This is a genomic window from Blastococcus sp. SYSU D00820 (assembly GCF_054050695.1).
This window is the reverse complement of record NZ_JBJGZW010000014.1, coordinates 1-57,226: the sequence shown is the minus strand read 5'-3', so window position 1 is coordinate 57,226 and position 57,226 is coordinate 1. Positions and strand designations below refer to the sequence as shown.

Annotated in this window: 52 protein-coding genes and 5 tRNA genes (1 of these 57 cut by a window edge); 15 read left to right on the top strand and 42 right to left on the bottom strand. The window is 74.3% G+C overall.

All coding sequences use genetic code 11. The features are described from left to right. From secF to ACI79R_RS15260, 15 genes are all read right to left on the bottom strand, one after another. Window positions 1-529, bottom strand: partial view of a protein translocase subunit SecF gene (gene secF, locus ACI79R_RS15330; RefSeq protein ID WP_456574504.1) — the 5' portion only. 896 nt of this gene lie to the left of the window's left edge; only the first 529 of its 1,425 coding nucleotides appear in the window; the start codon lies at window positions 527-529; the stop codon falls past the left edge of the window. Further along, window positions 526-2,205: a protein translocase subunit SecD gene (gene secD, locus ACI79R_RS15325; protein ID WP_456574503.1), complete on the bottom strand. Its 1,680-nt coding sequence runs from the start codon at window positions 2,203-2,205 to the stop codon at window positions 526-528. The genes secF and secD overlap by 4 nt, the downstream gene beginning before the upstream one ends. A 12-nt stretch (window positions 2,206-2,217) precedes the next feature. Continuing rightward, entirely contained in the window at window positions 2,218-2,559 is a 342-nt protein-coding gene (yajC, locus tag ACI79R_RS15320; RefSeq protein ID WP_456574502.1) for a preprotein translocase subunit YajC, read from the bottom strand. A 160-nt stretch (window positions 2,560-2,719) separates the two neighbouring features. Beyond that, window positions 2,720-3,844 carry a Holliday junction branch migration DNA helicase RuvB gene (ruvB, locus tag ACI79R_RS15315; protein WP_456574501.1) on the bottom strand — a complete coding sequence of 375 codons (1,125 nt, stop codon included), beginning with the start codon at window positions 3,842-3,844 and terminating at the stop codon, window positions 2,720-2,722. Between the two features lie 52 nt (window positions 3,845-3,896). Then, window positions 3,897-4,541 (bottom strand): Holliday junction branch migration protein RuvA, encoded by a 645-nt coding sequence (ruvA, locus tag ACI79R_RS15310; protein WP_456574500.1) that lies wholly within the window; start codon window positions 4,539-4,541, stop codon window positions 3,897-3,899. Beyond that, entirely contained in the window at window positions 4,538-5,104 is a 567-nt protein-coding gene (gene ruvC, locus ACI79R_RS15305) for a crossover junction endodeoxyribonuclease RuvC (RefSeq protein WP_456574499.1), read from the bottom strand. The genes ruvA and ruvC overlap by 4 nt, the downstream gene beginning before the upstream one ends. An 80-nt stretch (window positions 5,105-5,184) precedes the next feature. Continuing rightward, entirely contained in the window at window positions 5,185-5,934 is a 750-nt protein-coding gene (locus ACI79R_RS15300; RefSeq protein WP_456574498.1) for a YebC/PmpR family DNA-binding transcriptional regulator, read from the bottom strand. A 221-nt stretch (window positions 5,935-6,155) separates the two neighbouring features. After that, window positions 6,156-6,695, bottom strand: a complete 540-nt coding sequence (locus tag ACI79R_RS15295) for a hypothetical protein (RefSeq protein WP_456574497.1) — start codon at window positions 6,693-6,695, stop codon at window positions 6,156-6,158. Window positions 6,696-6,706: 11 nt separating this feature from the next. Then, window positions 6,707-7,906, bottom strand: coding sequence for a glycosyltransferase family 4 protein (locus tag ACI79R_RS15290; protein ID WP_456574496.1), 1,200 nt, complete (start codon window positions 7,904-7,906; stop codon window positions 6,707-6,709). Further along, window positions 7,906-8,859 carry a phosphatidylinositol mannoside acyltransferase gene (locus ACI79R_RS15285; protein WP_456574495.1) on the bottom strand — a complete coding sequence of 318 codons (954 nt, stop codon included), beginning with the start codon at window positions 8,857-8,859 and terminating at the stop codon, window positions 7,906-7,908. The genes ACI79R_RS15290 and ACI79R_RS15285 overlap by 1 nt, the downstream gene beginning before the upstream one ends. Then, window positions 8,856-9,479 (bottom strand): phosphatidylinositol phosphate synthase, encoded by a 624-nt coding sequence (pgsA, locus tag ACI79R_RS15280; RefSeq protein ID WP_456574494.1) that lies wholly within the window; start codon window positions 9,477-9,479, stop codon window positions 8,856-8,858. Before pgsA ends, ACI79R_RS15285 begins: the two co-directional genes overlap by 4 nt. Next, window positions 9,480-10,043: an HIT family protein gene (locus tag ACI79R_RS15275; RefSeq protein ID WP_456574493.1), complete on the bottom strand. Its 564-nt coding sequence runs from the start codon at window positions 10,041-10,043 to the stop codon at window positions 9,480-9,482. Next, window positions 10,040-12,076 (bottom strand): threonine--tRNA ligase, encoded by a 2,037-nt coding sequence (gene thrS, locus ACI79R_RS15270; RefSeq protein ID WP_456574492.1) that lies wholly within the window; start codon window positions 12,074-12,076, stop codon window positions 10,040-10,042. The genes ACI79R_RS15275 and thrS overlap by 4 nt, the downstream gene beginning before the upstream one ends. A 103-nt stretch (window positions 12,077-12,179) precedes the next feature. Continuing rightward, on the bottom strand, window positions 12,180-12,731 hold the full coding sequence (locus ACI79R_RS15265; RefSeq protein WP_456574491.1) for an MOSC N-terminal beta barrel domain-containing protein: 552 nt from the start codon (window positions 12,729-12,731) through the stop codon (window positions 12,180-12,182). After that, window positions 12,728-13,120, bottom strand: a complete 393-nt coding sequence (locus ACI79R_RS15260; RefSeq protein WP_456574490.1) for an HNH endonuclease — start codon at window positions 13,118-13,120, stop codon at window positions 12,728-12,730. The genes ACI79R_RS15265 and ACI79R_RS15260 overlap by 4 nt, the downstream gene beginning before the upstream one ends. A gap of 137 nt (window positions 13,121-13,257) precedes the next feature. Here ACI79R_RS15260 and ACI79R_RS15255 point away from each other — a divergent pair, with 137 nt between their 5' ends. Beyond that, window positions 13,258-13,815, top strand: a complete 558-nt coding sequence (locus ACI79R_RS15255; protein ID WP_456574489.1) for a dihydrofolate reductase family protein — start codon at window positions 13,258-13,260, stop codon at window positions 13,813-13,815. A 54-nt stretch (window positions 13,816-13,869) separates the two neighbouring features. Here ACI79R_RS15255 and ACI79R_RS15250 read toward each other — a convergent pair. From ACI79R_RS15250 to ACI79R_RS15235, 4 genes are all read right to left on the bottom strand, one after another. Beyond that, a tRNA-Val gene (locus ACI79R_RS15250) sits at window positions 13,870-13,941 on the bottom strand. A 25-nt stretch (window positions 13,942-13,966) separates the two neighbouring features. Then, window positions 13,967-14,437 (bottom strand): TIGR02611 family protein, encoded by a 471-nt coding sequence (locus tag ACI79R_RS15245; RefSeq protein WP_456574488.1) that lies wholly within the window; start codon window positions 14,435-14,437, stop codon window positions 13,967-13,969. Between the two features lie 14 nt (window positions 14,438-14,451). Continuing rightward, entirely contained in the window at window positions 14,452-15,345 is an 894-nt protein-coding gene (locus ACI79R_RS15240; RefSeq protein WP_456574487.1) for an anti-sigma factor domain-containing protein, read from the bottom strand. Beyond that, complete coding sequence (locus tag ACI79R_RS15235) at window positions 15,342-15,992, bottom strand: sigma-70 family RNA polymerase sigma factor (RefSeq protein ID WP_456574486.1); 651 nt, start codon at window positions 15,990-15,992, stop codon at window positions 15,342-15,344. Before ACI79R_RS15235 ends, ACI79R_RS15240 begins: the two co-directional genes overlap by 4 nt. Before the next feature lie 177 nt (window positions 15,993-16,169). On the opposite strand from ACI79R_RS15235, the gene ACI79R_RS15230 reads away from it, so the two are divergent. The 4 genes from ACI79R_RS15230 (at window position 16,170) to ACI79R_RS15215 (ending at window position 16,938) form a co-directional block, all read left to right on the top strand. Next, a complete protein-coding gene (locus ACI79R_RS15230; protein ID WP_456574485.1) occupies window positions 16,170-16,568 on the top strand; it encodes an SsgA family sporulation/cell division regulator in 399 nt (132 codons plus the stop codon). A gap of 61 nt (window positions 16,569-16,629) precedes the next feature. Beyond that, window positions 16,630-16,702, top strand: a tRNA-Gly gene (locus ACI79R_RS15225). A 43-nt stretch (window positions 16,703-16,745) separates the two neighbouring features. After that, a tRNA-Cys gene (locus tag ACI79R_RS15220) sits at window positions 16,746-16,816 on the top strand. 47 nt (window positions 16,817-16,863) lie between these two features. Beyond that, window positions 16,864-16,938, top strand: a tRNA-Val gene (locus ACI79R_RS15215). Window positions 16,939-17,003: 65 nt separating this feature from the next. Here ACI79R_RS15215 and coaE read toward each other — a convergent pair. Beyond that, entirely contained in the window at window positions 17,004-17,603 is a 600-nt protein-coding gene (gene coaE / locus ACI79R_RS15210) for a dephospho-CoA kinase (protein ID WP_456574484.1), read from the bottom strand. A gap of 144 nt (window positions 17,604-17,747) precedes the next feature. On the opposite strand from coaE, the gene ACI79R_RS15205 reads away from it, so the two are divergent. Further along, window positions 17,748-18,017, top strand: a complete 270-nt coding sequence (locus ACI79R_RS15205; protein WP_456574483.1) for a hypothetical protein — start codon at window positions 17,748-17,750, stop codon at window positions 18,015-18,017. A gap of 226 nt (window positions 18,018-18,243) precedes the next feature. On the opposite strand, the gene rpsA is transcribed toward ACI79R_RS15205, so the two are convergent. After that, window positions 18,244-19,707, bottom strand: coding sequence for a 30S ribosomal protein S1 (gene rpsA / locus ACI79R_RS15200; protein WP_456574482.1), 1,464 nt, complete (start codon window positions 19,705-19,707; stop codon window positions 18,244-18,246). 217 nt (window positions 19,708-19,924) lie between these two features. Between rpsA and ACI79R_RS15195 the strand changes: the two genes are divergently transcribed. Continuing rightward, window positions 19,925-20,779: a class I SAM-dependent methyltransferase gene (locus tag ACI79R_RS15195; protein ID WP_456574481.1), complete on the top strand. Its 855-nt coding sequence runs from the start codon at window positions 19,925-19,927 to the stop codon at window positions 20,777-20,779. A 36-nt stretch (window positions 20,780-20,815) separates the two neighbouring features. On the opposite strand, the gene polA is transcribed toward ACI79R_RS15195, so the two are convergent. Then, window positions 20,816-23,557 carry a DNA polymerase I gene (gene polA / locus ACI79R_RS15190; protein WP_456574480.1) on the bottom strand — a complete coding sequence of 914 codons (2,742 nt, stop codon included), beginning with the start codon at window positions 23,555-23,557 and terminating at the stop codon, window positions 20,816-20,818. A 97-nt stretch (window positions 23,558-23,654) separates the two neighbouring features. Here polA and ACI79R_RS15185 point away from each other — a divergent pair, with 97 nt between their 5' ends. After that, the gene (locus ACI79R_RS15185; protein WP_456574479.1) at window positions 23,655-24,059 is read left to right on the top strand and encodes a PaaI family thioesterase; all 405 of its coding nucleotides are present in this window, start codon (window positions 23,655-23,657) and stop codon (window positions 24,057-24,059) included. Window positions 24,060-24,065: 6 nt separating this feature from the next. Here ACI79R_RS15185 and ACI79R_RS15180 read toward each other — a convergent pair whose 3' ends face one another. Then, window positions 24,066-24,716 (bottom strand): GNAT family N-acetyltransferase, encoded by a 651-nt coding sequence (locus ACI79R_RS15180; protein WP_456574478.1) that lies wholly within the window; start codon window positions 24,714-24,716, stop codon window positions 24,066-24,068. A 189-nt stretch (window positions 24,717-24,905) separates the two neighbouring features. On the opposite strand from ACI79R_RS15180, the gene ACI79R_RS15175 reads away from it, so the two are divergent. The 4 genes from ACI79R_RS15175 to ACI79R_RS15160 are packed head-to-tail and all read left to right on the top strand — an operon-like array spanning window position 24,906 to window position 29,135. Further along, window positions 24,906-26,273 carry a branched-chain amino acid ABC transporter permease gene (locus tag ACI79R_RS15175; protein ID WP_456574477.1) on the top strand — a complete coding sequence of 456 codons (1,368 nt, stop codon included), beginning with the start codon at window positions 24,906-24,908 and terminating at the stop codon, window positions 26,271-26,273. A 3-nt stretch (window positions 26,274-26,276) separates the two neighbouring features. Continuing rightward, window positions 26,277-27,272: a branched-chain amino acid ABC transporter permease gene (locus tag ACI79R_RS15170; protein WP_456574476.1), complete on the top strand. Its 996-nt coding sequence runs from the start codon at window positions 26,277-26,279 to the stop codon at window positions 27,270-27,272. Further along, the gene (locus ACI79R_RS15165; protein WP_456574475.1) at window positions 27,262-28,281 is read left to right on the top strand and encodes an ABC transporter ATP-binding protein; all 1,020 of its coding nucleotides are present in this window, start codon (window positions 27,262-27,264) and stop codon (window positions 28,279-28,281) included. Before ACI79R_RS15170 ends, ACI79R_RS15165 begins: the two co-directional genes overlap by 11 nt. Beyond that, complete coding sequence (locus ACI79R_RS15160) at window positions 28,278-29,135, top strand: ABC transporter ATP-binding protein (RefSeq protein ID WP_456574474.1); 858 nt, start codon at window positions 28,278-28,280, stop codon at window positions 29,133-29,135. The genes ACI79R_RS15165 and ACI79R_RS15160 overlap by 4 nt, the downstream gene beginning before the upstream one ends. Window positions 29,136-29,297: 162 nt before the next feature. On the opposite strand, the gene ACI79R_RS15155 is transcribed toward ACI79R_RS15160, so the two are convergent. Together ACI79R_RS15155 and ACI79R_RS15150 are read right to left on the bottom strand one after the other, a co-directional pair. Continuing rightward, window positions 29,298-30,644, bottom strand: a complete 1,347-nt coding sequence (locus tag ACI79R_RS15155; RefSeq protein WP_456574473.1) for an ABC transporter substrate-binding protein — start codon at window positions 30,642-30,644, stop codon at window positions 29,298-29,300. Between the two features lie 213 nt (window positions 30,645-30,857). Beyond that, complete coding sequence (locus ACI79R_RS15150; RefSeq protein ID WP_456574472.1) at window positions 30,858-31,457, bottom strand: ANTAR domain-containing response regulator; 600 nt, start codon at window positions 31,455-31,457, stop codon at window positions 30,858-30,860. An 81-nt stretch (window positions 31,458-31,538) separates the two neighbouring features. On the opposite strand from ACI79R_RS15150, the gene ACI79R_RS15145 reads away from it, so the two are divergent. Next, window positions 31,539-31,612 (top strand) — tRNA-Leu (locus tag ACI79R_RS15145). A gap of 216 nt (window positions 31,613-31,828) precedes the next feature. Then, window positions 31,829-33,580, top strand: a complete 1,752-nt coding sequence (locus ACI79R_RS15140; RefSeq protein WP_456574471.1) for a pyridoxal-dependent decarboxylase — start codon at window positions 31,829-31,831, stop codon at window positions 33,578-33,580. A 25-nt stretch (window positions 33,581-33,605) separates the two neighbouring features. Here ACI79R_RS15140 and ACI79R_RS15135 read toward each other — a convergent pair whose 3' ends face one another. The 17 genes from ACI79R_RS15135 to ACI79R_RS15055 form a co-directional block, all read right to left on the bottom strand. Continuing rightward, a complete protein-coding gene (locus ACI79R_RS15135) occupies window positions 33,606-34,499 on the bottom strand; it encodes an acyl-CoA thioesterase (protein WP_456574470.1) in 894 nt (297 codons plus the stop codon). Further along, window positions 34,496-35,911, bottom strand: a complete 1,416-nt coding sequence (gene pyk / locus ACI79R_RS15130) for a pyruvate kinase (protein ID WP_456574469.1) — start codon at window positions 35,909-35,911, stop codon at window positions 34,496-34,498. Before pyk ends, ACI79R_RS15135 begins: the two co-directional genes overlap by 4 nt. Window positions 35,912-36,041: 130 nt before the next feature. Beyond that, a complete protein-coding gene (locus ACI79R_RS15125) occupies window positions 36,042-37,532 on the bottom strand; it encodes a glutamate synthase subunit beta (RefSeq protein ID WP_456574468.1) in 1,491 nt (496 codons plus the stop codon). Between the two features lie 50 nt (window positions 37,533-37,582). Continuing rightward, entirely contained in the window at window positions 37,583-42,247 is a 4,665-nt protein-coding gene (gltB, locus tag ACI79R_RS15120) for a glutamate synthase large subunit (RefSeq protein WP_456574467.1), read from the bottom strand. A 312-nt stretch (window positions 42,248-42,559) separates the two neighbouring features. Continuing rightward, on the bottom strand, window positions 42,560-43,528 hold the full coding sequence (gene lgt / locus ACI79R_RS15115; protein WP_456574466.1) for a prolipoprotein diacylglyceryl transferase: 969 nt from the start codon (window positions 43,526-43,528) through the stop codon (window positions 42,560-42,562). Next, window positions 43,525-44,337 (bottom strand): tryptophan synthase subunit alpha, encoded by an 813-nt coding sequence (gene trpA / locus ACI79R_RS15110; RefSeq protein WP_456574465.1) that lies wholly within the window; start codon window positions 44,335-44,337, stop codon window positions 43,525-43,527. Before trpA ends, lgt begins: the two co-directional genes overlap by 4 nt. Next, window positions 44,334-45,683 (bottom strand): tryptophan synthase subunit beta, encoded by a 1,350-nt coding sequence (gene trpB / locus ACI79R_RS15105; protein ID WP_456574464.1) that lies wholly within the window; start codon window positions 45,681-45,683, stop codon window positions 44,334-44,336. Before trpB ends, trpA begins: the two co-directional genes overlap by 4 nt. Before the next feature lie 73 nt (window positions 45,684-45,756). Then, window positions 45,757-46,566, bottom strand: a complete 810-nt coding sequence (gene trpC, locus ACI79R_RS15100; RefSeq protein ID WP_456574463.1) for an indole-3-glycerol phosphate synthase TrpC — start codon at window positions 46,564-46,566, stop codon at window positions 45,757-45,759. Window positions 46,567-46,656: 90 nt separating this feature from the next. Then, window positions 46,657-47,304 (bottom strand): Trp biosynthesis-associated membrane protein, encoded by a 648-nt coding sequence (locus tag ACI79R_RS15095; RefSeq protein ID WP_456574462.1) that lies wholly within the window; start codon window positions 47,302-47,304, stop codon window positions 46,657-46,659. Continuing rightward, complete coding sequence (locus ACI79R_RS15090; protein ID WP_456574461.1) at window positions 47,301-48,827, bottom strand: anthranilate synthase component I; 1,527 nt, start codon at window positions 48,825-48,827, stop codon at window positions 47,301-47,303. The genes ACI79R_RS15095 and ACI79R_RS15090 overlap by 4 nt, the downstream gene beginning before the upstream one ends. Further along, window positions 48,824-49,228 (bottom strand): phosphoribosyl-AMP cyclohydrolase, encoded by a 405-nt coding sequence (gene hisI, locus ACI79R_RS15085; protein WP_456574460.1) that lies wholly within the window; start codon window positions 49,226-49,228, stop codon window positions 48,824-48,826. The genes ACI79R_RS15090 and hisI overlap by 4 nt, the downstream gene beginning before the upstream one ends. A gap of 50 nt (window positions 49,229-49,278) precedes the next feature. After that, window positions 49,279-49,971, bottom strand: a complete 693-nt coding sequence (locus ACI79R_RS15080; RefSeq protein WP_456574459.1) for a hypothetical protein — start codon at window positions 49,969-49,971, stop codon at window positions 49,279-49,281. Then, on the bottom strand, window positions 49,968-51,623 hold the full coding sequence (locus ACI79R_RS15075; RefSeq protein ID WP_456574458.1) for an FAD-binding dehydrogenase: 1,656 nt from the start codon (window positions 51,621-51,623) through the stop codon (window positions 49,968-49,970). Before ACI79R_RS15075 ends, ACI79R_RS15080 begins: the two co-directional genes overlap by 4 nt. Window positions 51,624-51,633: 10 nt before the next feature. Then, window positions 51,634-52,161, bottom strand: a complete 528-nt coding sequence (locus ACI79R_RS15070) for a hypothetical protein (RefSeq protein ID WP_456574457.1) — start codon at window positions 52,159-52,161, stop codon at window positions 51,634-51,636. Between the two features lie 30 nt (window positions 52,162-52,191). Further along, entirely contained in the window at window positions 52,192-52,635 is a 444-nt protein-coding gene (locus tag ACI79R_RS15065) for a hypothetical protein (protein WP_456574456.1), read from the bottom strand. Between the two features lie 48 nt (window positions 52,636-52,683). Beyond that, window positions 52,684-54,501: an ABC transporter ATP-binding protein gene (locus ACI79R_RS15060; RefSeq protein ID WP_456574455.1), complete on the bottom strand. Its 1,818-nt coding sequence runs from the start codon at window positions 54,499-54,501 to the stop codon at window positions 52,684-52,686. After that, window positions 54,498-56,270: an ABC transporter ATP-binding protein gene (locus ACI79R_RS15055; protein ID WP_456574454.1), complete on the bottom strand. Its 1,773-nt coding sequence runs from the start codon at window positions 56,268-56,270 to the stop codon at window positions 54,498-54,500. Before ACI79R_RS15055 ends, ACI79R_RS15060 begins: the two co-directional genes overlap by 4 nt. Before the next feature lie 117 nt (window positions 56,271-56,387). On the opposite strand from ACI79R_RS15055, the gene ACI79R_RS15050 reads away from it, so the two are divergent. Further along, a complete protein-coding gene (locus tag ACI79R_RS15050; RefSeq protein WP_456574453.1) occupies window positions 56,388-57,050 on the top strand; it encodes a TIGR03085 family metal-binding protein in 663 nt (220 codons plus the stop codon). The last annotated feature ends 176 nt before the right edge of the window (window positions 57,051-57,226 follow it).

Sequence of the window (57,226 nt, the reverse complement as noted above, 5' to 3'; positions counted from 1 at the left end):
CCTCGATCCCGGCGGCGTCGGCGACGGCCTCCACCACCGCGCGCTCGCCGTCGTTGTCGAGGGTGCCGGTGCGCAGCAGGATCGACTCCCCGCCGACCACCTGCGCCGAGGCCACCTCGGCGCCGGCGTCCTCGGCCGCGGCCTGCACCGCCGCCAGCTGCTCGCTCGTGCCCGGCAGCCGGAAGCTGTTGCCGCCGGCGAAGTCGATGCCGAAGTTGAACCCCCGGAACACCATCGAGCCGATGCAGATCAGCACCACGACGGCGGTGATCCGGTAGATCAGCTTGCTGCGGCCCACCACGTCCAGGCCGGCCTCGCCGTTGTAGAGCCGGTGCGCCAGCGACGCCCGCCGGTGCCGGCGGGGGCTCTGCGCGGCGCCGGCCCGGGGCAGGCCGGCGTCGGCCAGCGCGTCGTCGTCCGCGGCGGCCGCGGCGTCGTCGGCGGCACTGCCGGCGTCGCGGGACTCGTCGGCGTCGGTGCCGACCGGGATCGCGGTCTCCTCCGGCGCCTGCTCGTCGTCGCGGCTCATGCGTCGCTCCTGTCCTGCGCGGTGCGTCGGGCGCCGCTGCCGGCGCCGACCAGCTCCGGTTCGGCGGCGGGCCGGGCCCGGGCGGGCCGCTGGATCCGGTCGACCGAGCGGCCCAGACCGGACATCCGGCTGCTGCCGAAGGCCTTGAAGCGGGCCAGCACGGCCAGCAGCGGGTGGGTGAAGAGGAAGACCACGACCAGGTCGAGGACGGTCGACATGCCGAGGGTGAAGGCGAAGCCCTTCACGTCGCCGATGGCGAGCAGGTAGAGGATCGCCGCGGCGAGGAAGCTGACCGCGTCGGCCGAGAGGATCGTGCGGCGCGCCCGGACCCACGCCCGCGGCACCGCCGAGCGCATCGACCGGCCCTCGCGGATCTCGTCCTTGAGCCGTTCGAAGTAGACGACGAACGAGTCGGCGGTGATGCCGATCGACACGATGAACCCGGCGATGCCGGCCAGGCTCAGCGTGAAGCCGATCTGCCGGCCGAGGATGACCAGGCAGGCGTAGACGACCACCGCCGAGAGCACCAGGCTGGCGATCATCACCAGGCCGAGGAGCCGGTAGTAGACCAGCGCGTAGACGAAGACCAGCGCGATGCCGATGGCCCCGGCGATCAGGCCCGCCTCCAGCTGCTCCTCGCCGAGCTCGGTGGAGATCGACTGCGCCGTGGCCTGGGTGAAGGTCAGCGGCAGGGCGCCGTAGCGGAGCTGGTTGGCCAGCTCCTCGGCGCTCTCCTGGTCGAAGTCGCCGGTGATGGTGGTCTGGCCGTTGATGGCGCCCTCGATGCGGGGCGCGGAGACGACCCGGCCGTCGAGGGTGAAGGCGACGGACTGGCCGACGTTGGCGGCCGTGTACTGCGCCCAGGTGTCCTGGCCGGAACTGTTGAAGTCCAGCAGCACGACCCACCGGCCGGTCGTCGGCTCGGTGCCGGCCGTGGCGTCGGTGACGTCGGTGCCCTCGAGGATCGCCGGGCCGAGGAGGTACTTCTCCGTGCCCTCCACCGAGCAGGCGGCCACGAAGTCCGTCGACCGGTCGACCGGGACCGGGGCGGTGTCGTCGCCGCAGGTCAGCGTGTCGAAGACCGCCTGCGCCTGCTCCTGCGTCACCGCGGGCGCGTCCGGGTCCAGCGCCGGGTCCTCCACGGCGCCGTCGGTGGGCGTGGCCTCGGTGGGCGTGGCGCCCTCGGTCGACGCGGCGCCGTCGGTCGGGGCGGCCGACGGGTCGGCGGCGTCGGTGGGGGCCGCGGGGTCGGTCGGGGCCGCGGGGTCGGTCTCCGTCGCCGGGTCCTCGGCGGCCGGGGTGGCGATCCCCGAGGTGATCACCGGGCGGAACCGCAGCTGCGCGGTCGCGCCCAGCTCCCGGGCCTGCTCGCCGTCGTCCCCGGGGACGGAGATGACGATGTTCGAGTCGCCCTCGGTGACCACCTCGGCCTCGGCGACGCCCAGGCCGTTGACCCGCTGCTCGATGATCTGGCGGGCCAGCTCGAGGTCGTCCTGGTCGGGCGCCTGGCCGTCCGGCGTGCGGGCGGTCAGCGTGACCGTGGTGCCGCCGCGCAGGTCGAGACCCAGCTGCGGGGTGCGCGTGTCACCGGTGAAGAAGACCAGCCCGTAGAGCAGGGCGACGATCAGGGTGAACGCGCCGAAGTAGTTGCGCGCGGGGAGCTGGCGGTTGGCCACGGGAGCTCCGGTTCAGCTGGCGCGGTCGGCCGGACCGCCGTCGACGGTGCCGGGCGCGTCGTCCCCGGGGGCGGGGGTCTCGGGCGCGGCGCCGGCCGGCTTGCGGACCTCGAGGATCGCCTGCCGGACGAAGGTCACCACGACGCCGGGGGAGATCTCCAGGTCGATCGTGGTGTCGCCGATGGCGGCCACCGTGCCGTGCAGGCCGCTGGTGGTCATGACCGGCGTGCCGACGGTCAGCGACTCCTGCAGCGCCTGCGCCTGGGCCGCCATCCGCTTGCGCTGGCGAGCCGGCAGCACGATCAGCAGCACGAAGGCCAGCGCGATCAGGATGAGCGGGAAGTATTGCTGCACGTCGGGAGACCTCTCTGCCGCGCCGGTCGTGCGCGCGTTCGGTGCGGCCCGGGACGGGGCCGCTCGGGTTCGTCGGCTGCGGCGCGCACGCGACCGGCCGCGACGCGCGCGGCCGGACCGTCGGGTCACGCAGTCGAGTTGCGCGCCAGCGTCACGCAGTCTAGGCGTCGAACAACGGTTCCGTGGGCGCCCCCGGGGCACGCGGGGCTCCTGAGACACCTCCCAGGGGGAGACCGCCCTTCGGCAGCGGTTGCCCGAGGTGCCGCCACGCCGCCTCGGTGGCCACCCGGCCCCGCGGGGTGCGGGCCAGCAGCCCGGCCCGCACCAGGAACGGCTCGCACACCTCCTCGACGGTGTGCGGCTCCTCCCCCACCGCGACCGCCAGCGTGCTGACGCCGACCGGGCCGCCGTTGAACCGGGTGACCAGCGCCTCCAGCACCGCGCGGTCCAGCCGGTCCAGGCCGAGCTCGTCGACGTCGTAGAGCGCGAGCGCGGCCCGGGCGACGGCGCGGGTGACCCGGCCGTCGGCCTCCACCTCGGCGTAGTCGCGGACGCGGCGCAGCAACCGGTTGGCGATCCGCGGCGTGCCGCGGGAACGCCGGGCGATCTCGGCCGAGCCGTCGTCGGTCAGCTCCACGCCGAGCAGCTCCGCGCTGCGGGCCAGCACCTGCTGCAGCTCGGCGGGCTCGTAGAACTCCATCTGCCCGACGAAGCCGAACCGGTCGCGCAGCGGGCCGGTCAGCAGGCCGGCCCGGGTGGTGGCGCCGACCAGCGTGAACGGGTTGATTTCCAGCGGGATGGCGGTGGCGCCGGGCCCCTTGCCGACGACGACGTCGACGCGGAAGTCCTCCATCGCCATGTACAGCAGTTCCTCGGCCGGCCGGGCGATGCGGTGGATCTCGTCGATGAACAGCACGTCGCCGGGGCCGAGGTTGGACAGCATCGCCGCGAGGTCGCCGGAGCGCTCGATCGCCGGGCCGCTGGTGATCTTCACCGCGGTGCCCAGCTCCGAGCCGATGATCAGCGCCAGGCTGGTCTTGCCCAGCCCGGGTGGGCCGGAGAGGAGCACGTGGTCCGGCGGCCGCCCCCGCCGCTTGGCGCCCTCGAGGACCAGCGCGAGCTGGCGGGCGACCTTCGGCTGGCCGATGAAGTCGGTGAGCGAGTGCGGCCGCAGCGCCGACTCGACGACCCGCTCCTCGTCGCCGGCCTGCGGGGAGACGGCGAACTCCCGGCCGAGCCCGTCGTCGACGTCCCCGGTCAGGCCGCGGTCGAACGGCGAGGTCATGCGCTCACCTGCTCGCTCCCGGCCGGCGGAGCCGGCAGGTCGACAGAGCCGCTCATGCCCGGCCCAGCAGCTGCAGCGCCTGCCGCAGCAGCACCGCGACGTCGACCCGGCCGGTGCTCTCCAGCTGCTCGTCGGCGACCGGCGCCAGCGCGGTCAGCGCGGTATCGGCGTCCTTGGTCGACCAGCCCAGCCCGACGATGGCCGCGGCGAGCTGGTCACGCCACGGGGCGACGGGGGTGAGCGGGCCGGCCCCGGCGGGCAGCGCGGGCGCACCGTCGAGGGAGGTGTCGGCGGTCGTCGTGCCGAGCCGGTCGCGCAGCTCCAGGATCAGCCGCTCGGCGCCCTTCTTGCCGATGCCGGGCACCTGCATGAGCGCCTTGACGTCGGCCATCGACACCGCGCGGCGGACCTCGCGGGGCGGGTGGATGGCCAGCACCGCCTGCGCCAGCCGCGGGCCCACGCCGTTGGCGGTCTGCAGCAGCTCGAACAGCTGGCGCTCGTCGTCGTCGGCGAAGCCGTAGAGGGTCAGCGAGTCCTCGCGGACCACCAGGCTCGTCGACAGGCGGGCGCTCTCCCCCACCTGCAGGCGGGCGATCGTGCCGGGCGTGCACTGCACCGCCAGCCCGATGCCGCCGACCTCGACGACCGCGCCGTCGGGCGACACCGCCGCCACCCGGCCGTTGACCGAGGCGATCACCGGGACACCCCCTGCCAGCGCGGCAGCGTGCGGGGCGCCATCGACGCGCCGATGCCGCCGGCGAGCGCTGCCGTGCGCAGCCGCTGCTGCGCCGGGCCGCGCCACACGTGGCAGACCGCGAGGGCCAGCGCGTCGGCGGCGTCGGCCGGCTTGGGGGCCGTCGCCAGCCCCAGCACCCGGGTGACCATGAGGGTGACCTGCTCCTTGTCCGCGCGGCCGTTGCCGGAGATGGCCGCCTTGACCTCGCTGGGCGTGTGCCAGGCGACCGGCCGGTCGGCCTGGGCGGCCGCCAGGGCGGCCACCCCGGCGGCCTGGGCGGTGCCGGTCGCGGTGCCCTTGTTGTTCTGGGTGAACACCCGCTCGATGGCCACGACGTCGGGCCGGTGCTCGCGCAGCAGCGCGGTCACCTGGGTGTGCAGCTCCAGCAGCCGCAGCTCGAGGTCGAGCTCGGCCGAGCTGCGGATGACGCCGACGCCGACCGCGGCCGGGCGCGCGCCCGGGCGGCCGTCGACGACCCCCCACCCGCACCGGGTCAGGCCCGGGTCGATCCCCAGCACCCGCATGGACGCGCCTCCTGACCCACGGCCGAACTGGTGTTCGACCGAGGTTAGCCGCCCGGACCGACGCCGCGGCGCGACACGCCTCAGCCGACGCGCTCGAGCACCTCGTCGGAGACGTCGTAGTTGGCGTACACGTTCTGCACGTCGTCGCAGTCCTCGAGCGCGTCGATCAGCCGGAAGACCTTGCCGGCGGTCTCCTCGTCCAGCTCGACCTGCACGCTCGGCACGAAGGCGGCATCGGCCGCGTCGTACTCGATGCCGGCCTCCTGCAGCGCGGTGCGCACGGCCACCAGGTCGGTCGGCTCGCAGACGACCTCGAAGGTGTCGCCCAGGTCGCGGACCTCCTCGGCGCCGGCGTCCAGGACGGCCATGAGCACGTCGTCCTCGGTGGTGCCGGCCGACGGGACGACGATGACGCCCTTGCGGGAGAACAGGTAGGACACCGAGCCCGGATCGGCCATGGAACCGCCGTTGCGGGTCATCGCCGTCCGGACCTCCATCGCCGACCGGTTCTTGTTGTCGGTGAGGCACTCGATGAGCACGGCGACCCCGCCGGGGGCGTAGCCCTCGTAGGTGATGCCCTGGTAGTCGACGCCACCGGCCTCGGCGCCCGAGCCGCGCTTGACCGCGCGGTCGATGTTGTCGTTGGGCACCGACGACTTCTTCGCCTTCTGGATGGCGTCGAACAGCGTCGGGTTGCCGGCCGGGTCACCGCCGCCGGTGCGGGCGGCGACCTCGATGTTCTTGATGAGCTTGGCGAAGAGCTTGCCGCGCTTGGCGTCGATCCCGGCCTTCTTGTGCTTCGTGGTCGCCCACTTGGAATGGCCGCTCACGGCGATCTCCCCTCGGTGCGGGCGCCCTGGGCGGCGCCGCTCGTGCTCGCCGGTGCCGGCGGGCGGTCCCTCTGCGCTTGGCGGCCCGGCGCACGACCTCGGCGGACAGCGCATGGACCCGGTCGGCCCCGGTCAGCTCGGGGCGCGGCTGGCGGCCGGGACGGCGTCCCGGCGCACCGCGGCGATCTTACCGTCGGCCCGGCGGCCGCCGCCCCCGACGGCTAGCGCGGCCGCGGGGCGGCGCTGCTGGTGAGCTCGTCGAGGCTGTCGTCGATGTCGAAGTACCGCGGCAGCGGGCGGCGGGCGTGCAGCCGGGCCAGCCGCGGGAAGCGGCGCCCGCGCAGCTCCCGGGTGTCGCGCACCGCGTCGTTGTAGAAGCGCCGGGCCAGGCCGACCCGGTGGACGGTGCCGGCGAGGTCGTCGGCCAGTGCCGGTGAGAGGCCGGGCAGGTCGGCCGGCAGCTCGCGCAGCTCCCGGCCGAGCTCGTTCTCGGCGAGCTCGCGGTCCACCGTCCAGGGCACCCGGGCGGCGGCCGCGGCCCGGGCCAGCCGCTCGGCCCGCTCGGGGCCGAGCGCCGCAGCGCCCTCGCGCGCCACCTCGGCGGCCAGCCCCGCCCGGCGGCGCAGCTGGGTCTCCAGCGCCGTCCAGGCGCGGTCCACCCGCCCCTCGAGCCGGCGGAGGCGGGCGAGGTCCCACGCGGCCCAGGCCACCAGGAGCACGACGACCCCGGCGGCGACCAGCAACCAGGCGGAGGGCGTCACGACGGGTCAGGCTATCTCCGGACCCGCCCCCGCAGGGTCGACCGCCCCGGGGCGTCGCCGATCCACTCGTCGTCCTCGCGCGCGGTGACCTCGCCGCTGCCGGGCGCGACGACCGTCTCGTAGACGGCCAGGATGCGCCGGGCGAGCACCTGCCAGTCGTAACCGGCCGCGACCTCCGCCCCGACCGCCGACAGCTCGGCCCGGCGGGCCGGGTCGGCCAGCAGGTCGCCCAGCGCGGTGGCCAGCGCGCCGGCGTCCCCCCGCCGGACGAGGACGCCGGCCCGGCCGTCCTCCAGGACGGCGGCGAAGGCGTCGAGGTCGCTGGCGACGATCGGCGCGCCGGCGCTGAGCGCCTCGATGAGGATGACGCCGAAGCTCTCCCCGAGCAGGTTCGGGGCGCAGTAGACGTCGACCGAGCGCAGGAACGCCGCCTTGTCCGGCTCGGACAGCTCCCCGAGCAGGGTGACGTGCGGGCGCAGGTCGTCGCCGACCGCCACCGCGAGGTCGTCGGGGTCGCCGCGGCCGGCGATGAGCAGCCGGGCGCCGGGATGCCGCTGGACGACCGTGCGCATCGCCTCCAGCAGCACCGGCAGGCCCTTGCGCGGCTCGTCGTAGCGGCCGAGGAACCCGATCGTCGGGTCGCCCGACCCGCGCCGGTACCCCGGCAGCGAGGGGCCGGAGGAGAAGGCGGCCACGTGCACGCCGTTCGGGATGATCACCGCGTCGCCGCCGAGATGCTCGACCTGCACCCGCCGCGCGAAGTCCGACACCGCGATCCGGCCGCTGATCCGCTCCAGCCACGGCCGGATGACCGGCCCCCAGGCGGCCAGCCACTTCGACCGCACCGTGGCCGCGTGGAAGGTCGCCACGATCGGCCCCTTGGCGATCATCAGCACCAGCAGCCCGATGGACGGCGGCGCCGGGTCGTGCACGTGGACGACGTCGAAGTGGCCCTCCCGCAGCCAGCGCCGCACCCGCGCGGCCGACACCGGGCCGAACTGCACGCTGGCCATCGAGCCGTTGTAGGGGATCGGCACGGTGCGCCCGGCGAAGGTGACGTGCTCGGCCGGCAGCGACTCCTCGCGCTCGGCGGGGGTGAGCACCTCGACGTGGTGGCCCATCGCGCGCAGCGTCTCGGCGAGGTCGCGCACGTGGTACTGCACGCCTCCGGGGCGGTCCCACGGATACGGGCAGACCAGGCCGATGCGCATCAGGGCCGCTCCCCCGGCGCCGGGTCCGGCGGCACGTCCGGCCACAACCGGCCGAGCATGTGCCAGTCCTCGGGCTGCTCGGCGATCGTCGTGGCGAAGGCGTCGGCGACCCCCTGGGTCGCCGCGGCCACCCGGTCGCGCAGCCGGCCGGGGCCGCTGACCGGTACCTCCGGGTGCCACGTCAGCCGCCAGCCGTGCTCGGTGAACTGCCCGACCATGGGCATGAGGGCGCCGCCGGTCTGCGCGGCCAGCAGCGCCGGCCCGCCGGGCATCGTGGTCGGCCGGCCGGCGAAGGTGACCGGCACGCCGGTGCCACCGAGGTCGCGGTCGCACAGCAGGCAGACCGACCCGCCGTCGTCGAGCCACTCCTTGAGCACCGTGGACGACGCCCTCGGCCCGCCGGTGAGCGGCACGACCCGCATGCCCAGCGACTCCCGGAAGGCGACGAACCGCCGGTACAGGGACTCCGGCTTCAGCCGCTCGGCGACGGTCATGAAGTCGCGGCCCAGCCAGTCGATGAACCACACGGCCGCGGCGTCCCAGTTCCCGCTGTGCGGCAGGGCGGCGATGATCGGCCGGCCCTCGGCGCGGACCCGCTCCAGGTGCTCGACCCCGGGCGCCTCGGTCGCGGCCACGACCCGCTCGGTCGTGAGGCGGGGCAGCCGGAAGGCCTCCTGCCAGTAGCGGGCGTAGGAGCGCATGGCCCGGGCGGTCAGCGCGTCCAGCTCGGCGTCCGGCAGCCGGCCGCCGGTCACCACCCGCAGGTTGGCCCGCAGCTGGCGCACCCCCGGCCCGCCGCGGCCGGCCGCCCACCGGCCGGCGGCGTCGAAGGCCCCGCGGGCGACCGGCTCCGGGAGCAGCCTGACCGCGCCCCACCCGGCGGCGTAGCCCAGGTCGGTCAGCTGACCGGTGAGCCGGGTGCGCAGCCCGGCCCCCTCGACGGCGCCGCTCACGAGGCGGCCGGCAGCTTCTGGCCGCGCGCGCCGCGGTACACCGCGACCACCCGCTGCACCACCGTGACCGCGCTGCCCACGAGCAGCACCCACAGGCCGACGTCCACGGCGTAGGGGATGCCCAGGCCGGTGAGCCCGGTGCCGGTGAGCACGAGGATGAGCCGCTCGGTCCGCTCGACCACGCCGACGTCGCAGCGCAGCCCGACTCCCTCGGCGCGGGCCTTGATGTAGGAGGTGAGCACGCCGAGCACGAGGCAGACCAGGGCGACGAGGGCGAGCAGGCGGTCGTCGCCGTCCCCGGTGAACCACCACACCAGCGCGCCGAAGACGGCGGCGTCGGCCAGCCGGTCACCGGTGGAGTCGAGGACCGCGCCGAACAGCGAGCCGCCGCCCCGGGCCCGGGCCAGCGCGCCGTCGAGCATGTCGAGCAGCACGAAGACGGTGACGGTGAACGCGCCCCAGAACAGGTGGCCGGTGGCGATCAGGGCGACGGCGCCGACCACCGCACCCAGGGTGCCGGTGACCGTGACCGCGTCGGCGGTGACGCCGGCGCGGTCCAGCCGCGCCACGACCGGCGCCCAGAACCGGCCGACGGCCGACCGCGCGTTGACGCCGAGCACTCAGTCCTCCCGCGGGACGCCGGCGGCCGGCCAGGCCGCCGCCAGCAGCGCGCGGGTCTCGCGCAGCACCTGGGGCAGCACCCGGGTCAGCCCGATGACCGGCATGAAGTTGGTGTCCCCGCCCCACCGCGGAACGGCGTGCTGGTGCAGGTGGTCGGCGATGCCGGCACCGGCCACCGAGCCCTGGTTCATGCCGATGTTGAACCCGTGCGCGCCGGTCACCTGCCGCACCACCCGCATCGCCGTCTGGGTGAAAGCACCCAGCTCGGCGACCTCGTCGGCGGTCAGGTCGGTGTAGTCGGGCACGTGCCGGTACGGGACCACCATCAGGTGGCCGGCGTTGTACGGGTACAGGTTGAGGACGGCGAACACCGACCGCCCGCGGGCGACGACCAGGCCCTCCTCGTCGTCCATCTGCGGGATCAGGCAGAAGGGGCAGTCGTGCGCCCCCGTGGGCTTGCCCTCGCCGCGGATGTAGGCCATCCGGTAGGGCGTCCAGAGGTGCTCGAAGGCCGTGGTGGGCCCGCCGTCGCCGGCCGGCGCCGCGGCGTCGTCGCTGCTCATCCGGTCACCAGTCGCTCGCCGGTGGGGTCGACGTTGTGCCGCGCGGCCACCCAGTCGGCGATCGCGTCGACCGCGCGGTCCACCGGCACCCCGTTGTGCTGGCTGCCGTCCCGGAACCGGAAGGAGACCGCGCCGGCCTCGGCGTCGGTGGCGCCGGCGAGCAGCACGAAGGGCACCTTCTGCTTGCTGGCGGTGCGGATCTTCTTCTGCATGCGGTCGTCGGAGTCGTCGATCTCGACCCGGATGCCGCGCTGCCGCAGCCGCAGCGCGACGTCGGTGAGGTAGCCGACCTGCTCGTCGGTGATCGGGATGCCGACCACCTGCACCGGCGCCAGCCAGGCCGGGAAGGCGCCGGCGTAGTGCTCGGTGAGCACGCCGAAGAACCGCTCGATCGAGCCGAACTTGGCCGAGTGGATCATCACCGGCTGGGCGCGGCCGCCGTCGGGGGTCGTGTACTCCAGGCCGAACCCGGCGGGCTGGTTGAAATCGTACTGGATGGTGGACATCTGCCAGGTGCGGCCGATGGCGTCCCGGGCCTGGACGGAGATCTTCGGGCCGTAGAACGCCGCGCCGCCGGGGTCGGGCACGAGCTCCAGCCCGGTCTCGCGGGCGGCGTCCTCGAGCACGCGGGTGGCGACCTCCCACTGCTCGTCGGACCCGATGAACTTGTCCTGCTTGTCGGGGTCGTCGCCGCGGGTGGACAGCTCCAGGTAGTAGTCGTCGAGCCCGAAGTCGCGCAGCAGGCCGAGCACGAACGCCAGCAGGTGGCGGACCTCGCCGGGCGCCTGCTCGGGGGTGACGTAGCTGTGCGAGTCGTCCTGGGTCAGGCCGCGCACCCGGGTGAGGCCGTGGACGACGCCGGACTTCTCGTACCGGTACACGGTCCCGAACTCGAAGAAGCGCAGCGGCAGCTCGCGGTAGGACCGCCCGCGCGACCGGAAGATCAGGTTGTGCATCGGGCAGTTCATGGCCTTGAGGTAGTACTGCGCGTTGTCCAGCTCCATGGACGGGAACATGGTGTCCGCGTAGTACGGCAGGTGGCCGGACAGCTCGAAGACGTGCGCCTTGGTGATGTGCGGGGTGCCGACGTAGTCGAAGCCCTCCTCGATGTGCCGGCGGCGGACGTAGTCCTCCATCTCCCGCTTGACCACCCCGCCCTTGGGGTGGAACACGGCCAGGCCGGAGCCGATCTCGTCGGGGAAGCTGAACAGGTCGAGCTCGACACCCAGGCGCCGGTGGTCGCGCCGCTCGGCCTCGGCGAGGTGCTCCAGGTAGGCCTTGTGCGCCTCCTTGCTCTCCCAGGCGGTGCCGTAGACCCGCTGCAGCTGCGGGTTCTTCTCGCTGCCGCGCCAGTAGGCCGCGGCGCTGCGGGTGAGCGAGAAGGCCGGGATGGTGCTGGTGCGCGGCACGTGCGGGCCGCGGCACAGGTCGGTCCAGACCCGCTCGCCGGTGCGCGGGTCGAGGTTGTCGTACATGGTCAGCTGCGCCCCGCCGACCTCCACGTCGGCGCCTTCCGCCGCCTCGGCGGCACCGCCCTTGAGACCGATGAGCTCCAGCTTGTAGGGCTCGTGCGCCAGCTCGGCCTCGGCGTCGGCGTCGCTGATCTCCCGCCGGGAGAAGTGCTGCCCGGCGCGGACGATCTCGGTCATCCGCTTCTCGAGGGCCTGGAGGTCCTCGGGGGTGAAGGGCCGCTCGGGGTCGAAGTCGTAGTAGAAGCCGTTCTCCACCGGCGGGCCGATGCCCAGGCGGGTGCCCGGGAAGAGGTCCTGGACGGCCTGGGCCAGCACGTGCGCCGCGGAGTGCCGGATGACGGCCCGGCCGTCGGGGCTGGCGGCCGGCACCGGCTCGACCTCGGCGTCGGCGTCCGGGGTCCAGGCGAGGTCCCGGAGGTCGCCGGTCGACAGGTCGCGGACGACGACCGCGCCGTCGGGGCCCTTGAGCGGCACGCCGGCGTCCTTGAGCGCCTGCTGGGCCGTGGTCCCGGCCGGCACCTTGATCGGTGCGGAGGCGGCGGGGAGTGGCGCGGCAGACACGAGGGGCTCCAGGGGGTCGCGGGTCGCCCGGCCGGTCGGCCGGGACAGATAGGAGGTTAGTGCCCGCGCCGGGCCGGTCCGGCCGGAATACGCCGGACCCGCGTCAGGGCAGCAGCTCGACGCGGTCGCCGGGTCGCACCCGGCCGGGGGTGACCACCTCGGCGTAGACCCCGAGGCAGTGCTTCGGGGTGCGGGTGACGGTGAGCTCGACCTCACCGATCCGCACGGCGCGCCCCACCCAGCCGCGCTCGTCGGCGTCGCCGTCCAGCGCGAGCAGGAGGTTGGCGCGCGGGTCGTCGGCCGAGCAGCCCTCCGGGACCTCGCCGGCGGCCGCCCGGTCCAGCGCCGTCCGGCTGACCAGGTGGACGGCGGCAGCGTCGACCTGCGGCGCGTCGGTGTGCACCAGCCGCACCGGCCGGCCGAGCACCTCGGTGAGCGTGATGGTGTCGGCCTCGACGTCGCCGGTGGCGACCACCTGGGCCATGGCGGGGGTGCCCTTCACCGTGACCCGCTCGCCGGTCGTCGCGTCGACGACCGACCACGCGCGGTCCCCCACCAGCCCACCTGCCCCGACCCGGGCCTCGGCGACGGGATGCCCGCCCAGGCTCTTCACCGGGTGGACCGTCACCTGCAGCACCGCGCCGACCGGGGTCACGAGGCGAGGTTATGTCCGGGGGGCCGGCGCCGCAGCCGCCGCAGCTGGGCGTCGAGGTAGGGCCGGGCGCGGCGCTGGCCGCCCTCCCGGCCGATCGCCCGCTCCAGGGCGGTCAGGGCCCGCTGGAGCCGGGCGGCGTCCGGCGTCCAGCCGCGGCGGTCGCACTCCTCCAGCCAGTCGACCGGGGCGCGGTGGCCGCGCTCGGCGTTGCACCGGCCGCACGCGGCGACCTCGTTCTCCAGCCACGACGGGCCGCCCTTGACCCGGGGCACGACGTGCTCGGTGGTCGGCCGGAGCAGCCGGCCGAAGACCCGGCCGCACCAGATGCAGGTCGGCCCGTCCTGCTCCAGGACGGCGAGCAGCCGGTCGGCGCGGGCGAGCTGGGGCACTCCCCCATGGTCCGCCTCCGGGACACCGGCCGCCGGACCTGCGACGGTGGTCACCGATGAGATCCGGCCCGCGTGCCGGTCTCCCCATCGACATCGAACGGCCCGGCACCCGGGCCCCAGCTGCTGAGGAGATCCCCATGGGCGCCATCAAGGTCCACGAGTTCACCACCGTCGACGGGGTGGTCGACGCCCCGATGTGGACCATCGACTACGGCTTCCCGGACGACCTGGCCGAGTCCATCGGCGCGCTGACCGGCTCGTCGTCGGGCATCCTGCTCGGCCGGACGACGTTCGAGATGTTCGCCCCGGCCTGGTCGACCCGCACCGTCGAGGAGGACCCCGGCGCACCGTTCTTCAACGACACCACCAAGCACGTCGTCTCCTCGACGCTGACCGACGCCGAGAGCGTCTGGCGCAACTCGACGGCGATCGGCGGCTACGACGCCGACCGCATCCGCGCGCTCAAGGAGGCCGAGTCCGGCGACCTCTACGTCAGCGGCAGCGCGACCCTCGTGCGGGCGCTGATCGCCGACGGGCTGGTCGACGAGCTGCACCTGTACGTCTACCCGGTCGCCGTCGGCGAGGGGATCCGGCTGTTCCCCGAGGGGACGGCGAAGACCCCGCTGCGGCTGGTCGGCTGCGAGGCCCTGAGCAACGGGGTCGCCCACCTGACCTACGGGCCGGCCGCCGGCTGAGGCCGGACATGACGACGGCCCCGGCTCTGCAGAGCCGGGGCCGTCGTGGTGCGGTGGGCGATACTGGGTTCGAACCAGTGACCTCTTCGGTGTGAACGAAGCGCTCTACCACTGAGCCAATCGCCCGCTGTGCTTCTGAGTGTAGAGGGCCCTATCTCCAGAGCGGCACCCACCCCGGCACCCAGTCCGGGACGCCGGTGATGTGCAGGGTCACGACCAGGACGCCGTACACGAAGGCGGCGGTCGCCAGCGCGATCAGCGCCCGCACCCAGACCGGCTGGCGGCCCAGCCAGTCGGTCCACGCCTTGACGTGCTTCTTGGTGAACTCCAGCAGCCGCTCGGCCCAGAAGAACTCCGTGGCGAGCACGAAGAGGCCGGCGATGACGGTGAGCCAGCCGGGGCCGGGCAGCGGGATGGTGACCAGGCCGACGGCGACGATGAGCCCGCCGACGATGCCCACGCCCACGCGGTAGGCGTGGTCGACGGTGCGCCGCGCGGCCAGCCGGCGACGCCAGGACGTCTCCGCGATCCGCTCGCGGAGGCTGTGGAAGCCGTCCTGGGCGTACCGCTCACGCCGCTCCTGATCGGTCGGCCGATGGGGGCGCTCCTGCACCACGGCCACCGTCTCCTGCTCGCTCAGCTGGTCACCTGCCCGTTCGCGACCACCTCCGTCGGGGCCGACGGAGCCTGGCGACCGGGTTCGATGCTGATGGCGAAGCCACCGAAGTCGTCGAGCCCGGTCGACGCGGAGCCTACGGTCCGGAGGTCGATTTGTGACCGGACCACGTCGAAGGTGCCCAAGGGAACAGGGTCGTCGCCGCCCATCCCCCACACCACGTAGGTCGTCGACTCCCGGTCGTTGACCTCCAGGCCCTGGGTGATGACCTGCATCTGGGCGTCGCGGGCCACCACGGTGGCCACCTCGTGACCGTCGGCGTCGGCCACCGGGGCGATGGTCGCCGTCCCCGGCTGCAACAGCGAGTCGAGGATGTCGGCCTGCTCGGCGGCGGTGGCCGCGACCTCGTCGCGGGAGGTCGCCAGCAGCACGTTCCAGGTGCCCAGCCCGAGGATGGCGGCCACCGCGGCCGCGACCAGCGCGTTGGGCAGCACCCGCCGCCAGGCCGCCCGCGGCGGGGTGGGCACGGGGACCGGCGAGCGGTACGCGGGGAACCCGGTGGCCGGCCGGTCCGAGCGACGACGCCCACCCGGCGGGGCCGGGGGCGCCGGCTCGGCGTCGGGGCCGGCGTCGAAGGCGTCGTCGGGCAGGTCCAGCGGCGACGACGGCCGCACCACCTGCTCGGTCTCCTCGACCGCCGCGCGCAGCCGGTCCCGCAGACCCTCGCCCGGTTCGGCCGGCGGCAGGTCCCCGGCCAGCGCGCGCATGACCTCGGTGGTCTCCGCGACGGTCCGCGCGCAGCGGGGGCAGCCGGGCAGGTGGGCGGCGAAGACGTCCTCGTCCTCGGGCTCCAGGCTGTGCAGCGCCCAGCCGACGGCGAGCTCGTCGAAGCGCTCGTGGTCCTCGCGGGTCACCGGTTCGTCCCGTCGACCGCGGCGGGGCCGCCGAGGGCGCCGCCGAGCGAGGCCCCGGCGACCGCGCCGAGCTCCTCCTTGAGCCGGCGCATGCCCGCCAGCATGCGCGTCTTCACCGTGCCGAGCGGGGCGCGGGTGAGCGCGGCGACCTCCCGCTGGGTGTAGCCGCCGTAGTACGCCAGGGTCAGCGCCTCGCGCTGGGCGGCGGGCAGGCCGCTCAGCGCGGCGCGCACCTGCTGGGACACCACGCGGTCCCACGCGTCGTCCTCGACGTCGGCGGTGGCCGTCGGGGCGGACAGGACCGCGTCCTCCTCGGCGCGGGTCTGCCGCCGGCGGTGGGACTCCTCGCGGCGCACCGCGTCGACGGCCTTGTGGTGCACCAGCGCCAGCAGCCAGGAGGCGAAGCTGCCGCGCGCGGGGTCGTAGGCGCCCGGGTCCCGCCACACGCTGAGGAAGACGTCCTGCAGCACGTCCTCCGCGAGGGTGTCGTCGGCCAGCACCCGCCGGGCCAGCGCGAACGCCGGCCGCCGGAACCGCTCGTACAGGTCGTCGACCGCGGACCGCTCGCCCGCACGGATGCGGAGCACGAGGTCGGCGTCCCCCGGCTCTCCCCCGGATCGGCGTGCCGGTCGACTCACGGCTCCCATCGTCACACGTCGCGTTCGTGCCGGACACGTCTGCCGGTTCGACGGCCGCCGCCGGGCACGGACCGTGGCGACACGCCCGGGTGGATGCACCGCGAAACCTCTCCGCGCTCCGGTCGTTCTCCGGTCATGGCGAGCCGCTCCACCCCCGGGTACTCCTGCTCCGCGACCCTCCACCTCGTGGGCCCGCAGTCGTGGACGGAGGTCCCCGCGCTGCTGAGCTACGAGGTGGCCGACCCCTACGCCGTGCGGATCAGCTTCGGCGAGGGCGGCGAGCCCGCCGAGGAGGGCATCAGCTGGCTGGTCGGCCGCGAGCTGCTGTCGGCCGGGCTCGACCGGCCCGCCGGCGAGGGTGACGTACGTCTCTGGCCGGCCCGGACCACCGGCGACGTGCTCTTCCTGCACCTGCGGGCGCCCTCCGGGGAGGCGCTGTTCGAGGTCTCGCGGACGACGGTGGCCACCTTCCTGCGTCACACCGAGGACCTCGTTCCCGCAGGTCAGGAGGCCGACGTGTTGTCCGTGGACGACGAGTTGGCCGCCCTGCTCTCGGGTGGCGGCGCCGACCCGTCGGGCCGCTAGACCCCCCGGGGGACCCCCCTGACGACCCCCTCCGGACGTCAGGTAATGTTCTCCCTGCAACGCGGACGTGGCTCAGTTGGTAGAGCATCACCTTGCCAAGGTGAGGGTCGCGGGTTCGAATCCCGTCGTCCGCTCGGAACCTCGGGCGTTGGTCGCGAGACCAGCGCCCGTGTGTGCGGTGGAGTGGCCGAGAGGCGAGGCAACGGCCTGCAAAGCCGTCTACACGGGTTCAAATCCCGTCTCCACCTCGTCTCCTCGTGAGAACGGTGGAACGGCCGGCCGTCAGGCCGGTCCAGGGCGATTGGCTCAGTGGTAGAGCGCTACCTTGACACGGTAGAGGTCACTGGTTCGAACCCAGTATCGCCCACCACGACGACAGGGCCCCGGCTGATGCAGCCGGGGCCCTTCGCATGCGCCCCCGCCGGCGCGGGCAGCTCAGGAGCCGACCACGGGCGCGACGTGCTCGGCCCAGAACCTGTCGACCTGCCCCGCGAGGTCCTCCGGGGTGCCGCGGTTGTCGAGCACGACGTCGGCGACCGCGCGGCGCTGCTCGTCGGTGGCCTGCACGGCGATCCGCGCGCGGGCGTCCTCGGCGGTCAGCCCGCGCTGCACCAGCCGCGCCACGCGGGTCTCCAGGTCGGCCTCCACGACCAGCACCAGGTCGTAGGAGCCCGCCTGGCCGCTCTCTACGAGCAGCGGGACGTCCTGCACCACCACGGCGTCCTCGGGCGCCTCGGCGACCAGCGCGCGGGCCCGCTCGCGCACCAGCGGGTGGACGATGCCGTCCAGCCGGGCCCGCGCCTCCGGATCGGCGAAGACGACGGCCGCCAGCGCCGGCCGGTCCAGCGCGCCGTCCCCGGTGAGGATGCCGTCGCCGAACGCCTCGACGACCGCGGCGAGCCCGGGCGTGCCCGGCGCGACGACCTCCCGGGCGATGAGGTCGGCGTCGACGATCCGCGCACCCCGTTCGGCGAGCAGCCTCGACACCGTGCTCTTGCCCGACCCGATCCCACCCGTCAACCCGATGCGCAGCACGCACGGACAGTAGCCACCGCGCGTGCGACGGTCACGGACAGGTAACACGCGCCCGTCCTGTCCGGCGCGTCGCACCAGTCACACCCGTCACGGCTCATAACGTCCGCCTCGGCGATCACCCCCCGCCGAGGAAGGCAGAACCCCATGTCCCGCACCACGCCCGCCGCTGTCCCGACGTCCGCCGGCCGCCGCGCCGCCGGACGGCACCGGATCGACCGCCCCACCGGCGTGCGCTGCTCGGACCTGCCCGAGGTGCAGGCCCGCCTGGCCGAGCGCGCCGGCGGAGCACGGCCGCGCAGCGCCTTCCTGCGCTGGCTGACCGCGGGCACCCCGAGCGGCCGGCACACCTGGTCGTTCCTCGCCGGCTCCGGCGGGCGCCCGCGCACGGCCTTCGCCATCATCCTCAGCCTGTAACCGCCACTGCCGCCCTTCGCGCGCGAAGGGCGGGGCACCCCTCGCCATTCGCGCGCGAAGGGCGGAGCACCCCTCGCCATTCGCGCGCGATTGGCGGCGCCCCGGTACGAGCGCTCCCGGGCTGTCGGCACGCGGACACGACGAAGGCCCGGAACCGATCCGGTTCCGGGCCTCCGTCGTCAGTGCTCGGGCGATGCCTGCCCCGGGGTCTCCCCCGGGATCGGCGTCACTCCCCGCCGGCGAGCTTCGCGCGCAGCGCGGCGAGCGCCTCGTCGCTGGCCAGCGTGCCACCGGTGGCCGCCGGGCCCTCGACGTCCGCACCGGAGGAGTAGTTCCCCCCGGCAGCAGCCTCGGCGTCGGCCTCCTTGGCCGCGGCGATCTGCTTGCGGTGCGCCTCGTAGCGGGCCTGGGCCTCGGCGTACTGCCGCTCCCAGGTCTCCCGGGCCTCCTCGTAGCCCTCGAGCCACTCGCCGGTCTCCGGGTCGAAGCCCTCGGGGTAGATGTAGTTGCCCTGCTCGTCGTAGGACGCGGCCATGCCGTAGGCGGCGGGGTCGAACTGGTCGTCCTCGCCCACGACGCCCTCGTTGGCCTGCTTGAGCGACAGCGAGATCCGGCGGCGGTCCAGGTCGATGTCGATGACCTTGACCAGGATCTCGTCGCCGACCTGCACGACCTGCTCCGGGATCTCCACGTGGCGCTCGGCCAGCTCGGAGATGTGGACCAGACCCTCGATGCCCTCGTCCACGCGGACGAACGCACCGAAGGGCACCAGCTTGGTGACCTTGCCGGGGACGACCTGCCCGATCTGGTGGGTCCGGGCGAACTGACGCCACGGGTCCTCCTGGGTCGCCTTCAGCGACAGGGAGACGCGCTCGCGGTCCAGGTCGACGTCGAGGACCTCGACGGTGACCTCCTGGCCCACCTCGACGACCTCGGACGGGTGGTCGATGTGCTTCCAGGACAGCTCGGAGACGTGCACCAGACCGTCGACGCCGCCGAGGTCGACGAACGCACCGAAGTTGACGATCGAGGAGACGACGCCGGTGCGGACCTGGCCCTTGGCGAGCTTGTTGAGGAACTCGCTGCGGACCTCGGACTGCGTCTGCTCCAGCCACTGCCGGCGGGACAGGACGACGTTGTTGCGGTTCTTGTCGAGCTCGATGATCTTGGCCTCGAGCTCACGGCCCACGTAGGGCTGGAGGTCGCGGACGCGGCGCATCTCGACCAGCGAGGCGGGGAGGAACCCGCGCAGGCCGATGTCGAGGATCAGACCGCCCTTGACGACCTCGATGACGGTGCCGGTGACGACCTCGTCGGCTTCCTTCTTCGCCTCGATCGTGCCCCAGGCGCGCTCGTACTGGGCGCGCTTCTTGGACAGGATCAGGCGGCCTTCCTTGTCCTCCTTCTGGAGGACCAGGGCTTCCACCTCGTCGCCGACCTTGACGACCTCGTTGGGGTCGACGTCGTGCTTGATGGAGAGCTCACGCGAGGGGATGACGCCCTCGGTCTTGTAGCCGATGTCCAGCAGCACCTCGTCCCGGTCGACCTTGACGATCACGCCTTCGACGATGTCGCCGTCGTTGAAGTACTTGATGGTCTGGTCGATCGCGGCGAGGAAGTCCTCGGCGGTGCCGATGTCGTTCACCGCGACCTGCGGGGTGCTGGAAGGACGGACCTGGGTGGAGGTCATGTGGTCGAGTGCTCCGGACGGGGGATGCGTAGGGACAGGACGACCCGCGGCCGGGGTGACCGCGGGGAGCGGGGAGAGCCGGCGCGCGCCGATCCCCGACGGGGACAGCACTGACAGACCTCTGGCGCACTCTCCATGGTACGGAGCCCGGCGGGGGTCGGTCCACCTGGGTGCGGGGACCGCGGCGCCCCTCCCGGCGTGTCACGATCGGCGTGTCATGACGATGCCGCCGGCCGTACCCCGTCCCTCCCTGCCGCTGGGCCCGGACGGCTATCCCGCGGCCGGCGGCGTCGCCCGGCGGCCGGCCGGTCCGGCCGAGTCGGTGCGGGCCAACCGCGGCTGGTGGGACGCCGCCGCGCCGGCCTACCTCGCCGAGCACGGCGAGGACCTCGGCGACGCGGACTTCCTCTGGTGCCCGGAGGGGCTGCGCGAGGCCGACGCCCACCTGCTCGGGGACGTCGCGGGGCGGCGGGTGCTCGAGGTGGGCTGCGGCTCGGCGCCCTGCGCCCGCTGGCTGCGGCAGGCCGGTGCCGACGTCGTGGCCCTCGACCTCTCCGCCGGGATGCTCGCCCGGGCCGCCGAGCTGGGCCGCACCACGGGGATCGGCGTGCCCCTGCTCCAGGCCGACGTCGGCGCACTCCCCCTGGCCGACGCGTCGTTCGACCTCGCCTGCTCGGCGTTCGGCGGGCTGCCTTTCGTCACCGACGTGGAGGGCGCCCTCACCGAGGTGGCCCGGGTCCTGCGTCCGGGCGGCCGGTTCGTCGCCTCGGTGAACCACCCGATGCGCTGGCCGCTGCCGGACTCCCCCGATCCCGCCGACCTGCGCGTGACGTCGTCCTACTTCGACCGCACGCCCTACGTCGAGACCGACGACGAGGGCCGCACCGTCTACGTCGAGCACCACCGGACCGTCGGCGACTGGGTGCGCGCCGTCGTCGGTGCCGGGCTGGTGCTCGACGACCTCGTCGAGCCGGAGTGGACGCCCGGCCGCACCCAGACCTGGGGGCAGTGGTCCCCGGCCCGCGGTGCGCTCGTGCCCGGCACCCTCATCCTGGTCTGCCACCGCCCCTGACCCTCGACCTCACGTCGAGGGTCAGGGACGGAGAGCTCAGTGGGCGGCGGCGTCCCAGCTCGCGCCGAACCCGACCGAGACCTCCAGCGGCACCGACAGCTGCGCCGCCCCGGCCATCTCGCGGCGCACCAGGGCCTCCAGCGCCTCCCGCTCCCCCGGCGCGACCTCGAGCACGAGCTCGTCGTGCACCTGCAGCAGCATCCGCGAGCGCAACCCCTCCGCGGCGATCGCCTTCTCGACGTTCAGCATCGCGACCTTGATGACGTCGGCGGCCGAACCCTGGATGGGGGCGTTGAGCGCCATCCGCTCGGCCATCTCGCGGCGCTGCCGGTTGTCGCTGGTCAGGTCCGGCAGGTAGCGGCGCCGGCCGAGGGTGGTCTCGGTGTAGCCGGTGAGCCGGGCCTCCTCCACCACGGTGTCGAGGTAGTCCCGGATCCCGCCGAAGCGCTCGAAGTACGCGTGCATCTGCCCGCGCGCCTCCTCCGGCGTGATCTTCAGCTGCTGGGACAGCCCGTAGGCGCTCAGCCCGTAGGCCAGCCCGTAGCTCATCGCCTTGATCCGCCGGCGCATCTCCGGGTCGACCTGCTCGATCGGGATGTCGAAGGCCTTGGACGCGACGAACGAGTGGAGGTCCTCCCCGGACATGAAGGCCTCGATCAGGCCCTCGTCGCCGGACAGGTGGGCCATGATCCGCATCTCGATCTGGCTGTAGTCGGCGGTCATCAGCGACTCGTAGCCGGAGCCGACCACGAACGCCTGCCGGATCCGGCGACCCTCGGCGGTGCGGATCGGGATGTTCTGCAGGTTCGGATCGGTCGACGACAGCCGCCCGGTGGCGGCGATCGTCTGCTGGAACGTGGTGTGGATCCGCCCGCCGTCGTCGACCATCGGGATCAGCCCGTCGATGACCGTGCGCAGGCGGGTGACGTCGCGGTGCCGGAGCAGGTGCTCCATGAACGGGTGGCCGGTCTGCTCGAACAGCCAGGTCAGCGCGTCGGCGTCGGTGGTGTAGCCGGTCTTGTTCTTCTTCGTCTTCGGCAGGCCGAGCTCGTCGAAGATGACCGCCTGCAGCTGCTTGGGCGAGCCGAGGTTCACCTCCCGGCCGATGACCGCGTAGCACTCGGCCGCGGCTGCGGCCACGCCCTCGGCGAACTCCCGCTGCAGCTCGCGCAGGTAGTCGATGTCGGCCGCGATGCCGCGGTACTCCATGGCCGCGAGCACGCGGGTCAGCGGCAGCTCGATCTCGCCGAGCAGGTGGTCCCCGCCGCGCTGTCCGAGGACCGTCTCGAGCGCGTCGGAGAGGTCGTTGACCGCCACCGCCTTGAGGACGTCGGCGTGCGCGGCCTCGGCGGCGAGGTCGGCCTCGGTCGGGCCGAGCCCGTCGAGGGTGAGCTGCCCCTCCGGCGCCGCGGCGTCCTTGAGCTCCCGCTTGAGGTAGCGCACCGCGAGGTCGCCGAGGTCGAACGAGCGCTGACCCGGCAGCGCGAGGTAGGCCGCGAGCGCGGTGTCGCTGACGACGCCCTGCAGCTCCCAGCCCCGCGTCCAGACGGCCAGGTAGGGGCCCTTCACCTCGTGCACGACCTTCTGCGTCGAGGGGTCGGCCAGCCAGGCGGCCAGGGCCTGCTCGTCGGCGACGTCCATGTCCGGGCCGACGTCGACGAACGTGGCGTGGTCGTTCGCGGCCGCCAGCGCGATGCCGGTCAGCTCGCCGACGCCGCGTCCCCACGTGCCCCGGAAGATCAGCCCCGTGCGCCCGGTGCGGGCGTGCGCCTCCAGCCAGGCGCCCAGCTCGCCGGGCGCGACGTCGTCCTCGGCCACGTCGAAGCCGCCCTCGACCTCGGGCTCGGCGCTGGTGAGCGTGGCGAACAGCCGGTCGCGCAGCACCCGGAACTGCAGGTTGTCGAAGAGGGTGTGCACCTCGTTGCGGTCCCACGGCTGGACGGCGAGGTCGGTCGGGCCCAGGGGCAGCGGCACCGCACGGTCCAGCTCGGTGAGCCGCCGGTTCTGCAGCACCGAGGACAGGTGCTCGCGCAGCTTGTCGCCGACCTTGCCCTTCACCGTGTCGACCTGGTCGACCAGCGCGTCCAGCGACCCGTACTCGCGGACCCACTTGGCGGCGGTCTTCTCGCCCACGCTGGGGATGCTCGGCAGGTTGTCGCTGGGGTCGCCGCGCAGCGCGGCGAAGTCGGGGTACTGGGCCGGGCTCAGCCCGTACTTGGCCTCGACCTCCTCCGGCGTGAAGCGGGTCAGGTCGCTGACGCCCTTGCGCGGGTAGAGCACGGTGACGTGCTCGTTGACCAGCTGCAGGGCGTCGCGGTCGCCGGTGCAGATCAGCACGTCCATGCCGGCCTCGACGGCCTGCACGGTGAGCGTGGCGATGACGTCGTCGGCCTCGTAGCCCTCGGCGGTGAGCACCGGCACGTGCAGCGCGGCCAGCACCTCCTGGATGAGGCTCACCTGCCCGCGGAAATCGGTCGGGCTCTCGGACCGGTTGGCCTTGTACTCGGCGTAGATCTCGCTGCGGAAGGTCTTGCGGCCGACGTCGAAGGCCACCGCGAGGTGGGTGGGCTGCTCGTCGCGCAGGACGTTGATCAGCATCGACGTGAAGCCGTAGACCGCGTTGGTGGGCTGGCCCGTGGTCGTGGAGAAGTTCTCCACGGGCAGGGCGAAGAAGGCGCGGTAGGCCAGCGAGTGCCCGTCGAGGAGCAACAGGCGGGGACGGGCCCCCGGCGCGGAGGCGGACACGGCGGGCGCGGGGGTACTGACCGGAGCGGACATCGCCGCGATCCTAATGACAGGACCCCGCTGCTCCCGCCCCTCGCGCGCCCGGGGCGGGCCCCTGCAGCGGGGCCTCGTGTCGTTACCGTGCGACACCGTGACCACCGCACCGCCCGCCTGGATGCCGACCGGGACCGTCAGCCCGCTGGACGACAAGCTCGGCATCCGGATCACCGACTTCGACCCCGACCGGCTCGTGGCGACGATGCCGGTGGCCGGCAACGAGCAGCCCTACGGCCTCCTGCACGGCGGGGCGACCTGCTCGCTGGTCGAGTCGATCGGCTCCTGGGCCGCGGCGATCCACGCGGGGCCCGAGCGCAAGGTGGTCGGCGTGGAGCTCAACGTCAGCTACGTGCGGGCGGCGAGCACCGGCGTCGTCACCGCCGTCTGCACCCCGGTCCGGCGCGGCCGGTCGCTGGCCACCTTCCTCATCGAGGTGACCGACGACCGGGGCCGGCTGACCGCCAGCGCCCGCCTCACCTGCATGGTCCTGGGCGGCTGAGCCGGCTCAGGCCTCCAGCGCGGTCGGCGCGACCACCGCGGGCAGGCTCCGCAGCGGGGGCCGGCGGCGCGCCGCCACCCGCCGGAGCGACGGCACCGGCACGCCGCCGCGCTGCCAGACGGCCAGCGCCCTGCTGAGGTTCTCGCGGGGCACGATCCGCCGGGTGGTCAGCGGGGCGAAGCCCATGCGGGCGAAGAACCGCTGCCGCTCGGCCTCGTGCCCGCCGACGGCGGCCACGACGTGGTCGGCCCCGGTCTCCGTGGCGTAGCCGGCCGCCGCCGCGAGGAGCGCCGCGCCGGCGCCGCGCCGGCGGTGCTCCCGGTGGACGACGAGGTTGTCCACCGTCACCTGCGGCACGCCCAGCACCGCCGACAGGGGGTCCACCCCCAGGACGGCCAGGCCGACGACCTGCTCGCCGTCGGTGCGCCCCACCGACGCCGCCGGTCCCGCCAGCACCGCCAGGACGACGCGGTGGCCCGGATCGGCCAGCAGCCGGCGGAAGCCCGCCGCCGCCGCGGCGCCGGGGGTCTGCCCGGTGAGCACCCCCTCGGCGTGGGCCTCGGCGCGGTGCTGACGCACCAGCGACAGCACCGCGGACAGGTCGTCGGGACGCGCGACGCGCGTCGTGATGCGGGACCGCGAACCGGATCCGGACACCCGAGGCCTCCCCTGGACGGTGAGCGGAGAGTGCCCGGCCGCGAGAGCGTGATCACGGCGGCGCGCCGACCCTGGGAACCGTGTGACGCCTGGGGCGGATCGCGGAAAGGTCACAGCTCGGGCGCGACTCAATCGCGCGGCAACACGCCTGGGTTACCGTCCACCCTCCACATGACGCTTGGAGGTTGCGTGACCCACGCGCCCACCCGCGGGGACGGGCCTGCCGCAGCAGCGCAGCGGACGGCGCCGCCCCGGTCCCCCGGCCGGCGGCGCGCCGCCCGCCTGCGGCGTCCCGTCGTCCTCCTGCTCCTGGCCACCGCGCTGTCGGGGCTGTTCGCCCTCGTGCTGCCCGGCACGGCGTCCGCCGCCGCTGACGAGCAGCAGTTCACCGGCACCCTCCAGACCAGCCGCAGCGGCCCGATCCCCGACGTCACCGTCACCGTCACCGCCGCCGGCGGGGACGAGGTCGGCGACGACACCACCGGCGACGACGGCCGGTGGGCGGTCACGGTCCCCGGCCCGGGTGAGTACACGGTGTCGATCGACGCCGGCGACCTCCCCGACGGCGTGCAACTGGGCGGCGCCGGCGACAGCCTCACGGTGACGATGCGCCCCGACCGGGCCCAGCAGACGGTCAACTTCGGGCTCTCCGACGGCACCACCGGCGCCGGGGCAGGCGGTTCCAAGGCGATCCAGCTGCTCATCGACGGCCTGCGGTTCGGCCTGATCATCGCCATGTGCGCCGTCGGCCTCTCGCTGATCTTCGGCACCACGGGGCTCACCAACTTCGCGCACAGCGAGCTGGTCACCATCGGCGCGGTCATCGCCTGGGCGGTCAACGTCGGCCTCGGGGTGCCGCTGATCCCCGCCACGCTGATCGCCGTCGTCTGCGGCGCCGCCGTCGGAGCGCTCAACGAATGGGGCATCTGGCGGCCGCTGCGCCGCCGGGGCACCGGCCTGGTCGCCGCCCTGGTCGTCTCGATCGGCCTGTCCCTGGCGCTGCGCTACCTGATCCAGGTGATCTTCGGCGGTCGGGCCCGGCCCTACGCCGACTACCGCGACCAGCGGGCCCGCGACTACGGCTTCTTCACCCTGACCGACCGCGCGCTGTGGTCGATCGTCATCTCCGTCGTCGTCCTGATCCTGGTCGCCGTCATGCTGCAGCGCACCAAGATCGGCAAGGCGATGCGGGCGGTCGCGGACAACCGCGACCTGGCGGCGTCCTCCGGCATCAACGTCAACCGCGTCATCCTCGTGGTCTGGATGATGGGCGGGGCGCTGGCCACCCTCGGGGGTGTGCTGCTCGGCCTCTCCGACCAGGTGCAGTGGGACATGGGCTTCCGCCTGCTGCTGCTCATGTTCGCCGGCGTCACCCTCGGCGGATTGGGTACCGCCTACGGCGCACTGGTCGGCAGCCTCATCGTCGGCGTCTTCGTGCAGATGTCGACGCTGGTCATCCCCAGCGACATCAAGTACGTCGGAGGGCTGTTGCTCTTGATCGTCATCCTCGTGATCCGACCCCAGGGCATCCTGGGCAGCCGGGCCCGGATCGGCTGAGCGATGTCCGATCTCCTCGACGCCCTCACCCTCGGCCTGCAGAACGCGTTCAACTCGCAGGCGATCTTCTTCATCCTGCTGGCCATCGGCCTGAACGTGCACTTCGGCTACGTCGGGCTGCTCAACTTCGGCCAGATCGCCTACGCCTCGCTGGGCGCCTTCGGCGTCGCCATCTCGGTGACCACCTGGGGCCTCCCGCTGTGGGTCGGCGTGCTCATCGGCCTGGCGGCCTCCGTGGTGCTCGCGCTGCTGCTGGGCCTCCCGACCCTGCGGCTGCGCGCGGACTACCTCGCCATCGTCACCATCGCCGCGGCCGAGATCCTCCGGCTGGTCCTCCGCTCGGTCGGCGCCACCCCGGTCACCGGCGGCTCCCGCGGCCTGCAGGGCTTCACCGGCGGCTTCGCCGACCTCCAGCCGTGGCCCAACGGCACGTACCGCTTCCTCGGCATGAACTGGAGCGGTTACGAGCTGTGGGTCAGCCTCGTCGGCTGGATCCTCGTGGCCCTGCTCAGCCTGTTGGTCTGGGGGCTCGTCCGCAGCCCCTGGGGCCGGGTGCTCAAGGCGATCCGGGAGGACGAGGACGCCGTCCGCGCGCTGGGCAAGAACGTCTACGCGTTCAAGATGCAGGCCCTCATCCTCGGCGGCCTGATCGGCTGCGTCGGGGGCATCATCTTCGGGCTGAGCCTGGCCTCGATCAACCCGGACAACTTCAACAACGGCAACACGTTCCTGGCCTACACGGCCCTGATCCTCGGCGGCGCCGCGCGCACCTGGGGCCCGATCGTCGGCGGGATGATCCTGCTGTTCCTCGTGCAGTTCGCCGACACCGGTCTCCGGGCACTGATCAGCAACGGGGTCATCCCCGAGACCCTGCTGAGCACCACCGACGTGGCCGGCCTGCGCTTCGTCATCATCGGCGTGGGCCTGATGGCGCTGCTGGTCTTCCGCCCCCAGGGGCTGTTCGGCGATCGACGAGAGGTGATGATCGATGCCCGCTGACCCGCAGCTGCCCGCCGGGGCGCACGCGGCGTCTGCCGACGCTCCGGCGGCCGGCGGGTCACCGCGGCGGCTGGCCCAGGCGGCCCTGCGCGACGTCGCCTGGGAGGTCGGCGTCGCCAAGCCCGATCCCGCCATCGTCGTCGACGGCGTGACCCGCACCTTCGGCGGCCTGACCGCGGTCGCGGTCGACCATCTGGAGATCCAGCGCGGCGGGATCACCGGCCTGATCGGCCCCAACGGCGCCGGCAAGACGACGCTGTTCAACCTGCTCACCGGGTTCGACCGTCCCGACACCGGCACGTGGGCCTTCGACGGCCGCCCGCTGGGCAAGCTGGCGCCGCACCAGGTGGCCCGGCTCGGTGTCGTCCGGACCTTCCAGCTCACCAAGGCGCTGTCGCGGCTCACCGTGCTGCAGAACATGCTGCTCGGCGCACAGGACCAGCGCGGCGAGAGCATGCTCCAGGCACTGCTGCCCGGCCGCTGGCGCGCCCAGGAGACGGCCAACACCGAGCGCGCCCTGGAGCTGCTCACCCGGTTCAAGCTGATCGCCAAGAAGGACGACTTCGCCGGCACCCTCTCCGGTGGCCAGCGCAAGCTCCTGGAGATGGCGCGGGCGCTGATGAGCGACCCGAAGGTGGTCATGCTCGACGAGCCGATGGCCGGGGTGAACCCCGCCCTGACGCAGAGCCTGCTCGGCCACGTCAAGGACCTCCGCGAGGAGGGGATGACGGTCATCTTCGTCGAGCACGACATGGACGTCGTCCGCGACATCAGCGACTGGGTGGTCGTCATGGCCGCCGGCAAGGTGATCGCCGAGGGCCCGCCCGAGTCGATCTCGCAGAACCAGGCGGTGGTCGACGCCTACCTCGGGGCGCACCACGACGCCCCGCTGACCATCGACGAGGAGGACCGCGTGCTGGCCGAGGCCGAGGAGCGGATCGCCCGCGAGGAGGGCACCGCCGGCGAGGTCCTCGACAGCGACAACGGCCGAGGGAGCGGGAACCGATGAGCGAGCCCCTGTTCGACGTCGACGAGTCCGGCGAGGACGTCACCCGGGCCGACGAGGCCGCCACCGGGTCCGGCGAGATCTCCCCCGCCGAGAAGGCCGCGACCCGCGAGGAGCACCAGCGCCTGGCCGAGGGCGCGCTCGTGCGCGCCGACGACCTGGTCGCCGGCTACCTGCCCGGCGTCAACATCCTCCGCGGCTGCGACTTCTACCTGCAGGAAGGCGAGCTGGTCGGCATCATCGGCCCCAACGGCGCCGGCAAGTCGACCCTGCTCAAGACGCTGTTCGGGCTCATCCCGGTGCGGTCGGGCAGCGTCACGCTGCGCGGGGAGGACATCACCTCCGCCCCGGCGCACCGGCTGGTGTCCCTCGGCGTCGGCTACGTGCCGCAGAACAACAACGTGTTCCCCTCGCTCACGCTCGAGGAGAACATGCAGATGGGCGTCTACCTGCGGTCCAAGACGTTCCGGGAGCGGTTCGACTACGTCATCGACCTCTTCCCGCTGCTGGGTGAGCGGCGCAAGGCCAAGGCCGGCACGCTCTCCGGCGGTGAGCGGCAGATGGTCGCCATGGGCCGGGCGCTGATGATGGACCCGTCGGTGCTGCTGCTCGACGAGCCGTCGGCGGGTCTGTCGCCCGCCTACCAGGACGAGGTGTTCATCCGCTGCCGGCGGATCAACGCCACCGGCGTCTCGATCATCATGGTCGAGCAGAACGCCCGCCGCTGCCTGCAGATCTGCGACCGCGGCTACGTGCTCGACCAGGGCCGCAACGCCTACACCGACACCGGTGAGTCGCTCATGCACGACCCCAAGGTCATCGAGCTCTACCTGGGCACCCTCGCCAAGGCGCACTGAGCCCAGCACCGTCCCCGACGAACGGCGCCGGCCCCCGAGGGGCCGGCGCCGTTCGTCGTCCGGGGGGACCGCGGCGCGCGCTCCCGCTCCCCCATCCGGCCCCGGACGTGCCAGTGGCCCGGCACCACGGGGTGCCGGGCCACTGGTGGGTGTGCTGTCAGGTCACCGGGCCGGGCCGATGCCCTGCTCGTTCATCGCCGCGATGATCTTGCCCGACTCGTCGAAGCCGATGACGACGATGGCGTCGGGGTTGAAGTCGACCATCTGACCGACGACGTCGCTGTAGTCCGACGCGGTCGGGTCGTAGTCGACCCGCAGGATGGCGTCCTCGCTCAGACCGGAGGCCTGCAGGTTCTCGATGACCTGCCCGGCCAGGCCGGTGCCGTACTCGCTGTTCTGCACGAGCAGGCCGACCGAGGTGTTGCCGTCCTGGTTGATGACGTCGGCGAGCACCTGGCCCTGGAAGAGGTCCGGCGGCGCGGTGCGGAAGTACAGGCCGCGGTCCTCGTACGTGGTGAACGCGTCCGAGGTGTTGGCCGGGGAGAACATGACCACACCAGCGGCGGTGATGGTGTCGACGACCGCCTTGCTGACGTCGGACGACGCCGCACCGATGATCACGCTGACGTTCTGCGACAGCAGCGTCTGGGTGCTGGCCACGGCGACGGCGGTGTTGGCCGCCTCGCCGGAGTCGGTGCCCACGACGGCCGGGATCGGCTGGCCGAGGACGCCACCCGCGGCGTTGATGTCGTTGACCGCCAGCTGGACGCCGGCGACCTCCGGCGGGCCGAGGTAGGCGAGGCTGCCGGTCAGCGGGAGCAGGGTGCCGACGACGAACGGGCCGGTGCCGGTGCCGAAGGGCGCGGGAGCCGGGCCCTCGTCGGAGGCGGCGTTCTCCTCCTCGCCGACGACGATGTACTCGGTGAGGCTGTCGTCGAGCTGGTTGTCCGGGCCGAAGGCCAGGATGCCGAAGCTCGCGACCGCCGGCTCACCGGGGTCGGAGAAGGCCAACGGGCCGGTCACGCCGTCGTAGTCCGGGTTGCCGCCGGCCTCGATGATCGCGATGCAGCCGGCGAAGTCGGTGCACTTCTCGCCACCGAAGGTGACGCCGTTGACGTAGGGGGCCCACACCGTGGCGTCGGCGCTCTGCGCCATCGCCGCGGCCAGGGCGCTGATGACGACGGCGTCGTAGGACTCGCCCGCGTAGTTGTAGTCCTGCAGGTTGGGGTCGACGGCCAGGAGCTTGTCCTTGAAGTCCTGCGACAGGTCCGTCAGCGGGGTCGTGCCCTTCAGGCCCTCGAGCGCGCCCTCCTGGTCGAACTGCTCACCCAGGGCGTTACCGACGTTGCCGTCGGTGCCGTAGACGTTGACCTGCTTCTGCTCGCCGCCGCCGCCGCCCGAGCCCGAGCCGCTGCCACCCTCGTCGTCGCCGCCGCTGCTGCAGGCGGCGAGGACGACGAGTGCAGCGCTCGAGAGGGCGATGCCGCGGGCCTTGGTGCCGGTGCGCATCAAGTGTCTCCCAGTCGTCGTGCGTCGTTCCGCGGACCACCACGAGATGCCGTGGGATCCGATGAGAGGCAGAAGGTAACTGCTGCATCCACAGGCAGAACGGGAGCGGCCATGACCGTGATGAGGTCGTGACCTCGGGTGTTCCGGGTGTGTTACGCCATCCGCGGAGCGTGACGGGGGTCTCTCCGGCCGAGCAGGAGCCGTCTCGGCAGGTCAGGCCTGGTCAGCCGTGGGAGCGCTGTCCTGGGCGAGGATCCGGTCGGCCAGCGCCTTCATCGAGGTGCGCTCGTTCATCGCCGTCCGCTGGATCCAGCGGAAGGCCTCGGCCTCGGTCATCCCCTGGTCGGTCATCAGCCGGCCCTTCGCCTTCTCGATGACCTTGCGGGCCTCCAGCCGGTCCTCCAGCGTGCGCACCTCGCTGTCCAGCGCGGACATCTCGGCGAAGCGGGCGCGGGCCACCTCGATCGCGGGCACCAGGTCGTTCTTGGAGAACGGCTTGACCAGGTAGGCCATCGCGCCGGCGTCGCGGGCCCGCTCGACCAGCTCCCGCTGGCTGAAGGCGGTCAGCACGATCACCGGCGCCACACGGGCCCCGGCGATCTGCTCGGCCGCCGACAGGCCGTCGAGGACGGGCATCTGGATGTCGAGGATGACGAGGTCGGGCGCGAGCTCACGGGCGCGGTCGACGGCCTGCTGGCCGTCGCCGACCTCCGCGACGACGACGTACCCCTCCTCCTCGAGCATCTCCTTGAGGTCGAGGCGGATGAGCGCCTCGTCCTCGGCGATGAGCACGCGGGTGGGCTGGCTGGTCACGGCACGACCCTATCGATGCGGGGGCCTCCCGACCTCCCGGTTAGGCTGCTCGGGCCGCCGGAGACCTGTGGTGTCCGGCACGCCCCCGTACCCCAATCGGCAGAGGGAGCGGATTCAAAACCCGCGCAGTGTGCGTTCGAGTCGCACCGGGGGCACCGCGTCATCCGTCGGCCCACCGGCCGACACCGCGGCCAGGTGCCGTTCCCGGTCTGCGCTGAGCCGCTTCCCGTGTCCCGACCGGGAGGCGCTCCGGCCCGGTCGGGACCGTCCCCGACCCGTGTCCCTGGCTGGGTCGGCGCCGCCGGCCGGGGTCGGGTCGACACCGCCGTCCCTGACGGGGGTCCGGCGCGACCGCCGCATACGGTGGGCGCGTGAGCGAGCCCACGTCGTCCCCGGCAGCCCCGCACATGACCCCGGAGGAGTTCCGCCGGCACGGCCACGAGGTGGTCGACTGGATCGCCGACTACTGGACCCGCGTCGGCACCCTCCCGGTCCGCTCCCCCGTCTCGCCCGGTGACGTGCGGGCCGCGCTGCCCGAGGCGCCGCCGGAGACCGGTGAGCCGATCGCCGCGGTCCTGGCCGACCTGGACCGCGTCGTCCTCCCCGGGATCACGCACTGGCAGCACCCCGGCTTCCTCGGCTACTTCCCCGCCAACACCTCCGGCCCGTCGGTGCTGGGCGACCTGGTGTCGGCCGGCCTGGGCGTGCAGGGCATGTCGTGGGTGACCAGCCCGGCGGCCACCGAGCTCGAGCAGCACGTCATGGACTGGTTCGCCGGCCTCCTGGGCCTGCCGGACTCCTTCCGCTCCACCGGCACCGGCGGCGGCGTCGTCCAGGACTCCAGCTCCGGCGCCAACCTCGTCGCGCTGCTCGCGGCGCTGCACCGCGCCAGCGGCGGGGCGACCGTGCGGCACGGCGTGGTGCCCGAGGAGTACACCGTGTACGTCTCCTCCGAGACGCACTCGTCGATGGAGAAGGCCGTGCGGGTCGCCGGCCTCGGCAGCGACGCCGTCCGGATCGTGGAGGTCGGCCCCGACCTGGCCATGCGGCCGGCGGCCCTGGCCGCCCGGCTGGAGCGCGACGTCGCCCGTGGGCTCAAGCCGGTGCTGGTGTGCGCCACGGTGGGCACCACCTCCACCACGGCCGTCGACCCGCTCGCCGAGATCGGACCGATCTGCCAGAGGTACGGGGTCTGGCTGCACGTCGACGCCGCCTACGCCGGCGTCAGCGGCCTGGTGCCGGAGCTGCGCCCGCTGCAGGACGGCGTCGAGTGGGCCGACAGCTACACCACCGACGCGCACAAGTGGCTGCTCACCGGCTTCGACGCCACGCTCTTCTGGGTCGCCGACCGGGGCGCCCTCACCGGAGCGCTGGCCATCCTGCCGGAGTACCTGCGCAACGCGGCCACCGACGCCGGCACCGTCGTCGACTACCGCGACTGGCAGATCGAGCTGGGCCGGCGGTTCCGTGCCCTCAAGCTGTGGTTCGTGCTGCGCTGGTACGGCGCCGAGGGGCTGCGGGCGCACATCCGCTCCGGTGTGGCGCTGGCCCAGGAGCTGGCCGGCTGGGCGGCGGCCGACGACCGCTTCGAGGTGGCCACGCCGCATCCGCTGTCGCTGGTCTGCCTGCGGCCCACCTGGCCCGCGGACGTCGACGCCGACGTCGCCACCATGACGCTGCTGGAGCGGCTCAACGACGGCGGCGAGGTGTTCCTGACCCACACCACGGTGCGCGGCCAGGTCGTGCTGCGGGTGGCCATCGGCGCGCCGACGACGACCCGCGCCACCGTCGAGCGGGCGTGGGCGCTGCTGTGCGAGGGGCACGACTGGCTGGCCGCCGACTTCGCCGACCAGGCCGCCGAGCGGGCCCGCCTGGACGCCGAGCGCCGGGCCGACGCCGAGCGCCGGGCCGAGGCCGAACGCCGGGCCGAGGCCGAGCGTGCGGCCGCGGCGCAGGAAGCCGCGGCCCAGGAGACGACTCCCCAGGAGGCGGCTCCCCGGGTGGAGACCGACCAGGAGTCCCCCGCCGAGCCCGCCTCCCTCGAGGCCCCGGCTGCGCAGGACGAGACCGCCGCCCAGGCGGAGGCCCAGCAGGAGCTCGCCGGCGAGGTCGGCGCCGGCTGAGCCGGCCGGGACCTCGCGGGCGCGGTCAGGCCTCGAGGTCCCGGAGCAGGCCCTCCTGGGTCACCGTGGCCACGTGGGTGCCGTCGGCGGCCCAGATCTGGCCGAAGCACAGCGCGCGACCGCTCGAGGCGGCCGGGCTGTCGGTCTCGTAGAGGAACCACTCGTCGGCGCGCACCGTGGCGTGGAACCAGACGGCGTGGTCGAGGCTGGCGCCCACGTACCGGTCGGCCCAGCCGCCCAGGCGGGCGAGGCCGGCGCCGAGCAACGTGAGGTCGCTGACGAAGGTCAGGGCGGCGGCGTGCGTCGGGCCGTCGTCGGGCAGCCGGCCGGCCACCCGCATCCAGACCCGGGTCTGCGTGTGCGGCGGCGACTTGCGCCGGCGGAGGAACGGGTCCTCCAGCGGCCGCTGCTCCACGGCGCGCGACAGCGACTCGGTGAGCGCATCGGGCCGGCCGTGCCGCCGGCTGAGGTCCGCGAGCGAGGGCAGGTCCTCGGGGCGCGGCACCTCGGGCATCGGCAGCGAGTGGGAGACGACGGCCGGCTCGGCGCGGTGGAAGTCCGCGGTCAGCGCGAAGATCGCGACGTTCTCGCCCTTGCGGTGCTGGAAGCCCAGCACCCGGCGGGTGGTGAAGGAGCGCCCGTCCCGGATGCGGTCGACGACGTAGCGGATCTCCTCCGTGGGGTCACCGGGGCGGAGGAAGTAGGCGTGCAGCGAGTGGACCGGCCGGTCCTCCGGAGCGGTGCGCTCGGCGGCCATCAGCGCCTGGCCGGCCACCTGGCCGCCGAAGATCCGCTGCAGGCGCGTCGTGGGGGTGCGCCCGACGAAGACGTCGGGGTCGCGCTCCTCGAGGTCGAGCACCGACAGCAGCGCCGCGACCTCGTCCTCACCGCCCTCGGTGACCGGCCGGTCCGGGCTCACGAGTCGGTGCCGACTTCGTGCACGCGGATGAGGTTGGTCGAGCCGGTGGTGTTGGGCGGGCTGCCGGCGACGACGACCACGCGGTCGCCCTCGCGGAGCCGGCCGATCGACAGCAGCGAGAAGTCCACCTGGCGCACCATGTCGTCGGTGTGCGACACCGAGGGCACCAGGAACGTCTCCACGCCCCAGGACAGCGCCAGCTGGCTGCGGACCCGGCCGTCGACGGTGAAGGCCAGCAGCGGCTGCTTCGGGTGCAGCGCGGCCAGCCGGCGGGCGGTGTCGCCGGTCTGGGTGAAGGTCGCCAGCGCCTTGACGTCGAGGCTCTCGGCCACGTCGCGGGCGGCACGGACGATCGCCCCCGAACGGGAGCGGGAGCGGCGCAGCAGCTCCGGCGCGCGGGTGTCGTCGCCCTCGACGGCGGCGATGATCCGCTCCATCGTGCGGACGGCGGCGATCGGGTAGCGGCCCACCGAGGTCTCCCCCGACAGCATGACCGCGTCCGCGCCGTCGAGGACGGCGTTGGCGACGTCGGAGGCCTCGGCGCGGGTGGGCCGGGAGTTGCTGATCATCGACTCGAGCATCTGGGTGGCGACGATGACCGGCTTGTTCCGCTCGCGGGCCGCCTGCACGGCCCGCTTCTGCACCAGCGGCACCTGCTCCAGCGGCAGCTCCACGCCCAGGTCGCCGCGGGCGACCATGATCCCGTCGAAGGCCTCGACGATCGCCTCGAGGTTGGCCACCGCCTCGGGCTTCTCCAGCTTGGCGATGACCGGGACGTAGACGTCCTCCTGGCGCATGATGTCGCGGACCAGCTCCACGTCGGCCGGCGAGCGCACGAACGACAGCGCGATGAAGTCCACCGACAGGTGCAGGGCGAAGCGGAGGTCCTCGGCGTCCTTGTCCGACAGCGCCGGCACGCTCACCGCGACGCCGGGCAGCGACAGCCCCTTGTTGTTGGAGACCTCACCGCCCTCGACGACCAGGCACCAGACGTCGGGGCCGGTGACCTCGACGACGGAGAGGGCGAGCTTGCCGTCGTCCACGAGCAGCCGGTCACCGACGCGGACGTCGTTCGACAGGTTCTTGTAGGTCGTGGACACCCGCTCGGCGGTGCCCTCGACGTCCTCGACGGTGATGCAGACCCGGCTGCCGGTCACCCACTGCACCGGCCCGTCGGCGAAGGTGCCCAGCCGGATCTTGGGCCCCTGCAGGTCGGCGAGGACGGCGACCGCGTGGCCGGTGGTGTCCGAGGCCTCGCGGACCAGGCGGTAGGCGGTCGCGTGGTCCTCGTGCTTGCCGTGGCTGAAGTTCAACCGCGCCACGTCCATCCCGGACTCGACGAGGGCGGTGATCTGCTCGAGGCTGCTGGTCGCGGGTCCGAGAGTGCAGACGATCTTGGCGCGGCGGGACATGCCGACAACGCTAGTGGGCGGGCCTCCCACCTGCCGGGACCGCCCCTTGCGCGCGACGCCTGGTGGGACGGATGGCGAGAGCCGGGTCCCGTGGTACGGGACCCGGCTCTCCTCCGGTGGTGGGGCCGGCTCAGCGGAGGGCGACCGCCGTGGGGGTCACCGGCCGCGGCAGCATCGACTCGCCACCGGTCAGGTAGGCGTCGACCGCACCGGCCGCCGAGCGGCCCTCGGCGATCGCCCAGACGATGAGCGACTGGCCGCGGCCCATGTCACCGGCGACGAAGACGCCGGGCACGGTGGACATGAAGTCGCCGTCGCGGGAGACGTTGCCGCGCCCGTCGACGTCGGCGCCCAGGCCGTCGACGAGGCCCTCGCGCTGCGCGCCGGTGAAGCCCATGGCCAGCAGCACCAGCTGGGCCGGCAGCTCGCGCTCGGTGCCCTCGACCTTCTGGAACCGGCCGTCGACCCGCTCGACCTCGTGGATCAGCAGCGCGCGGACGTGGCCCTCGTCGTCGCCGAGGAACCGCTCGGTGTTCACGCTGAACAGCCGCTCGCCGCCCTCCTCGTGGGCGCTGGAGACCCGCATGACCATGGGGTAGGTCGGCCACGGGTTGTCGGTCGCCCGGCTGCCGGGCGGGGCCGGCATGATCTCCAGCTGGGTCACCGAGGCCGCGCCCTGGCGGTGGGCGGTGCCGAGGCAGTCGGCGCCGGTGTCACCGCCACCGATGATCACCACGTGCTTGCCCGTGGCGGTGATCGGCGGGTCGTCCAGCTCGCCGAGCGCCTGCCGGTTGCCGAAGGGCAGGTACTCCATGGCGAGGTGGATGCCGCGCAGCTCCCGGCCCGGAGCGGGCAGGTCGCGGCCGATGGTCGCCCCACCGGCGAGGACGACGGCGTCGTACTCCTCGCGCAGCGCCTCCACCGACAAGTCGTCGGCACCGCTGCCGCCCACCTCGACGCCGGTGACGAAGCGGGTGCCCTCGGCGCGCATCTGGTCCAGCCGCCGGTCCAGGACGGACTTCTCCATCTTGAACTCGGGGATGCCGTACCGGAGCAGCCCGCCGATGCGGTCGGCCCGCTCGTAGACGGTCACCTCGTGACCGGCGCGGGTCAGCTGCTGCGCGGCGGCCAGGCCGGCCGGGCCGGAGCCGACGACGGCGACCTTCTTGCCCGTCTGCTCCTGGGCCGGCTGCGGGGTCACCAGGTCGCGCTGGAACGCCTGGTCGATGATCTCCCACTCGATCTGCTTGATCGTGACCGGCGACTCCTGCAGGTTCAGCACGCACGCGCCCTCGCACGGGGCCGGGCACAGCTTCCCGGTGAACTCCGGGAAGTTGTTCGTCGCGTGCAGCCGCTCGATCGCGTCACCCCAGTCGTCGCGCCGGGCCAGGTCGTTCCACTCGGGGATGAGGTTCCCCAGCGGGCAGCCGTGGTGGCAGAACGGGATGCCGCAGTCCATGCAGCGGGCGGCCTGCTGGCGCACGGCCGCCACCGGGAAGACGGCGTCCTCCCCGCTGTCGCGGGTGAGGTAGACGTCCTTCCAGTCGAGGATCCGGACGTCGACCGGCCGGCGCGGCGGCAGCGCGCGGTCGTACTTCAGGAACCCGGTCGAGTCAGCCACGGGTGGCCTCCTGTCGGTGGGCGGGGAACGGGGTGGGGCGGGTCGCCGGCTCAGCCACGGGCGGCCTCCATGACGGCGCGGTCGACGTCGACCCCGGCGGCCTCGGCGGCCCGGCGGGCCTCGAGGGCCCGGCGGTAGTCGCGCGGCATGATCACGCTGAACTGCTCGGACCAGCGGCCCCAGTCGGCCAGCAGCGCGGCGGCCACCGGCGACTCGGTGTCGGCCTGGTACCGGGCCAGCACGTCGCGCAGCCACTGCGCCGACTCGCCGTCCAGCGGCTCGATGTCGACCATCTCGCCGTTGACCCGGTGGCGGGCCAGGTCGAGCACGTAGGCGATGCCCCCGGACATGCCGGCCGCGATGTTGCGCCCGGTCGGCCCGAGGATGACCGCCCGGCCACCGGTCATGTACTCCAGCGCGTGGTCGCCGACGCCCTCGACGACGGCCAGGGCACCGGAGTTGCGGACGCAGAAGCGCTCGCCGACCCGGCCGCGGAGGAAGATCTCCCCCGCCGTGGCGCCGTAGCCGATGACGTTGCCGGCGATGACGTTGTCCTCGGCGGCGAAGGTCGCCTCGCGGGACGGCCGGACGACGATCCGCCCGCCCGACAGGCCCTTGCCGACGTAGTCGTTGGCGTCGCCGAACAGCCGCATCGTCATGCCGCGGGGCACGAAGGCACCGAAGGACTGCCCGGCCGACCCGGTGAAGGTCAGGTCGATGGTGCCCTCGGGCAGGCCCTGGCCGCCGAAGCGGCGGGTGACCATCGAGCCCAGCATCGTGCCGACGGTGCGGTTGACGTTGCGCACCGGCAGCTCGAGGCTCACCGGCCGCGCGTCGAGCAGCGCGCCCTCGCACAGCTGGATCAGCGTCTGGTCCAGCGCGACGTCCAGGCCGTGCTGCTGGTCGCGGACCTTGTGCCGCGCCGCCCCCTCGGGCAGCTCCGGCACCGCGAGCATCGGCGACAGGTCCAGGCCGGCGGCCTTCCAGTGGTCGACCGCCTTGCGGGTGTCGAGCAGCTCGGCGTGGCCGACGGCCTCGTCGATCGACCGGAAGCCCAGCTCCGCGAGGTAGTGGCGGACCTGCTCGGCGAGGAACTCGAAGAAGGTGACCACGAACTCCGGCCGCCCGGTGAACCGCTTGCGCAGCTCCGGGTTCTGCGTGGCCACGCCGACCGGGCAGGTGTCCAGGTGGCAGACCCGCATCATGATGCAGCCGGAGACCACCAGCGGCGCGGTCGCGAACCCGAACTCCTCGGCACCCAGCAGCGCGGCGATGACGACGTCCCGGCCGGTCTTCAGCTGGCCGTCGACCTGCACGGTGATCCGGTCGCGCAGGCCGTTGGCCAGCAGCGTCTGCTGGGTCTCGGCCAGCCCCAGCTCCCAGGGGGAGCCGGCGTGCTTGAGCGAGGTCAGCGGCGCGGCGCCGGTGCCGCCGTCGTGGCCGGAGATCAGCACGAGATCCGCGTGCGCCTTGCTGACGCCCGCAGCGACCGTGCCGACGCCGACCTCGGCCACGAGCTTGACGTTGATCCGCGCCTCGTTGTTCGCGTTCTTGAGGTCGTGGATCAGCTGCTTGAGGTCCTCGATCGAGTAGATGTCGTGGTGCGGCGGCGGGCTGATCAGGCCCACGCCCGGCGTCGAATGCCGGGTCCGCGCCACCCAGGGGTAGACCTTGGCGCCGGGCAGCTGGCCGCCCTCGCCGGGCTTGGCGCCCTGGGCCATCTTGATCTGGATGTCGTCGGCGTTGACCAGGTACTCGCTGGTGACGCCGAACCGGCCGCTGGCCACCTGCTTGATCGCCGAGCGGCGCAGGTCGCCGTTCGGGTCGGGGGTGAAGCGGTCGGGGTCCTCCCCGCCCTCACCGGTGTTGGACTTGCCGCCGAGGCGGTTCATCGCGATGGCGAGGGTCTCGTGCGCCTCCTGGGAGATGGAGCCGTAGCTCATCGCCCCGGTCTGGAAGCGCTTGACGATCTCGCTGACCGGCTCGACCTCCTCCAGCGGCACCGGCGGGCGCACGCCGGTCCTGAGCGCGAAGAGCCCGCGCAGGGTCGCCGCCTCCTCGGAGAGGCGGTCGATCTCCTGGGTGTAGCGCTCGAAGACCTCGTACTGGCGCGACCGGGTGGAGTGCTGGAGCAGGAACACCGTCTCGGGGTTGAACAGGTGCACCTCGCCCTCGCGGCGCCACTGGTACTCGCCACCGGTCTCCAGCCGGCGGTGGGCCCGCTCGGTCGGGTTCTCCGGGTAGGCGCGGCGGTGGCGCATCGCCACCTCCTCGGCCAGGACGTCGATGCCGACACCGCCGAGCGGGGCCGACGTCCCGGTGAAGTACTCGTCCACCAGGTCCTGGGACAGGCCGACGGCCTCGAAGATCTGCGCCATCGTGTACGAGCCGACGGTGCTGATGCCCATCTTGCTCATGACCTTCAGGACGCCCTTGCCCAGCGCCTTGACCGTGTTGCGGACGGCCTGGGCCGGCTCCACGCCGGTCAGCGCGCCGTCGCGGATGAGGTCCTCGATGGACTCGAAGGCCAGGTACGGGTTCACCGCAGCGGCGCCGTAGCCCAGCAGCAGCGCCACGTGGTGCACCTCGCGGCAGTCGCCGGACTCGACGACCAGGCCGACCTCCATGCGGGTCTTCTCGCGCACCAGGTGGTGGTGCACGGCCGCGGTCATCAGCAGCGACGGGATCGGGGCGCGCCGCTCGTCGCAGTCGCGGTCGGACAGCACGATGATCCGGGCACCGGCGGAGATCGCCTTGGAGACCTTGGTGCGCAGCTCCTCGATCGCCCGGGCCAGCGCCTCGCCGCCGCCGGTGACGTCGAAGTGGCCGGTGATCCGGACGGCGGCGTAACCGGGCAGGTCGCCGTCGTCGTCGATGTGCAGGATCTTGGCCAGCTCGTCGTTGTCGATCACCGGGTACGGCAGGAACACCTGCCGGCAGGACGCCGGGGTCGCCCGCAGCAGGTTCTGCTCGGGGCCGAAGGTGCGCCCGAGGCTGGTGACCAGCTCCTCGCGGATGGCGTCCAGCGGCGGGTTGGTCACCTGGGCGAACAGCTGCCCGAAGTAGTCGTAGAGCAGCCGCGAGCGGTCCGACAGCGCCGCCACCGGGGTGTCGGTGCCCATCGAGCCGATCGGCTCGGCGCCGCTGGAGGCCATCGGCGTGAGCAGGACCCGCAGGTCCTCCTCGGTGTAGCCGAACAGCTGCTGGCGGCGGACGACCGACTCGTGGCTGGGCCGGGCCCGGCGCCGCTCGGGCAGCGTGGGCAGGTGCACGAGGCCGGCGTGCAGCCAGTCGCCGTAGGGGTGCTCGGCGGCGAGGGCGCCCTTGACCTCCTCGTCGGACACGATCCGCCCGGCGGCGGTGTCGACGAGGAACATCCGGCCCGGCTGCAGCCGGCCCTTGGCCACGACCTCGGAGTCGGGGATCTCCAGGACGCCGACCTCGCTGGCCAGGACGACGAAGTCGTCCTTGGTGTGCCACCAGCGGCCCGGGCGCAGCCCGTTGCGGTCGAGGACGGCGCCGATGACCGTGCCGTCGGTGAACGCGACCGCGGCCGGCCCGTCCCACGGCTCCATGATCGAGGAGTGGAACCGGTAGAAGGCCCGCCGGGCGGCGTCCATCTCCTCGTGGTTCTCCCACGCCTCCGGGATCATCATGAGGACGGCGTGCGGCAGCGAGCGGCCGGACAGGTGCAGCAGCTCGAGCACCTCGTCGAAGGTCGCCGAGTCGCTGAAGTCGCTGGCGGTGACCGGGAAGATCCGCTCCAGGCCCAGCTCGCTCGCGGGGCCGGCCGGACCGTCGAACAGCTCGGTCTCGAGCTTGGCCTCGCGGGCCCGCATCCGGTTCCGGTTGCCCTTGATGGTGTTGATCTCGCCGTTGTGCGCGATCAGCCGGAACGGGTGGGCCAGCGGCCAGCTCGGGAAGGTGTTGGTCGAGAACCGGCTGTGCACCAGCGCGATCGCCGACTCGTAGCGCTCGTCGCGCAGGTCGGGGAAGAACGCCGGCAGCTGGTCGGTGGTCAGCATGCCCTTGTAGGTCAGCGTCCGGGACGACAGCGACGCGATGTAGAGGGAGCTGCCGGCCTCGCGGGCGGCCCGCTCGGCCCGCTTGCGCAGGACGAACGAGCGCCGCTCCAGGCGGGTCACGCCGTTGCACACCACGTTGCCGCCGAACGCGGTCGCGTCGGCGCGGGCGCCCATGGTCTCGGCGACGAACACCTGGGCGAAGTGCGGCATGACCGCGCGGGCGGTGGGACCGAGGTCGGCGCCGTCGGGGTCGACCGGCACCTCGCGCCAGCCGAGGACGGTCAGGCCCTCCTCGGTGGCGATGCGGGCGACGTCCTCCACTCGGGCGGCCCGCTCGGCCTCGTCCACCGGCATGAACGCGATGCCCACCGAGTACTCGCCGACCGGCGGCAGCTCGAAGTCGACGCTCGCGCGCAGCAGCGCGTCGGGGACCTGGGTCAGGATGCCGGCGCCGTCACCGGAGTTGGGCTCCGAGCCGGCGGCACCCCGGTGGTCGAGGTTGTGCAGCGCGGTCAGGCCGGCGGCCACGATGGCACGCGACCGGCGCCCCTGGACGTCGGCCACGAAGGCCACACCACAGGCGTCCTTGTCGTTGGCCGGGTCGTAGAGGCCTGCGGCCGGCGGCACCGCCGAGAAGGGCACACCCGACGTGCGGGCGGCCGGAGAGAGGGGGGCGGAGAACCCGGTCATGTCACTCCCGTCGTCGGCTGACACCCCGCCCTCGAGGGAGGTGCGGAGCGGGGGCTCACTGCGGAGCCCGGCCGGTGGTCAAGGGCGGAGCAGGCGGCACTGCGGCGAGCACGGACGCCGGGGAACGCGGTACCCGGGCAGTTCGGCTCGTGGAAGCCCAGCGGGTGGTGGCCGCGGGGCTGTCGTCCGCGGGGCGGCGCTGGCCCGGTTCCGACGCGTGGACCCGCCCAGGATCACTGGTGGGTCAGGGGGAAGGGTACACAGCCGTAACACGGACTCCAGCCACGGAAACCGGTGGTCCGGCGGCTCCGGTCAGGCCGGATCGCGGGGCGGGTGACCCTCGTCACCGGGCCGGTCGTCGTCGCTGCCATCGGCGCTGGTGAGAGGCGTGGCGGACGCCGTGGCGGGGGTGCCGTCGTCGCCGGCGCTGTCGCTCTCGTCACGCGTGCGGTCGAGCACCTCGCGCGGCCGGCCCCGCATCAGGACGAAGTAGGCCAGCGCGGCCAGCCCGACCACGGCGGCGGTGAAGACGTTGAGCCGGACGCCGAGGAAGGTGTTGGCCGGGTCGATGCGCAGCAGCTCGATCCAGAAGCGGCCGGCGCAGTAGGCGGCCACGTAGAGGGCAAAGGCGCGACCGTGGCCGAGCCGGAAGCGGCGGTCGGCCCACACCACCAGGGCGGCGGCGGCGAGGTTCCACAGCAGCTCGTAGAGGAACGTGGGGTGGAAGTACCCGAGCACGACCGGGTCGCCGGCCGCGTCGGTCACCGCGCGGGTGCCGGTCCACTCGTGGATGCGCAGCGCCCAGGGCAGGTCGGTCGGCCCGCCGTAGAGCTCGTTGTTGAACCAGTTGCCCAGCCGGCCGACGGCCTGGGCGACCAGCAGGCCCGGGGCGATGGCGTCGGCGAAGGCCGGCAGGGGGATGCCGCGGCGGCGGCAGGCGATCCAGGCGCCGACCCCGCCGAGGGCGATGGCGCCCCAGATGCCCAGGCCGCCCTCCCAGATGGCGAAGGCCTTGAGCGGGTCGCCGCCCTCCCCGAAGTAGGGCTGCGGGGTGCTGACGACGTGGTACAGCCGGCCGCCGATGATGCCGAAGGGCACCGCCCAGACGGCGATGTCGAGCACCTCGCCGGGGCGGCCGCCGCGGGCCACCCACCGCTTCTCGGTGATCCAGCAGGCCAGCACGATGCCGGCGATGATGCACAGCGCGTAGGCGCGCAGCGGCAGCGGCCCGACCTCCCAGACGCCCTGCGTCGGGCTCGGGATCGCGGCGAGCGCGGTCACGCCGACACCCGCTGCCGCACGCCCTCGGCCAGCTCGGCCGACAGCGCGCGGACGCCCTCGGCACCGCGCCCGTCGAGCATCTCCCGCACGTAGGCCGATCCGACGATGACGCCGTCGGCGAACGCGCCGACCTCGGCGGCCTGGGCGGCGTTCGAGACGCCGAGCCCGACGCACACCGGCAGGCCCGGACGGGCCTCGGCGACCGCCTCGCGGGTGCGGGCGACCAGCCGCTCGGCGGCGTCGCCGACGGTGGCACGGGTGCCGGTGACGCCCATGGTGGAGGCGGCGTAGACGAAGCCCCGGCAGGCGGCCACGGTGGAGCGCAGCCGGGCGTCGGTGGAGGACGGCGCGACGAGGAACACGCGGTCGAGGTCGGCGGCCTCCGCCGCGGCGACCCACTCGGCGGCCTCGTCGGGGATGAGGTCGGGGGTGATGGCCCCCGCTCCCCCGGCGGCGGCCAGGTCGGTGGCGAACCGCTCGACGCCGTAGCGCTCGATCGGGTTCCAGTAGCTCATGACCACCGGCACGGCCCCGGCGGCGGCGACCGCCTCGACGGCGCGCAGCACGTCGCGCATGCCCACGCCGGCCCGGACGGCGACGTCCACGGCCTGCTGGATCACCGGCCCGTCCATGCCCGGGTCGCTGTAGGGGACGCCGACCTCGACGACGTCGGCGCCACCCGCCACCGCGGCGGTCATCGCCGCGATCGAGGTGTCGACGTCGGGATACCCGACGGGCAGGTAGGCGATCAGCGCCGCGCGGTCGTGCGCCCGCGCCCCGGCGAGGGCGTCCTCCAGCTTGCTGCTCATGCCTGCGACCCCGCGTCCCGGCCGGCGACGGCCTCGTCGTTGCTGACCGCGCCCTCGGTGGGCTGCTGGTCGGTGTCCAGCCCCGGACCGGGGTCGACGTCCTCGCGGTCGCCGAGCCCGAACCAGCGGGAGGCGGTCTCGACGTCCTTGTCGCCGCGCCCGGAGAGGTTCACCAGCAGCAGGGCGTCCGGACCCAGTTCCCGCCCGAGCGTCATCGCCCCCGCCAGCGCGTGCGCGGACTCGATCGCCGGGATGATCCCCTCGGTCCGGCACAGCAGCGCGAAGGCCTCCATGGCCTCGGCGTCGGTGACCGGCCGGTACTCGGCCCGCCCGATGGCGTGCAGGTGGCTGTGCTCCGGGCCGACGCCCGGGTAGTCCAGCCCGGCGCTGATCGAGTGGGACTCGATGGTCTGGCCGTTCTCGTCCTGCAGCAGGAACGAGCGGGCCCCGTGCAGCACCCCCGGCGTGCCGCCGGTGATGGTGGCCGCGTGCCGGCCGGTGTCCACGCCGTCGCCGCCGGCCTCGAGCCCGACCAGCCGCACGCCCTCGTCGGGCACGAAGGCGGTGAAGATGCCGATGGCGTTGGACCCGCCACCGACGCAGGCGAGGACGGCGTCGGGCAGCCGGCCCGCCCGCTCGAGCACCTGGGCACGGGCCTCGTCGCCGATGACCCGCTGGAAGTCGCGGACCATCGCGGGGAACGGGTGCGGGCCGGCGACGGTGCCGAAGACGTAGTTGGTCGTCTCGACGTTGGTCACCCAGTCGCGGAAGGCCTCGTTGATCGCGTCCTTCAAGGTGCGCGAGCCGGTGGTCACCGGGATCACCTCGGCACCCAGCAGCCGCATGCGGGCGACGTTGAGCGCCTGGCGGCGGGTGTCCTCCTCGCCCATGTAGACGGTGCAGGACAGCCCCATGAGCGCCGCGGCGGTCGCCGTCGCGACGCCGTGCTGGCCGGCGCCGGTCTCGGCGATGACGCGGGTCTTGCCGATCCGCCGGGTGAGCAGCGCCTGGCCCAGCACGTTGTTGATCTTGTGCGAGCCGGTGTGGTTGAGGTCCTCGCGCTTGAGCAGCACGCGGGCGCCGCCGGCGTGCTCGGCGAAGCGGGGCACCTCGGTGACCGGGCTCGGCCGGCCGGTGTAGTCGCGCTGCAGCGCGGCGAACTCGCGGAGGAAGGCGGGGTCGACCCGCATCGCCTCGTAGGCCTCGGTGAGGTCGTCGAGCGCGGCCACCAGCGCCTCGGGCACGAACCGGCCGCCGAAGATGCCGAAGTGGCCGGTCGCGTCCGGCCAGCCCGGACGCGCCGGGAGCTGCGGTTCTCCGGTCTGCGGCGGGCTGGTGGTCGTCATGGCCCCAGAGTAAGGACCTCCCTGCCCCCCACCGCTCGCAGGCTCGCGGCGGGCCCGTGCAGGGAGGCCGGGATCAGCGCGTCGTGCGCGGGGTGGCCGGGTGCGACCCGGCGGTGACCAGGTCGGCGACGGCCTGGCGCGGGTCGCCGGCGGTGACCAGCCCCTCGCCGACCAGGACGGCGTCGGCCCCGGCGCCGGCGTAGGAGATGAGGTCGTGCGGGCCCCGGACGCCGGACTCGGCGACCTTGACCACCCCGGAGGGCAGCCCGGGGGCGATCCGCTCGAAGGTGCCGCGGTCCACCTGCAGGGTGGTGAGGTCGCGGGCGTTGACGCCGATCACCGCGGCGCCGGCGTCGAGCGCGCGGTCGGCCTCGGCCTCGGTGTGCACCTCGACCAGGGCGGTCATGCCCAGCGACTCGACCCGCTCGAGCAGGCCGACGAGGGCGTTCTGCTCCAGCGCGGCGACGATCAGCAGGACGACGTCGGCCCCGTGCGCCCGCGCCTCGTGCACCTGGTAGCTGCTGACCACGAAGTCCTTGCACAGCACCGGCACCTCGACCGCGGCGCGGACGGCGGCGAGATCGGCGTGGCTGCCGCCGAAGCGGCGGCGCTCGGTGAGGACGCTGATCACCCGGGCGCCGCCGTCGGCGTACTGGGCGGCCAGCACGGCGGGGTCGGGGATGTCGGCCAGCGGGCCCTTCGACGGGCTCTGCCGCTTGACCTCGGCGATGACGCCGACACCGGGCGCGCGCAGCGCGGCCAGGGCGTCGAGGGCCGGGCGGGCATCGCGGGCGGCGGCCTTGACCTCGGCCAGCGGGGTGAGCGCCTCCCGCGCGGCGACGTCCTCCCGGACGCCGGCGACGATCTCGTCGAGGACGTTCACGACCCCTCCTCGCTGCTGGGCGGCCACCCCCACTGCAGTGCTGCCCGGCGGGGCGGGGTGGGCTTCCCGTCCGGATCGGGTGGACCCACTCTAGAGGCGGCTGCCGGGGGCCCCGTCCGGGGGGCGGGTCGGGGGCTCGAGCGCCTCCTCCGTGGGGTCCTCCCCGCGGTCCAGCGCCCGCCAGGCGTCCAGGGCGACGTCGTCGTCGGTGCGGGGACGGGACCGCGCCTCCGCCGCGCCCGCCGAGCGCTCGTAGCGGCGGCCCATGGCCGCCCAGCCGCGGCCGCGCAGCACCGTGAGCACCGCCGCGGCGACGGCCAGCACCCCGGCGAGGGCGGTCAGCAGGGGCCAGGCCGTGTGCACGTCGACGGCCAGGCCGGTGTCGGACGCGCCGCCCCCGTCGGGCAGGTCGGCGGCGTCCAGGCCCGCGACCAGCACCCGCAGCCCCGACCAGGCCAGCACGCCACCGGCCACCGCGGTGAGGAGGCCGACGGCGACCCGCGCGGTGCCGCGCACGGCGACCAGCGCCACCGCGGCGGCCAGCACGACCAGCGCGCAGGCCGGCACGAGGGCGGCGAGCGCCGAGCCGGACACCGTCTCGACCACCGGCGGCAGCGGCGGCCGGCGCTGCACCTCCACGGTCGCCCACGCCTGGCCGCCGGCCGAGAGCGCCAGCGCCGCGGCGACCGCGCAGCCGGCGACCGCCGCGGTCAGCTCCCGGCGTCCCGCGCCGCTCACCGGACCTCCCGCATGCCCTCCGCCGTCGCGATCGCCGACAGCACCGCCCGCGCCTTGTGCCGGGTCTCGGCCTCCTCGGTCGCCGGGTCGCTGTCGGCCACGATCCCGGCGCCGGCCTGCACGTAGGCCCGCCCGTCGTGCAGCACCGCCGTCCGGATCGCGATGGCCATGTCCAGGTCACCGCTGGCGTCGACGTAGCCGACGGTGCCCGCGTACAGCGCCCGGCGGGTCGGCTCCAGCGACTCGATGATCGCCATGGCGCTCGGCTTCGGGGCGCCCGAGACGGTGCCGGCCGGGAAGGTCGCGTCGAAGACGTCGAGGGCGTCCCACTCCGGCGCCACCTCACCGGCCACCGTGGACACCAGGTGCATGACGTGGCTGTAGTACTCGATCCGCATGAAGTCGGGCACCTCGACGGTGCCCGGCACGCTGACCCGGCCCAGGTCGTTGCGCGCGAGGTCGACGAGCATCACGTGCTCGGCGCGCTCCTTGGGGTCGGCGAGCAGCCCCTCGGCCAGCCGGGCGTCCTCCTCGGGAGAGCCGCCGCGCGGGCGGGTGCCGGCCGGCGGGTGCACCACGGCGGAGCGGCCGGTGACCGTCACCAGCGCCTCCGGCGAGGAGCCGACGACGTCGAACGGCGACTCCCGGCCGGCGAAGCGCAGCAGGTACATGTACGGCGAGGGGTTGGTCGCCCGCAGCACCCGGTAGAGGTCGAGCGCCTCGACCTCGGTGGCCACCTCGAACCGCTGGGCCAGCACCACCTGGAAGGCGTCGCCGGCGCGGATGCGCTCGCGGATGGTCTCGACGCCGGCCTCGTACACCCCGGGCGCCATGTTGCTGGCGACCGGCGGCGGCTCGGCGGTCTCGAACGTGGCCACGCCCGGCGGCACGGCCTTGGTCAGGTCGGCGGCCATCGCGTCGAGCCGGGCCACCGCGTCGTCCCACCCCGTGCCGGCGCCCTGCTGGCCACCCACCCCGGCCACCCCGGCGAACGCGTTGGCGATCAGCAGGACCGTGCCGTCGGTGTGGTCGAGCACCGCGAGGTCGGTGACCAGCATGAGCGCGAGCTCGGGCATGCCCAGGTCGTCGGTGGCCGTCTCGGGCAGCCGCTCCAGCCGGCGGACGACGTCGTAGCCGAGATAGCCGACCAGGCCGCCGGTGAGCCGGGGCAGGTCCGGCGTGCGCGGCGAGCGCAGCCGCCGCGCCAGCGTGCGGACGGCGGCCAGCGGATCGGCCGGGAGGTCGTCGGTCAGCCCGGGCAGCGCCTGGCCCAGCCATTCGGCCCGGCCGTCGCGCTCGGTCAGCACGCCGGCGCTGCGCACCCCCACGAAGCTGTAGCGCGACCACTGCTTGCCCTGCTCGGCGGACTCGAGCAGCACCGTGCCCGGCCGGTTGCCGGCCAGCTTGCGGTAGATGCCGACGGCGGTCTCCCCGTCGGCGAGCAGCCGCCGGGTGACCGGCACGACGGGCTGGTCGAGCGCGGCGAACTCCTCCCGCGTCGGGCTGGTGACCCCGAGCCTCATGCCTGCCCTCCCTCGCGCGACTCCGGCGCTCCGCCCTGCGCGACGACCGCCGGCAGCTCCCGGTGGAAGCACGACCGCTCCCCCGTGTGGCACGCCGGGCCCTCCTGGTCGACCGACACCAGCAGCGCGTCGCCGTCGCAGTCCAGCGCGACCGCGTGCACCCACTGCCGGTGGCCCGAGGTCTCGCCCTTGACCCAGTACTCCTGGCGGCTGCGCGACCAGTAGGTGGCCCGGCCGGTGGTCAGGGTGCGGCGCAGCGCCTCGTCGTCCATCCAGGCGACCATGAGCACCTCGCCGGTGTCGTGCTGCTGGACGACCGCGCAGACCAGGCCGGCGGGGTCGCGGCGCAGCAGGTCCGCGATCGCGGGGTCGAGGTCCGGGGCGGGCGGGGCGTCGGGCATGCGCCGATTCTCCCCGGACCCGCCCGCCGCGCGGCCACCGGCTCGCGCGCTCAGCCCGCGGGCGGCGGAGCGGGAGCGAACCAGTCGCGCGACACCCGGGCGCAGAGCAGGCCGATGCCGACCGCGGGCGCCGCGGCGAAGCAGATGGCTCCGAAGACGAACACGCCGACGGCGTCGTCCGGGCCCGGCACGTCGCCGAGCACGCTGGCCACCCGGATGCCCCAGTACAGCGACAGCGCGATCTGCACGGCCAGCGCCGCCAGCAGCGTGGTCCACGTGGCCCGGGTGTTGCGGTTCAGGGCGAGGATGCCGCCGGTGACCAGCGCGATCACCGACAGGATCTGCACGATGGCGATCACGTTGGCCTCGGTGGCCAGGGAGCCGGCCTCGTCGTCGCCGAACCCGTCGGCGGCCAGCCCGAACAGCGAGGCGAACAGGAAGACGTAGGCGGTCGCGAAGGCGACCACGCCGGCCTGGACGAAGGCCAGCACCGCCGCGGTGATGACCTGGCCGGGGCGCCGCGGCCCGGCCGGCGCCAGCGGCACGTAGGCCACCGGGTAGCCGTACGCGGGCGGGTAGCCGTACGGCTGGGGCGGATACCCGTAGGGCTGCGGCGGATATCCGTAGGGCGCCCCCGGCGGGCCGGGCGGCGCCGGGGTGGTGCCCCAGGCCGGCGGTCCGGCGTAGGGGGCGCCCTGCTCGGTCGGGGTGCTGGGGTCGGCCCAGGGGTCGCCCGTGCTCACAGGGCGGCCGCCAGCGCGCGGCCGGCCGTGCGACCGCTGAACAGGCAGCCGCCGAGGAAGGTGCCCTCCAGCGACCGGTAGCCGTGCATGCCGCCGCCGCCGAAGCCGGCGACCTCGCCGGCCGCGTACAGGCCGGGGAACACCTCGCCGCCGGAGCGCAGCACCCGGCCGGAGAGGTCGGTCTCCAGGCCGCCGAGGGTCTTGCGGGTGAGCAGGTTGAGCCGGACGGCGATCAGCGGGCCGGCCTCGGGGTCCAGCAGCCGGTGCGGCGGCGCCACCCGGATCAGCTTGTCGCCGAGGTAGCTGCGGGCGCCGCGGATGGCGGTCATCTGGAGGTCCTTGGTGAACGGGTGGGCCACCTCGCGGTCGCGGGCCACCACCTCGGTCTCCACCGTGGACAGCGCGATCTCCGGTGCGCCCCCCGTGATCCGGTTCATCCCGGCGACCAGTTCGGGCAGCGTCGTCGCCACGACGAAGTCCTCGCCCTTGTCGAGGAACGCCTGCACCGGGCCGGCGACGCCGGCCTTGACCCGGTTGAGCAGCAGCTTGACGTCCTTGCCGGTGAGGTCCGGGTTCTGCTCGGACCCCGAGAGCGCGAACTCCTTCTCGACGATCTTCTTCGTCGCGACGAACCAGGTGTGCTCGTGGCCGGTCGTGCCGATGTGCGCCAGCGTGCCCAGGGTGTCGAAGCCGGGGAACAGCGGCACGGGCAGCCGCTTGCCGGTGGCGTCGAGCCAGAGGGACGACGGGCCGGGGAGGATCCGGATGCCGTGCCGCGCCCACACCGGCGAGTGATTGGCGATGCCCTCGGTGTAGTGCCACATGCGGTCGCGGTTGATCAGGTGGCCGCCGGCGGCCTCGGTGGCCTGCAGCATGTGCCCGTCGACGTGCGCGGGGACGCCGGAGAGCAGCCGCTGCGGCGCGGGGCCCAGCCGGGCCGGCCAGTTCCGGCGGACCAGGTCGTGGTTGCCGCCGATCCCCCCGGAGGTCACGACGACGGCCTGCGCGGACAGCTCGAACGGCGCGACCTCCGTGCGCGAGCTGGCCTCCCCGCGGGCGACGTCGCTGGCCTCGAGCACCGCGCCGCGCAGGCCGGTGACCGCGCCGCCGCTCACGACCAGCTCGGACACCCGGTGCCGGAAGCGCAGCTCCACGAGCCCGCGGTCGACCGCCTCGCGCACCCGGCGGGCGAACGGCTCGACGATGCCGGGGCCGGTGCCCCAGACGATGTGGAAGCGCGGCACGGAGTTGCCGTGACCGGTGGCGGTGTAGCCGCCGCGCTCGGCCCAGCCGACGACCGGGAAGAACCGGACGCCCTGCCCGTGCAGCCAGGCCCGCTTCTCCCCCGCGGCGAACTGCAGGTAGGCCTCGGCCCACTGGCGGGGCCAGTGGTCCTCCTCGCGGTCGAAGGCGGCGGTGCCGAACCAGTCCTGCCGGGCCAGCTCGAGGGAGTCGCGCACCCGCAGCCGGCGCTGCTCGGGCGAGTCGACCAGGAACAGCCCGCCGAAGGACCACCAGGCCTGCCCGCCGAAGGATGCCTCGGGCTCCTGCTCGAGCAGCACCACGCGCTTGCCGGCGTCGGCCAGCTCCGCGGTGGCGACCAGCCCGGCCAGGCCGGCCCCTACGACGACGACGTCGGTGTCGGTAGTCACGCCGCTGACGCTAGCGGCCGGGACCCCCGGAACGGCGGCGGCCGGGCGGCGGCGTCGCCCGGCCGGGTCGGGTCCACTCCCGCACCGGGCGACCGCAGGCCAGCACGAGGCAGCCGACCGGGCCGGCGAGCAGCAGGATCGCCCACCACGCCGCCTGCCCGCCGCCGAGGGCGGCGAACAGCACGGCGAGGAACAAGAGCAGCAGCAGCGGGACGACGGCGGCGCCGGCGAGCACCAGCCAGCCGCGGGCCGCGCCCCGCCAGACGAGGACCCCGCCGGCGACCGCCCACAGCGCCAGCGCCACGGCGACCAGCACGTACCGGTGCACGCCCGGCACGTCCGGCTGGCCGGGGAGCGGCTCCCAGAGCAGCCAGCCGAGGTAGAGGTCCTCGGCGGCCACCAGACCGGCGAACACGGCGGCGAAGGGCACCGTCTGCGGGCGCCGCGGCGGCACGGGGGCGGGCGCGAAGCCGCGGCCGAGCGCCGGCCGCGACCGCCGCGCCGGCGGCGCCGGCGGCCGGGATCGGCTGGAGGGCATGCCGGGAGCGTAGGGCGGCGGCCCGGGAGGTCAGGCGGTGCGCGCGGAGGAGGCGGCCAGCCAGCGCCGCGAGGGCGGGCTGGCGGCCAGCACCGCGGCGGCCAGCGGAAAGCCGACGATCATCAGCGGCCAGGCCCCGACCCCGCCCTCGCCGGCGTTGGCGTACAGCAGCCCGGCGAACAGCGCCGCCGGCACCACGGCCACGACCATCGGCACCCAGCCGCGGCGGGTGACCAGCCACATCGTGCCGAACAGCTGGACCAGCGGGCACAGCATGACCACCCAGACCCAGGGCTCGCGGACGCCGTCGCCGCTGAGACCGCCGAGGGCGTAGAGCAGGAACGCCAGCATCAGCAGCACCGCGACGGCCACCACGCTCAGCCCCACCGAGGCGACCACCGGCCAGGGCATCGGCGGCCGCACCCCGGTCCGGCGGCGCTCGGACGGGCGGTCGGCAGCGGGTCGGCGAGCCACGATGCGCAGGCTAGGGCGTCCGGGGCGGTTCGGGCACCGGCGCCCGCGTCAGAGCGCCGGCTGCGGCTCCCCGGCCGAGGACCGCCGCCAGGAGGCGTGCAGCAGCGCGTACGGCCCCTCGGCGTCGACCAGCTCGGCGTGCGTGCCCCGCTGCACCACCCGGCCGCGGTCGACGACGAGCACCTCGTCGGCCCGCTCGGCGGTGGACAGCCGGTGGGCGATGGTCAGCGTGGTGCGGCCGGAGGTCAGCCGGTCCAGCGCCTGCGTGAGCCGCCGCTCGGTGGCCGGGTCGACGGCGCTGGTGGCCTCGTCGAGCACCAGCAGGTCGGGGTCGGCGACGTAGGCGCGGGCGACGGCGACCAGCTGCCGCTCCCCCGCCGACAGCGACTCCCCGCGCTGGCCCACCCGGGTGGCGACGCCGTCGGACAGCCCGGCCAGCCAGTCGCCGAGGCCCAGCTCGGTGAAGGCCGCGGTGATCCGCTCGTCGGTCAGCCCCGGCCGGCCGTAGCGGACGTTGTCGGCGATCGAGGCGTCGAACAGGAAGCCGTCCTGCGGCACCATCACCACCCGCCGGCGCAGCGAGGCGAAGCCCACGCGGTCCAGCGGCACCCAGCCGGCCGCGGCGCTGCCCAGCAGCACCGTGCCCTCCGTGGGGTCCATCAGCCGGGTCACCAGCTTGGCGAAGGTGGTCTTGCCCGAGCCGGTCTCGCCGACGATCGCCACCCGCCGGCGGGGCTCGATCTCCAGGTCCACGTCGCGCAGCGCGGGGCGGCCCTCGGGGGTGTAGCGGAAGGCGACCGCGTCGAAGCGGACGCCGAGCGGGCCCGGCGGCAGCTCGGCGGCGTCGCCGTCCTCGGCCGGGTCGCGGACGTCGGGCTCGGTGTCCAGGACGTCGAGCACGCGGCGGAACCCGGCGACGGCGTTCTGCGCCTCGTTGAGCACCTCGCTGGCGGTCTGCACCGGGGCGACGAACAGCGACACGAGGAACAGGAACGCGATCAGCGTGCCGGCGGTGATGTCCCCCGCCAGGCCGAGCAGGACGCCGGCCACGATCACCGCCGCGTTGGCGACCGCGGCCACGAACTCGCCGCTGACGAAGACCGCGGCGGTGGTCTTCTGCGCCTGCACCTGGGCGCGGTAGTGCCGGTCGATGGCGGCGTCGATGCGGGCCGCCGTCCGCTCGCGGACGCCGTAGGCGCGCACCGTGGACGCACCGACCACGGACTCCGAGACACCCGCCAGCACGTCGCCGACCCGCTCGCGGACCACGCCGTAGACCACGGCCAGCCGGCGGGCGAAGTAGCGCACCGCGTAGCCCAGCGGCACGAAGCAGACCAGCACCAGCAGGGTCAGCTGCCACGAGTAGACGGCCATGACGACGGTGGCGACCAGCAGCTGCCCGATGCTGATCACGCCGAGCACACCGCCCCACTGCATGAACGTCGACAGCTGGTCGACGTCGCTGGTGACGCGCGAGACCAGCGAGCCGCGGCGCTCGGTCTGCTGGTGCAGCACCGACAGGTCGTGCACGTGCCGGAAGGCGCGCACCCGGAGGCCGGCCAGCGCCGTCTCCGTCGTCCGGAAGAGCCGGACGTTCATCCGGTAGACGGCGACGCCGGTGAGCAGCACGACGAGCGCGCAGAGGGCGACCAGGTCGCGGACCAGGCCGAGGTCGGGGCCGCCCGGCCCGGCCAGCCCGCGGTCGATCACCTGCTGGACGGCGATCGGCACGACCACCCGGCCGGCGGTGGCGACGAGGGCCAGGGCGAAGGTGAGCGGCAGCCCCCGGCGGAACTCGGGCATCATCCGCAGGCCGCGGCGGAGGGTGGCCACGGCGCCCTCGGTGCGGTGCTCGGGCGAGCTCACGCTGCCACCTCCTGCTGGCTGTACGCCCGCACCAGCGCGGCGTAGCCCGGCACGCGCTCGACCAGCTCGGCGTGGCTGCCGCGGTCGACCACGCGGCCGCCCTCCAGCCAGACGACCTCGTCGGCCAGGGCGATGGTGGCCTGGCGGTAGGCGACCACGACGACGGTCGCGCCCTGCTCGGGGTCGCGCAGCGCGTCGAGGATGCGGGCCTCGACCGCGGGGTCGACGGCGCTGGTGGCGTCGTCCATCACCAGCAGCCGCGGCCGGCGGACGACGGCGCGGGCCAGCGCGATCCGCTGCCGCTGGCCACCGGAGAGGCTGGCGCCGCGCTCGCCGACCCGGGTGTCGAGCCCCTCGGGCAGCCGGGCGACGACGTCCTCGGCGGCGGCCACGCGCAGCGCGCGCATGACCTCCGCGTCGCTGTACGGGGCGCCGAGGGTGACGTTGCCGCGCACGGTGTCGTCGAACAGGAAGGTGCCCTGCGCGACGAAGGCCGCCTGGCCGCTGACCTCGCCCTCGCGCAGCCGGCGCACGTCGACGCCGTCGAGCAGCACCGCGCCGCTGTCGGGGTCGACCAGGCGGACCAGCAGGCCGGCCAGCGTCGACTTCCCGGAGCCGGTCGGGCCGACCACGGCCACCGTGCGCCCCGCCGGCACGTCGAAGGTGACGCCGGCGAGCGTCGGGCGGGTGCCGTCGTGGCTGAAGGCGACCCCGTCGAGCGCCAGCGTCGCGCCACCGGCTCCGCCGGCCGCGGCCGCGGCGCCGTGCGGCGTCTCGCCGGTGGCGTCGAGGACCGGGGTGACCCGGTCGATGCCGGCCAGGGCGCGCGGCAGGTCGGCCAGCACCCAGCCGATCGCGCGGATGGGCAGCGCGAGCAGGGTGAACAGGTAGGCGATGGCGACCAGGGCCCCGGCCTCGGTGGCGCCGTCGGCGACCCGGCCGGCGCCGACCAGGAGGACGGCGAGCGTGCCGAGGTTGGGCAGCGCCTCCATGAGCGGGTCGAACAGCCCGCGCACCCGGCCGACGGCGACCAGCCCGTCGCGCAGCTCCTCGGCCTTGGCGGTGAACCGCGCGGTCTCGACGTCCTCCCGGCCGAGGGTCTTGACCACCAGGCCGGCGTCGAAGCTCTCGTGCGCGATCTCGCTGACCTCGGCGCGCAGTTGCTGCGCCCGCTGCATGCGCGGGCTCATGACCTGCGAGTAGACGGCGTTGAGGACGAAGACCAGCGGGAAGACGACCAGGCCGATGACCGCCAGCAGCGGGTCGGTGACCACGAGCGCGGCGACGGTGATCGCGATCATCACCAGGGCACCGACGGCGAAGGGCAGCGGCGCGACGAAGAACCAGGCGGCCTCGACGTCGGAGTTGGCGTTGGACAGCAGCTGGCCGGTGGGGTGCCGCTGGTGCCAGGCCAGCGGCAGCCGCAGGTACTGGCCGGTGACGCGGCGGCGGTAGGAGGCCTGCAGGCGGTACTGCATGACGCCGGCGAACAGCCGGCGGCCGAGGATGCCCAGGATCTTGAGGACGGCGACGGCCAGCACCGCGACGGCGGCGAGGGTGAGCGCGGCGGCGGTGGTGCTCCCGCTCTCGAACGCCGGCAGGACGACACGGTCGGTGATCCCGCCGATCACGTAGGCGCTGGCCACCGTCATGGCGCCGTAGAGGCTGCTGGCCACCACGGCGAGGGCGAACATGCGGGGCTGCTCGCGCACCGCGAGGCCGATGTGGCGCAGACCACGCCGGACGACGGCGTCTCGGCGGCGGGGCACGGGTCTCCTCGGGATCGGCAGGGCGGCGGCGTCCGCGCGCTGCTCGGCCACGCTAGACCGTCCCCCGGACGGGAACCGCCGGGTTTCCGGTGGTCTCGGCGCTGGTAACCCGGCGCGGTGACCGGTTCTTCCCGCGCTCCGCTGGCCGCCCGCGAGCGGGCCGCGCTCGCCGACCTGCTCGACGAGCTGGGCCCCTCGGCGCCCACCTGCTGCGCGGGCTGGGAGACCGCGCACCTGGCCGCGCACCTCGTCGTCCGGGACCGCCGGATCGACGCCGGCCCCGGGTACGCCCTCGAGGCGCTGCCGGCCGGCCGGCGGCTGCGCGAGCACGCCGCCCGCCTGGAGGAGCGGCTGCGCACCGGCACTCCCTACGCAGAGGTGGTCGCCCGGGTGCGCGCCGGCGCCCCGCCGTGGACGCCGATGGGCTGGCCGGTGGTCGGCGACCTCGTCAACGGTGCCGAGTACGCCATCCACCACGAGGACGTCCGCCGCGCGCAGCCGGACTGGACGCCGCGCGAGCTCGCCGCCGCGGACGCCGACCAGCTGTGGCGGGCGGCCATGCTGTTCGCCCGGCGCCGCGGTGGCGCCCTGCTGCGGCGCACCGACACCGGTGCGGAGAAACGGGTCGGCCGCGGGTCCCGCACGGTCGCCGGCGAGCCGATGGAGCTGCTCATGTGGGCCAGCGGGCGGGACGGCGCCGCCCGGGTGACGGTCGGCCAGGACGATCCCACCGCGGCGGGCGGCGGTTCGCGCGTGACCGGGGAGCCCACCGGGCCCTAGCGTGCGCGGCATGTCCGTGGCCGACGTCCCCCGCTCCCCCGCCGCCGAGGCGGCGACCGCGCCGGGGGGGGGGGGGGGGGGGGGGGGGGGGGGGGGGGGGGGGGGGGGGGGGGGGGGGGGGGGGGGGGGGGGGGGGGGGGGGGGGGGGGGGGGGGGGGGGGGGGGGGGGGGGGGGG

What these genes read in the sequence shown, in the direction of transcription:
- ruvB (WP_456574501.1), bottom strand. Translation starts at nt 3,844, where the DNA reads ATGACCTCGCCGTTCGACCGCGGCCTGACCGGGGACGTCGACGACGGG.
- ruvC (WP_456574499.1), bottom strand. Translation starts at nt 5,104, where the DNA reads ATGCGGGTGCTGGGGATCGACCCGGGCCTGACCCGGTGCGGGTGGGGG.
- ACI79R_RS15290 (WP_456574496.1), bottom strand. Translation starts at nt 7,906, where the DNA reads ATGCGCATCGGCCTGGTCTGCCCGTATCCGTGGGACCGCCCCGGAGGC.
- ACI79R_RS15275 (WP_456574493.1), bottom strand. Translation starts at nt 10,043, where the DNA reads ATGAGCAGCGACGACGCCGCGGCGCCGGCCGGCGACGGCGGGCCCACC.
- ACI79R_RS15255 (WP_456574489.1), top strand. Translation starts at nt 13,258, where the DNA reads ATGGGCGCCATCAAGGTCCACGAGTTCACCACCGTCGACGGGGTGGTC.
- ACI79R_RS15235 (WP_456574486.1), bottom strand. Translation starts at nt 15,992, where the DNA reads ATGGGAGCCGTGAGTCGACCGGCACGCCGATCCGGGGGAGAGCCGGGG.
- ACI79R_RS15205 (WP_456574483.1), top strand. Translation starts at nt 17,748, where the DNA reads ATGTCCCGCACCACGCCCGCCGCTGTCCCGACGTCCGCCGGCCGCCGC.
- rpsA (WP_456574482.1), bottom strand. Translation starts at nt 19,707, where the DNA reads ATGACCTCCACCCAGGTCCGTCCTTCCAGCACCCCGCAGGTCGCGGTG.
- ACI79R_RS15195 (WP_456574481.1), top strand. Translation starts at nt 19,925, where the DNA reads ATGACGATGCCGCCGGCCGTACCCCGTCCCTCCCTGCCGCTGGGCCCG.
- polA (WP_456574480.1), bottom strand. Translation starts at nt 23,557, where the DNA reads ATGTCCGCTCCGGTCAGTACCCCCGCGCCCGCCGTGTCCGCCTCCGCG.
- ACI79R_RS15170 (WP_456574476.1), top strand. Translation starts at nt 26,277, where the DNA reads ATGTCCGATCTCCTCGACGCCCTCACCCTCGGCCTGCAGAACGCGTTC.
- ACI79R_RS15165 (WP_456574475.1), top strand. Translation starts at nt 27,262, where the DNA reads ATGCCCGCTGACCCGCAGCTGCCCGCCGGGGCGCACGCGGCGTCTGCC.
- ACI79R_RS15160 (WP_456574474.1), top strand. Translation starts at nt 28,278, where the DNA reads ATGAGCGAGCCCCTGTTCGACGTCGACGAGTCCGGCGAGGACGTCACC.
- ACI79R_RS15155 (WP_456574473.1), bottom strand. Translation starts at nt 30,644, where the DNA reads ATGCGCACCGGCACCAAGGCCCGCGGCATCGCCCTCTCGAGCGCTGCA.
- pyk (WP_456574469.1), bottom strand. Translation starts at nt 35,911, where the DNA reads ATGTCCCGCCGCGCCAAGATCGTCTGCACTCTCGGACCCGCGACCAGC.
- gltB (WP_456574467.1), bottom strand. Translation starts at nt 42,247, where the DNA reads ATGACCGGGTTCTCCGCCCCCCTCTCTCCGGCCGCCCGCACGTCGGGT.
- trpA (WP_456574465.1), bottom strand. Translation starts at nt 44,337, where the DNA reads ATGAGCAGCAAGCTGGAGGACGCCCTCGCCGGGGCGCGGGCGCACGAC.
- trpB (WP_456574464.1), bottom strand. Translation starts at nt 45,683, where the DNA reads ATGACGACCACCAGCCCGCCGCAGACCGGAGAACCGCAGCTCCCGGCG.
- ACI79R_RS15090 (WP_456574461.1), bottom strand. Translation starts at nt 48,827, where the DNA reads ATGAGGCTCGGGGTCACCAGCCCGACGCGGGAGGAGTTCGCCGCGCTC.
- hisI (WP_456574460.1), bottom strand. Translation starts at nt 49,228, where the DNA reads ATGCCCGACGCCCCGCCCGCCCCGGACCTCGACCCCGCGATCGCGGAC.
- ACI79R_RS15070 (WP_456574457.1), bottom strand. Translation starts at nt 52,161, where the DNA reads ATGCCCTCCAGCCGATCCCGGCCGCCGGCGCCGCCGGCGCGGCGGTCG.